The 56,687-nt window shown below is 71.0% G+C and carries 49 protein-coding genes and 1 pseudogene; 31 read left to right on the top strand and 19 right to left on the bottom strand.

The features are described from left to right. Positions 1-213: pseudogene (locus ACTOQ2_RS33120) on the bottom strand (endo-1,4-beta-xylanase); the annotation flags it as partial. Between the two features lie 1,028 nt (positions 214-1,241). Between ACTOQ2_RS33120 and ACTOQ2_RS33125 the strand changes: the two are divergent. The 6 genes from ACTOQ2_RS33125 (at position 1,242) to ACTOQ2_RS33150 (ending at position 7,215) form a co-directional block, all read left to right on the top strand. Next, on the top strand, positions 1,242-2,225 hold the full coding sequence (locus ACTOQ2_RS33125) for a BtrH N-terminal domain-containing protein (protein ID WP_440104764.1): 984 nt from the start codon (positions 1,242-1,244) through the stop codon (positions 2,223-2,225). 180 nt (positions 2,226-2,405) lie between these two features. Then, on the top strand, positions 2,406-3,236 hold the full coding sequence (locus tag ACTOQ2_RS33130) for a S1C family serine protease (protein ID WP_440104765.1): 831 nt from the start codon (positions 2,406-2,408) through the stop codon (positions 3,234-3,236). A gap of 27 nt (positions 3,237-3,263) precedes the next feature. Beyond that, positions 3,264-4,253, top strand: a complete 990-nt coding sequence (locus ACTOQ2_RS33135; RefSeq protein WP_440104766.1) for an AAA family ATPase — start codon at positions 3,264-3,266, stop codon at positions 4,251-4,253. 6 nt (positions 4,254-4,259) lie between these two features. Next, the gene (locus ACTOQ2_RS33140; protein ID WP_440104768.1) at positions 4,260-5,144 is read left to right on the top strand and encodes a DUF58 domain-containing protein; all 885 of its coding nucleotides are present in this window, start codon (positions 4,260-4,262) and stop codon (positions 5,142-5,144) included. A gap of 52 nt (positions 5,145-5,196) precedes the next feature. Beyond that, complete coding sequence (locus ACTOQ2_RS33145; protein WP_440104769.1) at positions 5,197-6,147, top strand: vWA domain-containing protein; 951 nt, start codon at positions 5,197-5,199, stop codon at positions 6,145-6,147. Next, on the top strand, positions 6,148-7,215 hold the full coding sequence (locus ACTOQ2_RS33150) for a VWA domain-containing protein (RefSeq protein WP_440104770.1): 1,068 nt from the start codon (positions 6,148-6,150) through the stop codon (positions 7,213-7,215). A 28-nt stretch (positions 7,216-7,243) separates the two neighbouring features. Here the strand turns inward: ACTOQ2_RS33150 and ACTOQ2_RS33155 are convergent, their stop codons facing one another. Then, on the bottom strand, positions 7,244-8,287 hold the full coding sequence (locus tag ACTOQ2_RS33155) for a saccharopine dehydrogenase family protein (protein ID WP_440104771.1): 1,044 nt from the start codon (positions 8,285-8,287) through the stop codon (positions 7,244-7,246). Between the two features lie 102 nt (positions 8,288-8,389). Between ACTOQ2_RS33155 and ACTOQ2_RS33160 the strand changes: the two genes are divergently transcribed. The 6 genes from ACTOQ2_RS33160 (at position 8,390) to ACTOQ2_RS33185 (ending at position 17,415) form a co-directional block, all read left to right on the top strand. Beyond that, entirely contained in the window at positions 8,390-9,337 is a 948-nt protein-coding gene (locus ACTOQ2_RS33160) for a helix-turn-helix domain-containing protein (RefSeq protein ID WP_440104772.1), read from the top strand. 92 nt (positions 9,338-9,429) lie between these two features. Beyond that, entirely contained in the window at positions 9,430-10,281 is an 852-nt protein-coding gene (locus tag ACTOQ2_RS33165; protein WP_440104773.1) for a nucleotidyltransferase domain-containing protein, read from the top strand. A gap of 32 nt (positions 10,282-10,313) precedes the next feature. Next, on the top strand, positions 10,314-11,258 hold the full coding sequence (locus tag ACTOQ2_RS33170; protein WP_440104774.1) for an acyltransferase domain-containing protein: 945 nt from the start codon (positions 10,314-10,316) through the stop codon (positions 11,256-11,258). A 259-nt stretch (positions 11,259-11,517) separates the two neighbouring features. Beyond that, positions 11,518-15,540, top strand: coding sequence for a CHAT domain-containing protein (locus tag ACTOQ2_RS33175; protein ID WP_440104775.1), 4,023 nt, complete (start codon positions 11,518-11,520; stop codon positions 15,538-15,540). Beyond that, positions 15,537-16,034 carry a helix-turn-helix domain-containing protein gene (locus ACTOQ2_RS33180; protein ID WP_440104776.1) on the top strand — a complete coding sequence of 166 codons (498 nt, stop codon included), beginning with the start codon at positions 15,537-15,539 and terminating at the stop codon, positions 16,032-16,034. Before ACTOQ2_RS33175 ends, ACTOQ2_RS33180 begins: the two co-directional genes overlap by 4 nt. 7 nt (positions 16,035-16,041) lie before the next feature. Further along, on the top strand, positions 16,042-17,415 hold the full coding sequence (locus ACTOQ2_RS33185) for a hypothetical protein (RefSeq protein ID WP_440104777.1): 1,374 nt from the start codon (positions 16,042-16,044) through the stop codon (positions 17,413-17,415). 365 nt (positions 17,416-17,780) lie between these two features. Here the strand turns inward: ACTOQ2_RS33185 and ACTOQ2_RS33190 are convergent, their stop codons facing one another. Further along, a complete protein-coding gene (locus ACTOQ2_RS33190) occupies positions 17,781-20,042 on the bottom strand; it encodes an NACHT domain-containing protein (RefSeq protein WP_440104778.1) in 2,262 nt (753 codons plus the stop codon). Positions 20,043-20,323: 281 nt separating this feature from the next. On the opposite strand from ACTOQ2_RS33190, the gene ACTOQ2_RS33195 reads away from it, so the two are divergent. Further along, positions 20,324-20,464, top strand: coding sequence for an IS3 family transposase (locus tag ACTOQ2_RS33195; RefSeq protein WP_440104839.1), 141 nt, complete (start codon positions 20,324-20,326; stop codon positions 20,462-20,464). Between the two features lie 202 nt (positions 20,465-20,666). Here ACTOQ2_RS33195 and ACTOQ2_RS33200 read toward each other — a convergent pair whose 3' ends face one another. Then, positions 20,667-21,083, bottom strand: a complete 417-nt coding sequence (locus ACTOQ2_RS33200) for an NUDIX domain-containing protein (protein ID WP_440104779.1) — start codon at positions 21,081-21,083, stop codon at positions 20,667-20,669. A gap of 448 nt (positions 21,084-21,531) precedes the next feature. Between ACTOQ2_RS33200 and ACTOQ2_RS33205 the strand changes: the two genes are divergently transcribed. After that, entirely contained in the window at positions 21,532-21,948 is a 417-nt protein-coding gene (locus tag ACTOQ2_RS33205; protein WP_440104780.1) for a hypothetical protein, read from the top strand. A gap of 487 nt (positions 21,949-22,435) precedes the next feature. On the opposite strand, the gene ACTOQ2_RS33210 is transcribed toward ACTOQ2_RS33205, so the two are convergent. Then, positions 22,436-22,807 (bottom strand): hypothetical protein, encoded by a 372-nt coding sequence (locus tag ACTOQ2_RS33210; protein WP_440104781.1) that lies wholly within the window; start codon positions 22,805-22,807, stop codon positions 22,436-22,438. Between the two features lie 127 nt (positions 22,808-22,934). Between ACTOQ2_RS33210 and ACTOQ2_RS33215 the strand changes: the two genes are divergently transcribed. Genes ACTOQ2_RS33215 through ACTOQ2_RS33225 form a run of 3 tightly spaced genes read left to right on the top strand, consistent with a single transcriptional unit; the run spans position 22,935 to position 25,055 of the window. After that, positions 22,935-23,582, top strand: a complete 648-nt coding sequence (locus ACTOQ2_RS33215; RefSeq protein ID WP_440104782.1) for a TetR/AcrR family transcriptional regulator — start codon at positions 22,935-22,937, stop codon at positions 23,580-23,582. After that, positions 23,579-23,794, top strand: a complete 216-nt coding sequence (locus ACTOQ2_RS33220) for a ferredoxin (RefSeq protein WP_440104783.1) — start codon at positions 23,579-23,581, stop codon at positions 23,792-23,794. Before ACTOQ2_RS33215 ends, ACTOQ2_RS33220 begins: the two co-directional genes overlap by 4 nt. Beyond that, positions 23,781-25,055 carry a cytochrome P450 gene (locus ACTOQ2_RS33225; protein WP_440104784.1) on the top strand — a complete coding sequence of 425 codons (1,275 nt, stop codon included), beginning with the start codon at positions 23,781-23,783 and terminating at the stop codon, positions 25,053-25,055. The genes ACTOQ2_RS33220 and ACTOQ2_RS33225 overlap by 14 nt, the downstream gene beginning before the upstream one ends. A gap of 114 nt (positions 25,056-25,169) precedes the next feature. Here ACTOQ2_RS33225 and ACTOQ2_RS33230 read toward each other — a convergent pair whose 3' ends face one another. Continuing rightward, positions 25,170-26,057 (bottom strand): LLM class F420-dependent oxidoreductase, encoded by an 888-nt coding sequence (locus tag ACTOQ2_RS33230; RefSeq protein ID WP_440104785.1) that lies wholly within the window; start codon positions 26,055-26,057, stop codon positions 25,170-25,172. Positions 26,058-26,497: 440 nt separating this feature from the next. On the opposite strand from ACTOQ2_RS33230, the gene ACTOQ2_RS33235 reads away from it, so the two are divergent. Then, entirely contained in the window at positions 26,498-27,883 is a 1,386-nt protein-coding gene (locus tag ACTOQ2_RS33235) for a S1 family peptidase (protein WP_440104786.1), read from the top strand. Between the two features lie 38 nt (positions 27,884-27,921). Here the strand turns inward: ACTOQ2_RS33235 and ACTOQ2_RS33240 are convergent, their stop codons facing one another. The 4 genes from ACTOQ2_RS33240 to ACTOQ2_RS33255 form a co-directional block, all read right to left on the bottom strand. Beyond that, complete coding sequence (locus tag ACTOQ2_RS33240) at positions 27,922-29,238, bottom strand: hypothetical protein (protein ID WP_440104787.1); 1,317 nt, start codon at positions 29,236-29,238, stop codon at positions 27,922-27,924. Positions 29,239-29,247: 9 nt separating this feature from the next. After that, a complete protein-coding gene (locus ACTOQ2_RS33245; protein WP_440104788.1) occupies positions 29,248-29,634 on the bottom strand; it encodes a hypothetical protein in 387 nt (128 codons plus the stop codon). A 94-nt stretch (positions 29,635-29,728) separates the two neighbouring features. Next, positions 29,729-30,616: a copper resistance CopC family protein gene (locus tag ACTOQ2_RS33250; protein ID WP_440104789.1), complete on the bottom strand. Its 888-nt coding sequence runs from the start codon at positions 30,614-30,616 to the stop codon at positions 29,729-29,731. A 338-nt stretch (positions 30,617-30,954) separates the two neighbouring features. Beyond that, positions 30,955-31,386 (bottom strand): cold-shock protein, encoded by a 432-nt coding sequence (locus ACTOQ2_RS33255; RefSeq protein WP_440085690.1) that lies wholly within the window; start codon positions 31,384-31,386, stop codon positions 30,955-30,957. Between the two features lie 222 nt (positions 31,387-31,608). Here ACTOQ2_RS33255 and ACTOQ2_RS33260 point away from each other — a divergent pair, with 222 nt between their 5' ends. Beyond that, positions 31,609-32,580, top strand: coding sequence for a threo-3-hydroxy-L-aspartate ammonia-lyase (locus ACTOQ2_RS33260; RefSeq protein ID WP_440104790.1), 972 nt, complete (start codon positions 31,609-31,611; stop codon positions 32,578-32,580). 62 nt (positions 32,581-32,642) lie between these two features. Here the strand turns inward: ACTOQ2_RS33260 and ACTOQ2_RS33265 are convergent, their stop codons facing one another. Together ACTOQ2_RS33265 and ACTOQ2_RS33270 are read right to left on the bottom strand one after the other, a co-directional pair. Then, a complete protein-coding gene (locus ACTOQ2_RS33265) occupies positions 32,643-33,635 on the bottom strand; it encodes a threonine ammonia-lyase (protein WP_440104791.1) in 993 nt (330 codons plus the stop codon). A gap of 342 nt (positions 33,636-33,977) precedes the next feature. Beyond that, complete coding sequence (locus ACTOQ2_RS33270) at positions 33,978-34,937, bottom strand: glucosyl-3-phosphoglycerate synthase (RefSeq protein ID WP_440104792.1); 960 nt, start codon at positions 34,935-34,937, stop codon at positions 33,978-33,980. A 131-nt stretch (positions 34,938-35,068) separates the two neighbouring features. Here ACTOQ2_RS33270 and ACTOQ2_RS33275 point away from each other — a divergent pair, with 131 nt between their 5' ends. Further along, the gene (locus tag ACTOQ2_RS33275; protein ID WP_440104793.1) at positions 35,069-37,288 is read left to right on the top strand and encodes a hypothetical protein; all 2,220 of its coding nucleotides are present in this window, start codon (positions 35,069-35,071) and stop codon (positions 37,286-37,288) included. Positions 37,289-37,306: 18 nt separating this feature from the next. Here the strand turns inward: ACTOQ2_RS33275 and ACTOQ2_RS33280 are convergent, their stop codons facing one another. Then, positions 37,307-38,776 carry a helix-turn-helix domain-containing protein gene (locus tag ACTOQ2_RS33280; protein ID WP_440104794.1) on the bottom strand — a complete coding sequence of 490 codons (1,470 nt, stop codon included), beginning with the start codon at positions 38,774-38,776 and terminating at the stop codon, positions 37,307-37,309. 435 nt (positions 38,777-39,211) lie between these two features. Between ACTOQ2_RS33280 and aceA the strand changes: the two genes are divergently transcribed. Continuing rightward, positions 39,212-40,504 (top strand): isocitrate lyase, encoded by a 1,293-nt coding sequence (gene aceA, locus ACTOQ2_RS33285; protein ID WP_440071573.1) that lies wholly within the window; start codon positions 39,212-39,214, stop codon positions 40,502-40,504. 271 nt (positions 40,505-40,775) lie between these two features. Here the strand turns inward: aceA and mihF are convergent, their stop codons facing one another. After that, entirely contained in the window at positions 40,776-41,084 is a 309-nt protein-coding gene (gene mihF / locus ACTOQ2_RS33290) for an integration host factor, actinobacterial type (RefSeq protein ID WP_440071574.1), read from the bottom strand. Positions 41,085-41,247: 163 nt separating this feature from the next. Between mihF and ACTOQ2_RS33295 the strand changes: the two genes are divergently transcribed. Next, on the top strand, positions 41,248-41,421 hold the full coding sequence (locus tag ACTOQ2_RS33295; protein ID WP_326640877.1) for a hypothetical protein: 174 nt from the start codon (positions 41,248-41,250) through the stop codon (positions 41,419-41,421). Positions 41,422-41,799: 378 nt separating this feature from the next. Next, positions 41,800-42,087, top strand: a complete 288-nt coding sequence (locus ACTOQ2_RS33300) for an HU family DNA-binding protein (protein ID WP_344750228.1) — start codon at positions 41,800-41,802, stop codon at positions 42,085-42,087. A 516-nt stretch (positions 42,088-42,603) separates the two neighbouring features. On the opposite strand, the gene ACTOQ2_RS33305 is transcribed toward ACTOQ2_RS33300, so the two are convergent. The 4 genes from ACTOQ2_RS33305 to ACTOQ2_RS33320 all read right to left on the bottom strand — a co-directional run bounded on the left by ACTOQ2_RS33305 (position 42,604) and on the right by ACTOQ2_RS33320 (position 47,459). After that, positions 42,604-43,338: a DUF7873 family protein gene (locus ACTOQ2_RS33305; RefSeq protein WP_440071575.1), complete on the bottom strand. Its 735-nt coding sequence runs from the start codon at positions 43,336-43,338 to the stop codon at positions 42,604-42,606. 135 nt (positions 43,339-43,473) lie between these two features. Continuing rightward, positions 43,474-44,289, bottom strand: coding sequence for an ABC transporter ATP-binding protein (locus ACTOQ2_RS33310; protein ID WP_440071576.1), 816 nt, complete (start codon positions 44,287-44,289; stop codon positions 43,474-43,476). Between the two features lie 84 nt (positions 44,290-44,373). Next, positions 44,374-46,035, bottom strand: a complete 1,662-nt coding sequence (locus ACTOQ2_RS33315) for a serine/threonine-protein kinase (protein WP_440104840.1) — start codon at positions 46,033-46,035, stop codon at positions 44,374-44,376. A 251-nt stretch (positions 46,036-46,286) separates the two neighbouring features. Further along, the gene (locus ACTOQ2_RS33320) at positions 46,287-47,459 is read right to left on the bottom strand and encodes an alpha/beta hydrolase (RefSeq protein WP_440104795.1); all 1,173 of its coding nucleotides are present in this window, start codon (positions 47,457-47,459) and stop codon (positions 46,287-46,289) included. A gap of 372 nt (positions 47,460-47,831) precedes the next feature. On the opposite strand from ACTOQ2_RS33320, the gene ACTOQ2_RS33325 reads away from it, so the two are divergent. From ACTOQ2_RS33325 to ACTOQ2_RS33345, 5 genes are all read left to right on the top strand, one after another. Next, the gene (locus tag ACTOQ2_RS33325) at positions 47,832-48,518 is read left to right on the top strand and encodes an ABC transporter permease (RefSeq protein WP_440104841.1); all 687 of its coding nucleotides are present in this window, start codon (positions 47,832-47,834) and stop codon (positions 48,516-48,518) included. Positions 48,519-48,593: 75 nt separating this feature from the next. After that, on the top strand, positions 48,594-49,382 hold the full coding sequence (locus tag ACTOQ2_RS33330; RefSeq protein WP_440071578.1) for an ABC transporter permease: 789 nt from the start codon (positions 48,594-48,596) through the stop codon (positions 49,380-49,382). A 3-nt stretch (positions 49,383-49,385) separates the two neighbouring features. After that, entirely contained in the window at positions 49,386-50,135 is a 750-nt protein-coding gene (locus ACTOQ2_RS33335) for an ABC transporter ATP-binding protein (RefSeq protein ID WP_440071579.1), read from the top strand. Between the two features lie 481 nt (positions 50,136-50,616). After that, positions 50,617-51,447, top strand: coding sequence for a helix-turn-helix transcriptional regulator (locus ACTOQ2_RS33340; RefSeq protein WP_440104796.1), 831 nt, complete (start codon positions 50,617-50,619; stop codon positions 51,445-51,447). 11 nt (positions 51,448-51,458) lie between these two features. Then, a complete protein-coding gene (locus ACTOQ2_RS33345; RefSeq protein WP_440104797.1) occupies positions 51,459-52,961 on the top strand; it encodes a sensor histidine kinase in 1,503 nt (500 codons plus the stop codon). Between the two features lie 63 nt (positions 52,962-53,024). On the opposite strand, the gene ACTOQ2_RS33350 is transcribed toward ACTOQ2_RS33345, so the two are convergent. Next, complete coding sequence (locus ACTOQ2_RS33350; RefSeq protein ID WP_440104798.1) at positions 53,025-53,501, bottom strand: hypothetical protein; 477 nt, start codon at positions 53,499-53,501, stop codon at positions 53,025-53,027. A 101-nt stretch (positions 53,502-53,602) separates the two neighbouring features. On the opposite strand from ACTOQ2_RS33350, the gene ACTOQ2_RS33355 reads away from it, so the two are divergent. From ACTOQ2_RS33355 to ACTOQ2_RS33365, 3 genes are all read left to right on the top strand, one after another. Continuing rightward, the gene (locus ACTOQ2_RS33355; RefSeq protein ID WP_440104799.1) at positions 53,603-54,154 is read left to right on the top strand and encodes an MFS transporter; all 552 of its coding nucleotides are present in this window, start codon (positions 53,603-53,605) and stop codon (positions 54,152-54,154) included. Positions 54,155-54,195: 41 nt separating this feature from the next. Continuing rightward, entirely contained in the window at positions 54,196-54,933 is a 738-nt protein-coding gene (locus ACTOQ2_RS33360) for a YcnI family copper-binding membrane protein (RefSeq protein WP_440104800.1), read from the top strand. 357 nt (positions 54,934-55,290) lie between these two features. After that, on the top strand, positions 55,291-56,664 hold the full coding sequence (locus ACTOQ2_RS33365) for an ABC transporter substrate-binding protein (protein ID WP_440104801.1): 1,374 nt from the start codon (positions 55,291-55,293) through the stop codon (positions 56,662-56,664). The last annotated feature ends 23 nt before the right edge of the window (positions 56,665-56,687 follow it).

The following is a 56,687-nucleotide window of genomic DNA, read 5'->3' on the forward strand; positions in this document are numbered from 1 at the left end:
GATCGCGGCACCGAAGTATCGCCCGCTCTGCTGGGCCGCCGCGCCGAGCGTGGACGCGGCGGCACCGGCGGAAGCGGTGCCCGCGGAGACCGGGCCGGTCACCGCCGTGAGCGTGCCGAGCACGAGGGTGCCGAGTGCGCCGGCGACCAGTACCCGGCGAAGACCCCCGAGGGGTCGCCGGGTGCCGGGCGGGGGTATGGCGTTTGTGCCCATGTCTGAGCCTCCATAACTACATCACAGGTGAAGGGGAATGCGGGGATGTTCCCCGCGGGCTCGACACCGCGCCCGCTCTCGGGCGCACACCACCAAGGCATCAAGGACGCGGCTCCCCGCCGAACCATGTGGCAGAGGGGACCGCCTCGGAGACTCAGTGTGGAAACACGTCCGAAACTTGTCAAGGCTTGAGCGAAACTTTCGGTTAACGCATTCGATCCCGGCGCCGAATTGCGTGTACGAAGCAGAATTGGCGTTCCGAGAATTTCGCCATGGCCCGTTCCAGGCCAAGGACGCGCATGAACGTTTCATCATGAGGCCTCATCAGCCGGATAAGCCGTCGCGATAAGACCAGGTGAATCCACGATCAGCTCCGTGCCACCAACGCGAGGACGTCTCCGATCCTTGACAGGGACTTCACCTCTCGTGTGTGATCCCCCCCACCACCACCTCCATCCACTCAACGGAGAGGAGCTCGACCAAGCGGATATCTGATGTGAGCGCCAACAAGCATGGCGTCCCGCACCCGTGATCGTCCTGATCACAAGAGAGCGGCTCCACCGTCAACGACGTCTCGATCTTGGTTCGGGCGCATATTCCGTGCTCTTCCTGCGGCGGGGTCGACGGCCTGGTGATCATGGTGAATGCCGGTTCCGGAGTTGCTCGCACCCTTCTTCCCTCGCCTGCCGCACGGTCCGACGGTCTTAACAGGTTCAGGACCTTCCGGCGGAACTCAGGGGGATGTCTCCTTGCCATGCCGTCCCATGCCGTCCCATGCCGTCCCATGCCGTCCCATGCCGCTCTCCTCTCGACGAGTGGCACAGGAATCCAAGAACCCGCCTCCGCGAAAGCCGGGGTACATCGGCGTGCGAGTCCGGTCTCGGCTGGACTCTCCCACTGTGGGAGGCCTCATGCTGCTCCCGGCGGTCCCCAGCGGTTGACCACGAAGGTGTTCAGGGGTGGGGACGGCGTGACCGTTCGCCGCGCCGGCATGAGGCGTGAGGTATGAGGCATGGGGAGAGCGACGCATGACCATCGTGAAGGACATCGAGTCCCGCGGCATGCACCACTGCGAGACGACGGCGCTGGGGGTGCTGTTGCGGCACGAGGGACTTGATCTGTCCGAACCCATGCTGTTCGGCCTGGGCGCGGGCCTGTCCTTCATCTACTGGGACAGCAAGAGCATGGCGTTCCCCTTTCTCGGAGGCCGTGTCAAGCCTTTCGACCTCACCAGGAACCTGACCGCCCGGCTGGGGCTGACGTTGACGGCCAAGGAGACCACCTCACCGCGCAAGGCGTGGGAGAACGTGACCGCCCCCATCGACGCCGGCCGACCGGTCGGTCTTCAACTCGACTGCTACCACCTGGACTATTTCCGCTCCAAGGTGCACTTCGGCGGTCATGTCGTCGCCATGTACGGCTACGACGAGCACGACGCCTACCTGGTGGACACCGGCCAGCAGGGAGGGGCGGTGCGCACCAGCCGGGCCGGCCTCGCCATGGCGCGCGCCGAACGCGGCCCGATGACCGCCAGGAACCGGTCCTTCACCGTCACCCTGCCGGCTCGCCCGCCTTCCTGGCAGGACCAGATCATCCCCGCCATCAGGGACTGCGCCGACGCCTTCCTCGCCGCTCCCATCGCGAACCTGGGCCACCGCGGCATCGAGAAGGCCGCCAGGCAGGTGCCCGGATGGCTGCTACGCGCCGGCGAGCCGCGCCGGGACCTGCCGCAGGCCGCTCTCCTCATGGAGAAGGGCGGCACCGGCGGCGCCCTGTTTCGCGCCCTCTACCGCGATTTCCTCGGCGAGTGCGCCCGGCTGATCGACGACGGCGACCTCCGTACCGGTCACCGGCTGTACGCCGAGGCCGCCGTCCTGTGGACGGACGTGTCCACCCTGATCGAGAAAGCCGGAGAGAGCGGCGACGCGGGGTACCTCGAGCAGGCCGGCGTCATCCTCCATGATCTTTCGCGCATCGAGAGGGACGCCATGCGGGTGCTGCGCCGGTTGTAGCCCAGTCGGTTGTAGCCCAAAGTCTGGCTGCCGCTGCTCCGTCCCCTGGGCGACCGCCGACAGATACACCGCCGCGAGAGACGTATCCGTGCCGCGTGTACGGGGGCGCGGGACCGGTTCCCAGGGAGTTTTCAGGCGGAGTTTGTAGCACTTTCAACTGAAATTTATGAGTATGGGGCAATGGAGCGCGTGCCGCACGAGGCCGATGCGGCCGGGGCTCGGGGAGCCGTGGCCGGCCGGGCTCGGCGGTCCGTCGTCGGGGGCGGCGCGCTCGTCGTCGTGGCGCTGCTCGCGTACTGGCTGGGAAGCGGCGGTGGGAGCGGTGAGGAGGCCGCGCCCGGGCCGAGCACGACGCCGACGCCCAGTGCGACGCTCACGGTGCCCGACGTCTTCAAGAGGGTCGGGCCGTCGGTGGTGGTCGTCCAGGCCGGGAAGTCGCTCGGAACCGGGGTGATCGCGGCCGAGGACGGGACGATCCTCACGGCGCACCACGTCGTCGGAGGCACCTCGGACAAAGGCACCGCGAGCAAAGGCGCCGAGGACGTCACCGTGACGTTCGCCGACGGCACCAGGACGAAGGCCGTCGTCGCGTCGTCGAATCCCAAACTCGACGTCGCGACCCTCAAGCCGGCGAAGCTGCCGGAGATCGTCGTCCCCGCGACGCTCGGCGGCGCCGCGACCGTGGGCGCGCCCGTCGTGGCGATCGGCAATCCACTGGGCCTGACCTACAGCGTCTCCACCGGCGTCGTGTCGGGCCTGAACCGGACCGCCGACCGGACCGCCGAGGACGGCGGCCTGAACGGGCTCATCCAGTTCGACGCCTCCGCGAACCCGGGCAGCTCCGGCGGTCCCCTCCTGGACGCTCGCGGCCTGGTCATCGGGATCGTCGTCTCGATCGCCGACCCGGGAGGCGACGAGGCGTTCGCCGGCATCGCGTTCGCGGTGCCGATCGGTGCGGCCCTGGGCGGCGGCGAGGGCGACGGGCCGCCGGGCGACGGGCCCCAGATCTGACCGAAGCGTCACGAGGAGAAACAGCACATGACCTCGACCAAGTCCTCCGAGTCGGCCCATCCGCTCGAACATGTGCTGTTCGAGGTCAAACGCACGATCGTCGGGCAGGACGTCCTGCTGGAGCGCATGGCCGTCGCGCTGGTCGCCGACGGCCACCTGCTCGTCGAGGGCGTGCCGGGCCTGGCCAAGACGCTCGCGGTGAGGTCGCTGGCCGCCGCGATCGCCGGGAGTTTCCAGCGCGTCCAGTTCACCCCCGACCTGGTGCCGGCCGACCTCGTGGGCACGCGGGTCTACCACCAGCACTCCGGGGAGTTCAGAACCGAGCTCGGCCCGGTGTTCGCGAACCTGCTGCTGGCCGACGAGATCAACCGCGCCCCCGCCAAGGTGCAGAGCGCCCTGCTGGAGGTGATGCAGGAGCATCAGGTGACGATCGGCCGTGAGACGTTCCGGGTGCCCGAGCCGTTCCTGGTCATGGCGACGGAGAACCCGATCGAGTCGGAGGGCACCTACCCGCTGCCCGAGGCGCAGGTCGACCGTTTCATGATGAAGGTGGTCGTCGACTATCCGACGCAGGCCGAGGAGCAGGCGATCGTCAGGCGAGCGCTGCGCCCGCCCGAACCGCCGCAGCCGATGGTGACGGCCGAGGACCTGATCGCGATGCGGGCCCGCGCCCGGCAGGTGTACGTCGATCCGGCGATCGTCGACTACGCGGTGCGACTGGTCTCCGTGACGCGTTCCCCCGCGACGGCCGGGCTCGGCGAGCTGGAACGGTATGTCACCTACGGGGCGAGCCCGCGGGCGTCCATCGCGCTCGTCACGGGCGCCCGGGCGCTGGCGTTCCTGCGCGGCCGCGACTACGTCCTGCCGCACGACCTGTCCGAGCTCGCGCTCGACGTGCTGCGCCACCGCCTCGTGCTGTCCTACGAGGCCCTCGCGGACGACGTCGACGCCGACACGATCGTCACCGGGGTGCTCGGGGCCGTCCGGGCGCCCGACGTCGTCCTGCAGAACCGCTGACCCGCCATGACCACCGCCTCCGAGAGGCTCCTGCTCCGCCTGGAGTGGAAGGTCGTCCGCAGGCTCGACGGCCGGCTCCAGGGCGCCCACCGCACCGCGCACCGCGGCTCCGGGATCGACTTCACCGGGTTACGCGCCTACGGCGACGGCGACGACGCCCGGCACATCGACTGGAACGTGACCGCGCGGCTGGACGAGCCGCACCTGCGAGTGTTCACCGAGGACCGCGAGCTGACGGTGTGGCTCGTCCTCGACCGGTCGGCGTCGATGACGGCCGGCCGGCCGGGGCGCGGCAAGCACGACGTGCTCGCCGAGCTCGCGCTCGTCCTCGCCCGGCTGTTCGGCCGGGGCGGCAACCGCGTCGGCGCCCTGCTGTTCGACACCGGGGCGCCGCGCGTCGTGCCGCCCGGCACCTCCCGGCGGCACGCGCTGCGGATCGGCGCCGAGCTGGAACGCACCTCCGAGGCGCGCGGCGGCACCACCACCGACCTGGCGGAGATGCTCGACGCGGCCGGACGGCTCGCGCGCCGCCGCGCGCTCGTCGTCGTGCTGTCGGACTTCATCGGCGACGGCGACTGGGAGCGCTCGCTCCAGCGCCTGGCCCGGCGGCACGAGGTGGTCGCCCTGCGGATCGTGGACACGGCCGACGACGTGCTGCCCGAAGCCGGGCTGATCGTGGTCGAGGACGCCGAGACCGGCGAGCAGCTCGTCGTCGACTCCGCCGACCCGCTGTTGCGGGTCCGCCTCCGCGCCGCCGTCGACGCCCGCGACGCCCGGCTGGAGGCGGGCATGCGCCGGGCCGGGGTGCCCGTCCACCGCGTCGACACCGGCCGCGATCTGGCCGAGGCGCTCGTCGAGGTCGTCGCCCGGACCGGGAACCGGTCGCCATGACCGGGCTTGCCGAGGTCGTCAACGGGCACCCGAGACCGGCGAAGGGGGCCTCATGACCCTGTCCTCCTGGCTGCCGGCGGCCGTCGGGCTGCTCGTCACGGCGGCGCTCGCCTGGGCGGCCGTCGTCTCGGCGCGCCGCAGGACGGCGGCCCTCACCGCGGCCGGGGTCGCCGTGCCGGGCGGCCGCCGGGCGTACCTCGGAGTCGGCCTGACGATCGCCGGCGTCGGGGTGCTCGCGATCGCCGCCGCCGGGCCGGCGGCCATGGTGCCGGTCCCGCGGACCGCGGGCACCGTCATCCTCGCCGTCGACGTCTCCAACAGCATGGGCGCCGACGACGTCGCGCCCACCCGGCTGGCGGCCGCGCAACGGGCGGCCCGCGCGTTCGTGGCGGCGCAGCCCGACAGCGTCGACATCGGAGTCGTCGCGTTCGAGCGGGGTGCGCTCACCACCGCGCGGCCCGACGCCGACCACTCCGTCGCGCTCAAGGCCATCGACCGGCTGAGGATCACCGGTGGCACCTCTCTGGGGACGGCCATCACGGCCTCCCTGTCGGCAATCACCGGCAAGCAGGTGGCCGTCGGCCGCGACGGCACCGCGCCCGACATCGGCTACTGGCCGTCCGCGACGATCGTGATGTTCTCCGACGGCCAGAACCAGGGCGCGGACGTCGAACGGGCCGCCACCGTGGCCCAGCGGGCGGGCGTCCACGTCCACACCGTCGGGGTCGGCACCACGGCCGGGGCGGCGGTGAAGGTCGACGGCTACCATCTGCAGACCTCGCTCGACGAGGACACCCTCACCTCGATCGCGCGGACCACCGGCGGTGCCTACCATCCCGCCTCCGACACCGCGCGGCTCGACGGGATCGCCGACACGATCGACCTGCGGCTCACCGTCTCCGACGAGCCGCTGCCCCTCGCCGGCGGGCTGATCGGGCTCGCCCTCGCGCTGCTCACCGCGGGCGCGGCGCTCAACGTGCTCCGGTCTGGACGGGTGATCTGAATGTCGTTCTCATGGCCGTGGGCGCTGCTGTCCATCCTGGTCGTCCCGCTGATCCTCGCCATCCGCGAGTGGGCGCGGCGCCGCCGCCGGCGGGCCGCCGTGCGCGTCACCTCGATCGCGCTCGTACGCGGCGCCCTGCCCGGCCGCACGCGCTGGACGCGGAAGATTCCCGCGGCGCTGTTCGTGGCCGGGCTCGCGCTGCTCGCGGTCGGGGCCGCGCGGCCGCAGGCGTCGGTTCCGGTGCCGCAGACGTCGGTGACGATCCTGCTCGCGCTCGACATCTCCGGCTCCATGTGCTCCACGGACGTCGACCCCAACCGCATCACCGCCGCGAGGAAAGCCGCCGCCGAGTTCATCGAGTCGCAGCGGGGCGGGCCGCGCATCGGCCTGGTCACCTTCGCGGGCAGCGCGGGGCTGCTCGTCCCGCCCACCGACGACACCGACTCGCTGATCGAGGCGCTGGACGGCCTCACCGTGGCCCGCGGCACCGCGATCGGGCAGGCCATGCTCACCTCGATCGACGCGATCGCGGAGGTCGACCCGTCGGTCGCCTCCACCGGGGCGGACCCCGGCGGCGGCGGGCCGGGTTACTCCGGTGCCGCGATCGTCGTGCTCACCGACGGCGCCAACACCCAGGGCGTCGACCCGCAGATCGCCGCCCGGGAGGCGGCCCTGCGCCGCGTCCGTGTCTTTCCCATCGGCTTCGGCACCACGAACCCGGTCCCGATGGTCTGCGAGAACTCACAGTTCGACGGCCGCGGATACGGCGGCTGGGGCGGCGGCTCCGGCGGCCGAGGTGGCCGCGGCGGGTTCGACAGGGGCCGCAACCCCCGCGTCATCGACGAGCCCGCGCTCAAGCGGATAGCCCAGACCACCGGCGGCTCCTATCATCGCGCCGAGAACGCCGGCCAGCTCCAGAGCGCCCTCGACGCCCTCCCCGGCAGCTTCACCGTCGTCCACCAGCGGGTCGACACGGCCGCCGCCTTCGCCGCCGGCGGCGCCGTCCTCATCACCGCGGCCCTGTCCCTCTCCCTGTGGTGGAACCGCCCCCGGGTCCCGGCCCGCTGACGTACCCGTGGCCGGCACGGGCCGCCGGTCAGCCGTGTGTTCCGACCGAGACGTGCAGCGAGAGGTGCGAGGACAGGGCGCGGAGGAAGTCCGGGGCGTCGAAGACCGCGCCCGCGGAGGCGACGCCGACGGTCCTGGTCCGGCCGGTGAGGATGCGGTCGACGGCCTCCACCGCGAGCGGCGCGCTGACGGCGTAGATGTCCTGACCGGCGGCGGCCACGCGGCGTTCCGTGCCGCCGGAGCGGACGAGGACGTCGACGACGAAGGTCTGCGCGGAGCGGCCGCGCTCGTCGACGGCGGCCGGCGCCGGGGCGCCGGGAGCGGACAGGTCCGAGGCCGCCTTGGCGGTCATGTAGGTGCGCACCTCCGGGACGGCCAGGTGGCTGGGAACGGTGACGACGTCGGCCATGGTGAACTCCCCGATGACGCTCTGGGGGCCGAGCGGAGCCGGGAAGGGCCACTCCAGGGTCGGCAGGGCGTCATCGTGATACTCCAGCCGTCCGCCGGTGAAGCGAACACGGCGGCCACCCCGTCGCCGCCCCGAGACCGCGCCCGAGGCGAGCGTTCCCTCGGTGGGGTGCCAGCTGCTCAGGCCGTAGGCGATGTGCGCCTCGTCCGCCGCCGTCCAGTCGCCCATCGCGGTGGTGACCAGCAGGTCGCCGAGGCCGCCGTAGAAGGCCATCGCCGGGACCACCACGGTGCCCGCGGCGCGGGCGCGCTCCGCGAAGTGCGCGAACGTGTCGACGTTCGCCTCGATCTCGGCCGCCACGTCGACATACGGAACGCCGGCGCGCAGCGCCGCCTCGACCAGCGGCGCGGCGGTCGAGGCGAAGGGCCCGGCACAGTTGATCACGGCGGCCGCGCCGTCCAGCGCGCGGTCGAGCGAGGCCGGGTCGTCGGCCGACGCCTGCCGCGCCTCAAGCCCGGGGTGGGCCTCCGCCAGCGCCACCAGTTTGTCCCGGTCGCGGCCGAGGAGCAGCGGGATGTGTCCGCGCTCGCGCAACTCCGCGACCACGAACCGCCCGGTGTGCCCGTAGGCGCCGAACACCGCCACGATAGAACCCGATCCCATATCTGCTCCCGCGTGCTCGAAGTGCTTCACCGGATAGATCCTGTCTTCGCCGGCCCATCGGTGCCCAGTGTCCGGAACGACACGACCCGTACAATTTCCGACATGAGTTCTTTCCCGCGCTCCGTCGCGGTCGCCGCCACCGACGGGATGCTGCACTTCGAGCTGGCCCTGGCCTACGAGGTCTTCGGCTCCGCCCCTGACGCCGTGCCGGGCCCCTGGTACGACGTCAGGGTGTGCGGCACGCACCCCGTCCGGGTCGGCCGGTTCCTGCTGGAGCCGGACCACGGGTTCGACTGGCTGGCGCACGCCGGCACCGTGATCGTCCCCGCCCTGGCGGACGTCGACGAGGACCCGCCGGCCAAGCTGGTCGAGGCGGTGCGCGCGGCTCACGAGTCGGGTGCGCGGGTGGTCTCCCTGTGCACGGGCGTGTTCGTGCTCGCCGCCGCGGGCCTGCTGGACGGGCTGCGCGCGACCACGCACTGGGCTCACACCGAGGAACTGGCCGCGCGCCATCCCCGGGTGGAGGTCGACCCGGACGTGCTCTACGTCGACAACGGCAGCGTGCTCACCTCCGCGGGCAAGGCCGCGGCGATGGACCTGTGCCTGCACCTGGTCCGCCGCGACCACGGCTCGGCGATCGCCAACGTGGTCGCCCGCCGCCTGGTCGTGCCGCCCCACCGGGCCGGCGGCCAGGCCCAGTTCGTCACCACGCCGGTGCCCGCCCAGGACGGCCACCCCCTGGCCGAGCTGCTCACCTGGGCGATGAGGCGGCTGGACCAGCCGCTCACCGTGGAAGACCTGGCTCGTCAGGCGAACATGAGCTCGCGCCACCTGGCCCGCCACTTCCGCTCGGTGGCCGGCACCACCCCCCTGCAGTGGCTGTTGACGCAGCGGATCCGCCGCGCGCAGGAGTTGCTGGAGACCACGGACGACAGCGTCGAGACCATCGCCTCGGCCGCGGGCATGGGCACGGCGACGACACTGCGCCGCCATTTCCACCGCACGGTCGGCGTACCGCCGGACGCCTACCGCCGCACGTTCCGACCGTGAGGCCGCGATCCCCGGCAAGGGGATGGGGCCGGCAGCGGTTCCGCGAGAGAACAGCGGTGGGCGAAGTACCCGGTGTGATCGAATACGTCCCCATGGACGACATGGCTCTGGGGGCGCTCGCACAGCGGCTGACGCGGATCCCCGGGATGGTCGCGGTGGTGCTCGGCGGCAGCCGTGCCCGTGGCACGCACCGCCCGGATTCGGACATCGATCTGGGGCTGTACTACCGAGGTGACCTGGACGTGCCGGCGCTGCGGGCGCTGGCCGAGCAGGAGACTGGGGAGCAGACCGAGCTGACCGCGCCGGGCGGCTGGGGCCCCTGGGTCGACGGCGGCGGCTGGCTGACCATCGGCGGCCGGCGGGTCGACTGGATCTACCGCGACCTGGACCGGGTCCACCGGATCTGGGCCGACTGCCAAGAAGGCCGCTACGAGGTCGGGATCCAGGCCGGACACCCGCTGGGTTTCTACTCCCACGCCTACGCCGGTGAGGTGGCACTGTGCCGGGTGCTGGCCGATCCCACCGGGGAGCTCGCCGACCTGCGAGAACGTACTCGCGCCTACCCGGCGGCGCTGAGCGCCGCGCTCGTGGACGGCCTGTGGGAGGCGGACTTCTCCGTGACACTGGCGCGGTACGGGGCGGCCGGCACCGACCCCGCCTACGCGGCCGGCTGCCTGTTCCGCGCCGTCGGCGTCGCCTGCCAGGCCCTGCACGGCCACGCGGGCCGGTGGCTGGTCAACGAGAAGGGCATGGTGGCCTCGGCCGCCCGGCTGCCCACGGCCCCGCGGGACTTCGCCGCACGGGCGCAGCGGCTGCTCGGTCACGTCGGCGAGTCGACGCGGCGGATCGAGCAGGTCGTGGCCGACGCGGCCGCCCTGACGGACGAGGTGAGGGCGGCCGTGTCACCTGACAGGCCCCGGGTCGGGTGGAGCCGGTTCAGCTGACCCTCATACCGGACGGAAGTAGGATCATCCGCGTGGATCTGGACAATACCGCCGCCCAGCTCGGGGTCCCCGTCGAGGACGTCGAGCGCGTGCACCGGCTCGCCGGCGACCGGCCGTCGGCTCCGCTGCCCGCCAAGGCCGACGCGCCCGCGATCCTCGCCCGGCTCGCGGTGCGGCCGGACGACGCCGCCGAGATCATGGCGGGCTGGCCCGACCCCGGCTCCCCGCTGTGGACCCCGGAGCTGCGCTGGCTGCTCGACCGCTCGATCGCCCTGGTCCGCGCCGACCTCGGGGGCCACGGCTGGCTTTCTCCCGGTCCGGAGCTGCCGCGCGAACGGGACCCCGCCTGGCGGCATCTCTACGTGTACGCGTACCTGGCCCTGGTCGAGGTCGTCACGGGGTACCACCGCGACCACGGCATCGCCGATGCCGTGTCGTGGGCGACCCTCGCGGACCTGGGCCGCAACCTCGCGATCGACCGGCGGATGCACCGCGAGGGCTGGCCGGTCATGCAGAGCTGGCTGACGCTGCACGCGCGCGGCGCCCTCTACGAGCTGGGCAGGCTGCAGCACCACCGCGGCGGCACCACCATCGACCTGCACATCCCCGAGTCGGGGCCGATGACCCCGGAGGCGGTCACGGCGTCGCTCGACGAGGCCCGCGCGTTCTTCCCGCGCCACTTTCCCGACGAGCGCTACACGGCGTTCTCCTGCGGCTCGTGGCTGCTCGACCCGCAGCTGCTGGAGTACCTGCCCGAGGACTCCAACATCGTCCGGTTCCAGCGGAGGTTCGAGCTGGAGCCCTACGAGGAGCCGGAAGGGCTGGACGCCGACGTCGAGGTGCTGCGGTTCGTTTTCCGCACCCTGACCACGCCGCTCGACCGGCTGCCGCGCCGCACCGTGCTCCAGCGCGCGATCGTCGACCACCTGAGGGCCGGCAGCCACTGGCGAATCCGCCGCGGCCACCTCCCGATCTAGCCACACCCCCGGCGCCTGTTTCACCGGGGACGGCCGGCGACGCGAGCAGACAGCAGGTCCAGGAGACATGCCCCTGCCTGGCCGAGGCGGCCGAGGCCGTCGGCGGCGGGACCGGGGAGCGGCGAGCGCGACGCGTCTCCCCTCACCGTCGAACTCGTATCGGCTCCGCGACCGGGTGCCGCGTAACGCGATTGCGGGGTCCGCGATGGTCTGAAGGGGCTTCATTCTGGTTTTTCCTGACCGCCGACGAGGAGCGGGCGTGGGCCAGTACACGGACCGGATACGACGCACGTTCTACCGGGCGGTCAAGCCACGGCTGCTGCGGTCCTTTTTCGGGTGGTGGCCCGAAGAGAAGGCCGCCGCCTTCCGGAATGTCGGCGAACGCCTTGAGGACGTCTTCATCGGGCTCGGCGACCTCGAAGGACTGCTCCCCGTCTTGCGGCGTATGCGAGAGGCGTTCGGCAATGACAGAATCCCTGGCGAGTTGTCCGCCTTGGCCCGCATGGCGGTGGTCAAGGTTACCAACCGTGATCACGCCGCCGTCGCGGTGATCGCCGGGGAACTGGCCGGACTTGCCGCGAGCGGGAGCGCGGAACAGGCCGTCGCGGAGACCTCCGCGCAGCTGGGGTGGATGGCCAGAGCGGCCCATCACGAGGGGGCGGCCGAGCATGCCGCCCTGCTTGCCGAAACGGCCCTGGCGTTGAACCCGGAGGAGCCGCCGGCGCTGTTCGCCCTGGCCTACGGCGCCGCGAGGCAGGGCCGCTTCGAGGAGTCGCTGGGCTACTTCGACCGGCTCATCGCCGCGGACCCCGACCGGGCCGGCCCGTACGAGGGCAAGTCCGCCGTACTTGCACGACTGGGGCGGGGAGAGGAGGCGATCGAGGCGATCGGCGGTGCGATCGTCAGAGAACCCCATCAACCTCGGCACCGGCTCGTCCGGACCCGCCGTCTGACGGAGCAGCAACGGTACGTGGAGGCGGTGGAGGACCTCACCGCCTGCGTGCGGCAGGCCGCGGACGAGGCCGCGGTCCTGGCCGCCGACCCCCAAGCCGGACTGCCCTACCTGGACACCGTCCCCACGGCGGACCTGATTCATGAGGCCGTGGTCACCCGCCTGGTGCTGCTGGACGCGCTGGATCGGCGCGACGACGCCGTGTTGTGCGCGTTCGAGGCCCTCATCGATCCGCGGCTGCCCGGGATCGGGCCCGTCGTCGAGGAGTGGACCGGGCGAGGGCCGTCCCCGGCCGAGATCCTGGCCGCCGGAGTGCACGGGAACACATTGCGGCTGGCCCGCTGCCTGACCGTGCTGGACGAGGTGGATCGAGCCCTGCCCGTCATCGAGGAGATGCGCCTGCGGCCCTACGACATGGAGGCCTTCCAGGCGACGCCGGGTCTGCTCGAACTGCTCGCCGTGCGGCACCCGGACAATCCCGGCGTGCGCCGCCTCCTGGCTGAGGTGCTGCTGGTGCACTGGCGGCCGCGCCCGGCGCTGGACCACCTTCACGTCCTGCTCACCTTGTCGCCGGGCGACTGGCATGGGCTGCTGCTGCGGGGCATGGCCCAGGTCACCCATGCCGAGGGCGACCCTCACCGGACCGAGGCGATAGCCATCATCTCGGCCCTCGAAGACCTGGTCAGGGCCGTGCGTGCCGCCCCGGAGAACGAGCGCAGACCATTGAACGCGCTGCGCTGGCTCTTCCAGCTCACCATGGCGGTCCCCGATTTGCGGCTGCCGCTCATGATCCTCATCACGGAGGGCGAGGAGCCGCACGGGGGCATCCTCGACGCGTTCCCCGGCCTGGACTCCGTCATCGCGCGGCTCGTGACGTACCAGACCGAGCTGAGCCCGCGCCAGGCGCTGGCCGAGAGCGACGAGCTGCTCGGGGCGGCGCGGGAGGAGGCGGTGGCGGCGGGTCTGGGCGTTCTCGCGGCCCTGATCGACCTGATGCGTGCCGACGTCGTGCTCCGCCTGCCGGACGTGCAGCGGGCCATGGATTACCTGGGGGCGGCCGAGGCCGTGATCGCCTTCCTCGGCAAGCCCCCCAATGTCGAGTTTCTCCCGAGCTGGGCCCACGGCGATTTCGACGACCATCGAGAGCAGGCCGACGTCCGGGGCAGGCTGCCCCGGGTCATCGACTTCGACCACCAAGAGGTCATGATGACCGCGCTGGTCAGCCTCGACGATTTCGCCGACCTGCTCCACTCCGAGATCGACGTCCGGCTCGGTGCCCCGGACCGCGCGCTGGAACGCTTCGACTCGCGAGAACCGGCCCGCCCTGCCCGGCTGCTGCTGGCCCGGGTCCTGCGGGACGCCGGACGCCACGGTGAAGCGCGCGAGATCCTCCAAGGACTGGAGGACGACAGCCAGGCCGCCACGATCGAGGCCACCATCCTTCGTCTCCAGGGCGACCACGCCGGCGGCGCCCGCATTCTCACGGGCCTGCTCGACCGCGACGACCTGGACCCGGGGGAACGCGTGGTGATCGCGGGCAACCTCGCCGACGCGCTGTCCAGTGTCGGCGACCCGGTCGGCGGGCTGGCGGTCCTGGACGCCAACCCCCCGGCGCCTCGCGCTCAGCCGTCGGTGCGTATCGCCTGGTCGCACGCGCGTGGCCGGGTGCTCGACGTGCTCGGCCGGCCCGAGGAGGCGTTGGCGGACCTGCTCAGGGCGCTGGACCTCAAGGACCGTGTCAGGGGCGGTCTCCGTGCGGAGGCCGACCGCATCGCCTGGCAGGCGGAGAACCTTCCCCTGCTCCAGCACGCCCTGACCCAGGCGATCGCCGCCGCCCGGTTCGACACCGCCCTGGAACTGGTCGAACGCGGCCGAGCCAGGGCCTTCGTGGACGGACTCGAACTCGGCCACCCCCTCTACGGGCCCGCGGCGGCCCGCCTGGCCGGTTCCGTCGCCGCCGCCAGGGAACGACGGCGGCTGCTGCTGTCCCTCGCCGCCGACCCCCGGGTGGACTCGCCCGCCGTCGAGCGGCTCCGGGAACTCGGGACCGATCTGCGCGGTGACGAGACCTTTGGTGAGCGCATCGCCAGGGAGATCACCGGTGAGGGGTCGGCGTTGCGCCGGCTGGAGCAGCGGCTGCTTCAGTCCGCCCTCGGCGGTCGCGCGTCGCTGGCCGGGAGGGTCAGCTCGGCCGACGAGGTGCGCGCCATGCTCGGACCGGCAGTGCTGCTGGCCGAGTTCGTGGCGCTCGAACCCGGCCTGGTCGGGCTGCTGGCCGTCACCGGAGACGGCATCGCCTGGTCGACCTGGCCGACCGAGGCACTTGAGGAGCTGTCTCGCCACCTCCAAGGCATGTCGCAGCCTGGCGACGTGCTGTGCCTGGTGCCCTCGGGACCGTTGCACGACGTGCCGCCGCACGCCTTGGTCGTGGACGGCAAACCGTTGATCATGCGTAATCCCGTCTGCCGATTGCCCAGCGCCTCGGTGCTTGCCCTGTGCCGAGCTCGTAGGGGCGAGCCGGGCGGGCGGCCCTTCTCCGCCCTCGTGCTCGGCGACTCGCGGGGTGACCTGCGACACGCCAGGACCGAGGCCAGGGCGGTCGCGGACCTGCTCGGCGCCCGTCCCTTCATCGGTATGGACGCCACCCGCGATCTCCTCAGGAACGGAGCCGACGCCCACGACGTCATCCACATCGCCTGTCACGCCTTCTTCGATCAGGACAATCCGGAGCAGTCCGGCATCCTGCTGGCCGATGCCCAGCTCACCGTCGAGGACGTCTACGATCTGCGGTTGGACGCCCGCCTGGTCGTATTGAGCGCCTGCGAGAGCGGGCGCAGCCAGGAACGGCCGGGCGACGAGCTGATGGGCCTGGTCCGGGCCTTCATGTACGCGGGGGTGTCCTCTCTGGTGGTCAGCCGTCACCCGGTCGACGACCTGTCCGCCGCCCTGACCATGGGCGAGTTCTATCCTCGCTGGCGCTCCGGCGCGGGCCCGGCAGCGGCCCTGGCCGCAGCCCAGCTCGCGATCAGAGACCTGACCTGCGCGGAGGCCATCCGCCGCGTGCAGTCCTGGCCGACCGGCGACTCTCTGGGAACGCGCTTGGACGTGGCCGGGCTACGTGCCCGCGCGGGGGATCTCGCCGCGGCGATCGCCCTCTACGAAGGCCTCCTGACCGAACCGGACGCCCCCGCCGACCTCATCCTGCGGCGGCTCACGTTGTTGCGGTTCAGGGCCGAGGCGCCGGTGACCGCCGACTACAGGTGGCGCCCCTTCGCCGACCCACGTCATTGGGGAGCGTTCATGCTCGTCGGAGACTGGAGAACCGAATGATCGGCATATTCGTCCGCACGTTCCCCGGCCGCGCGGCCCTGGTGCCGCTGGAATCGATCACCGATGGCACGGTGGGGGGATTCGCCGCTCTCACCGAGGACGGGCAGGTCATCAGCCTCGTCAAGGACATCGTGCCGGAGTCACTGCCTCCTCTGGTCAGGCTGGAACTCGACGATGACCAGGTCGAGGTGGACGTCCTGCTGGATATCGGGCACATCCTGGGCGGCCGGCGGGAGGTACCCGGCGTGCTCGTCGAACGCGACGGCAGACCGTACGGGGTGGTGGACCGGGTCGATCTGGCCACCGTCATGCGTGTGGAGGACCTCGGCTGGATCAACGAACGGATCTTCGGCACGCCGGCCGTGGCCTCGCGCCGGTATGTGTGCCGCCAATGCGTGCCGGAGGAATGGCGAGTGCCCCGATCGGCCGCAGCGGGACCACCCGAATGCCGTAACGCCTGGTCGCACGGCCCGATGCAGCTACAAGGAGGCTGATCGTCCGGTGTTCGCCACCGTACTGAAGGAGATCACCGGGTATTTCGACCGGAGAGCCCTCCTGTCGACCTTCCTGCCCACCCTGGTCGCTGCGAGCGCCCTGGTCATCGGCGTGGCGCTGGCGGGGAACGGCATGCGGACATGGAGCACGCTGTCCGCTCTCGCCCAGGCGCTGCTGATCGTGGGCTTCTTGGTGCTGGTGACGATGTGTTCGTTCGTGCTCGTCAATCTCCGGTCGCTGCTCGACCAGTCCCTCCAGGGACGGTGGGGCAAGGCCACGATCGCCGTCGAGCGCCGCGTCAAGCACCACCGCGCGCGACGCGACGCCCTGATCGAGGAGGACGAACGGCTCGAGCGCCTGGAAGCCGCCCTCGTCGCGGCCGAAGCCACGATGCCCGTGAAAGACGCGCCGGCCGAAGCCTTCACCGGCGACGCCTCCGAGGAGATGGCGAAAGTGGCGACGGCCTGGGAGGAGTCGGACCAGCTCACCCTGGAGAAGGCCGCGCCCCGCCTGTCCGGGCTGAGCGCCCGGCTCTCGGCGCTGGCGACAAGCGAAGATCCGGCACTGGATCGCGTCCGCTTCGCGACGTCGCTCGCCTTGGCCAGACGTGGCCTCGCCCGGCGCTTCCACGAGGTGCGGACGCGGCGGGCCGCCGTGCAACAGCGGCTCTTCGTGCTCTACCCCGACGAGCCGCTCGACGTCGCGCCCACCGGCATCGGCAACATCATGCTGGCCGCCGAGCAGCACCCTCGGGTGCGCTACGGGCTGGACCCAGTGGTGATCTGGTCCCGGCTGCAGCCACTCCTGCCCGAGCCGTTCTCCGCCGCGCTCCGCGACGCCAAGGCCTCCCTCGACCTGATGCTGACCCTCGCGATCCACGTGCCGGTCGCCGGACTGCCGCTCGCCGTGCTGGCAGCGGCCAACCTCCCGCTCGGAGCGGACCCGACGGCCTGGACTGCGCTGGTCGCCGCGCTCCTCTCAGCGGCGGGCCTATTCCGCCTTTGCCGGCTTGCCGTGGCGGCGATGCTCTCGGTGCCGCTGCTGTCGTTGCCCGTGCTGCTGTGGTCGGTGGACCCGGTCCCCGGTGGGGTGGTCGCCGTGGTGTTGCGCACGGCCCTCGGCCTGGTGCTGGCGGGAGCGCTCACCTCCCTCACGCGCCTGCTGCTGGCGGGTGCGCGGGAGGCGGCGCTGGCCTTCGCCGACCAGCTCAAGGCCGCCTTCGACCTCCACCGGCGGCTGGTCATCCACGAGCTCGGCCTCGAACCGCCGGCGGACCTGCCCACCGAACGCGCACTGTGGCTCGACATCTGCGTCTTCCTCTACCGGGGTGACCCACCCACCTCCCCGGCCTTCCGGTACCGCGCCCCCGAGGTGACCTGACGCAGGTGATTCGCCACCACGCGCCACATCCCGTGGGAGGCGGTGACCGCGGCGACACACCGTCTCAAGTTCGACGGCCCCAGACAACAGTTGTCTTGCGCCGTCGAAGATGACAGTAGCCGACATCGTGACCTGCACATTGTCAGATAGCTGTGCGTGACCGCCCGGCCGGACAGGTCATCGAAGTTGGCAGTAGGGGATGATCTTGCGGGTCAGTCGATGAATTCGGCGCTGCTTTAGTGGCCCATCAGAGGCTTGCCGATGGGGGTGCCGGTGCGCAGCTCTTCGCAACCCCCGTTCGTGGGCTCGTCGGTCTGGATCGCGTGTGTGCAGCTCGGCAGAACCCCAAATCGGCGGGCCATTTATCATGTGTCCAGGTCGGTCGATGCTGGCTCGTTTTGGTGGCGCCGAGGTGTCCTGTCAGGTGAGGGGCGGCGGGCCAGATAGTCCTGTAGTTCCAAGTGGCGGAATTGGTAGGCGTCTCCCGCCACACGGAGCAGCCCGGCGTCGTACGCCCACCGCAAGAACTTTCCCAGACGCCAGGGGAGCGCGGATGGCCCTCGTCGTGTGCACAGGAGCAGCGCCACATACCGCAGCACCACATGACCGAACACGGGAATGGTCAGGAGCCCCCACAGTGCCCAGCCCGTGATGTTCAGCGCCAGGTCGTCGATTGATCCCAGCGGCTGGATCGCCTGTGTGGCTCCCACGGCGGCGAATGCGGTCACCACAGCCAGGACGCCCCCGGCAGCGGATGCCAGTTCGGAACGGATGATGCCATCACTTGGCCCATCGGCGCCTGCCCTGGGCGGGTTCTCCGGTCCGGAGCGCAGGCGCGTCACGGCCAGGGCCACGAACGCACTTCCCACTCCGAATCCAAGGCCAGTCAGTAGTCCAGCCGCTATTCCACGAGCCGATCCGACGATCAACGCGTAGCAGGACCCGGCTCCGAACCCCCACATCACCGCGGTCCTGAGATCCCGCCGCCCACGGGAAGCGGTGATGTCCTTCACATCGTTCATGCTCAGCCGCGACCACGGCTGAGCCCAGGGGTGGATCCATGCCAGCCATGGCACGCCGATGAGAATCGTCAGCGCTACCACGTATACGTCCCAGCCTGGAAGGTACTGCCGTTCCAGTGGAAGCGGAGCGGCCGCGTGGAACACCAGCACGGGGAGGCAGGCGAGGTAACCGAGTAGGGAGGCGACCAACCGGGGCCGGTGAAGGCCGGCCATCGGCCATAGCCGGTGCCACACCAGGTCGGTGCCCGACACAGAGCGCCCGCCCAGAGTGCGCTGGTGAGCAGTGTTGTGGTGAAGGTATCGGGCCAAGGTCGCCAGCCAGCGCTGCACCGATTCGGCATCGGCTCTGCCCGGCGGTGGGGAAACGGCCACCGCAGCGGGAATCAGCAGACCCATGAGATGGTCTCCGACCGAGTTGGAGGAGCGGTTGAGGGTGGTCTCGATTTCGACCCCGTTTTGACCTCGTTCCGGATCGAGGGGGTCAAGGCCCGCGGGTGTGCCGGCGGCGATGGCGATCAGGTCGGCGGGGTCGCGGACGAATGAACCGATGTTGGACGGCTCTCGCTGTTCGTAGACAAAAGCGGCCATGGCCAGTCGCCACGGCGTGGACAGGGCTTGCGCCAGTGTTCCAGCACGGCGACCGCTAAGGGCGGCTGAGACCGGCTTCCACCGCGCCGGATGTTCAGAACGAGCTTGCAGGAAACCAAGGATCTGTGAGCGTCTCAGCGGAGCCAGCTCCACACGAGCAGTGTGATGTGCCCAGATTCGCTGCTGCTCCAGGGCTTCGTATCGATCCGAACGGCAAGTCAGTACCACAGCCGCGAGTCGGTCATGGTCTTGATAGGCGTTCAGCGCGACCAGCACTCGAGCGGCCCTGGCCCCATCAACGGCGGTTCCCCCAGCATGATCGACGCGGCGCCCGGCATCGGGATCCACTCGTGATCCGGTGTCGATTTCGGTGTCAAGTTCGTCCAGACCGTCAATGACCGGAAGCACCAGCCGAGCCGATACCAGCGCGCCGGCCTCAATCTTGCGCAATCGGTAGACCTCGGTCAGATGCCGCCGCAGCCATTCCTCCACCGCCGACTTGAGAGGCAGATCACTGTCCAGAGAGGCGGCGGCGATCCGGATCGGGACCGGATCGCCGGAGGACCGGATCTGCAGCAGACCCATGATGAGCTTCACGGCCAGAACGGTTTTCCCCGCGCCTGGCTCCCCAGTGATGACCATTCGCCGAGGCCGAAGCTTCTGAAAATAGTTCACCACCGAGGTTAGGCGGGAGCGCTCACCCGCTCCTGCGGCCGGGTGAGCGGGCGCACGATGAAGGCTGAAGCCCACATCGATCGCCTCGTAATGGTTGCCGAGGAGCTGGCGCAGGGCCTCCCGCTCCCGTTCCAACACGTCTTTCGCCACTCGATCGGCGATCCGGCCAGGTTCAGGCTCCGAGTAGCGGACCGCGAGGATGCTCGCCCGGGCGCTGTAAAACGCGAACGCCAAGCCTGGCAGAGCGACGACCAAGCCCAGCGAAGCGACGATCAAGCCAGCCGGGTCATCGGTTGCGGCGGTTACCACCGGCAGCGTCCGCCACGCCAACCAGACGACCATCCCCAACGCCGTTATCGTAAGTAATGCCCATCCTGTCGCGGGCCCGCGCCCACCACCGGTCGCCATAACTCAGATCATGAGCGGCTTCCATACCCGGGTGGAGGCTTTCCTGGGTATCGCAGCCCAGGTGTGACTTTCTACTCCGGCCGCCTCCCTCTCGAGTCACTGCGCCGGCCAGCAGCCGCCGCCGAAAACCTCGCAACCACCACCACTGCCACGCGGCTACGGCCGGGCCGCGCCGAAGACTGGCCTGCGCGACAGCTCCACCGACTACTCCGCTCCTGAAGAACCGGGTCGAACTGGCGAACGTGATCTTCGAATACCTGGAGATCTTTCACAACCGGCGACGACGACACAGTGCCTTGGGGATGCTCACCCCCATCGAGTACGAGATGCTCTATCCGAACGTCCAGTCGGCATGAGAGCCAACCTGGTCATAACCGTCCAGGAAGCCCTCGACCCCAGTAAGCCTCGATCCCATCACGAACATGCCCAACCGCTTGGCCACGTGGGCGAAGTACTCACGTTCGCTCATCCCCGCCGGGCTCGCCGTCACCAATCCGCCTCCTGACACACCGCCGACTCGATTCTGCCGATGAGCGCCCCCTGACCTCCGGAGCGACGTCACGTGACGAGCACTGCGGTGAGCATCGAGAGATACGACTCATGGGCGAGACGCAGGCTGTCAAGGTCGGACGTCTCGAACCACGCCACAGCGTCGTGCTCGTCTGGCGCGGCGTTGACGGGTGTTCCGGCCCACCTGTCGACCAACCAGACCTGCATGTCGAACGTCGCGGTCCGGATCTCATGCATCGGCGGGCCGGACGGCTCCGATGCCGTGATTCCCAACTCCTCCCGAAGCTCGCGGACAAGGCTCTCTTTCGGCCCCTCCCCCTCCTCGACATGACCGCCCGGCAGGTCCCACACATCGGGATACCAACGGCGTCCGGCGCTTCGATGACACAGCAATACCCGATCGCCGTCGCGAAGAACGGCCGCCACAATCCGGACTGGACCGGAGTCGCCAGCGGATGTCGTCATCGGCACATTCTGACCCATGCGGATCTGCCGCGGACAAGGCGCTGTCGAGGCCGGTCTCAGCCCCTGTCCCTTCCAGGCCGGGATCTCTCAGAGCGCCTGCGGGTGCGGGCGGCCTCCGGGGAGTCGCTGATCAGGGTGGCCGGCACGCTGGCCCCCAGCGAGCCCGCCACGTGACGGCACGCCTGTGGGCTTGTCGGCTTCCGGCGGGCGACCGTAACCACCAGACGTTGGGGAGGCAACGGCCCCCTCCGAACCCTCTGGCATGCGGCTTTCACCTAATTTCAGCTGAAGGAAGCAGGGCGGATTCATCGGTGCAGCTCGACGTGGCCTGTTTGACTCAAATCCGTGGGATCCCTGTTCGGCCTTGTCCGGCTACGGCGACCTCGTCAGAATCAGTTAAGCCTTCAACTAATTGGTCGGAGGCTCACTTGCACAGATGAGGAGAGGCATGAAGCGCACCATCTTCGTTCTCATCGGCGTCTTCGGCGCCATGCTCATCGGCATCAATCCCGCGTCCGCGGCCACCTCCGCGGTCGACTGTTCCACTGGCGGGTACACGCGGGCGTACAACAGCTACATCCCCTCCAACATGGAGCGAGGGGCCATCGACGGGCGCAGCTACAACATCGGCGGCTCGTTGTCGTACGACTACGAGATCTGCCTCGACATCCCAGACACCTCAACGTTCACGATCGAAGTGCGGATCTGGAACAACGGCACACAGACCGCCTTCGTGGACGACCGGCCCGGTGACAAGGTCTTCCGCTTCTCGCTCGCCCCGAACAGCTTCTGGCAGGTCTACGGCACGCTGACCGGGCCCGGCAGCACCTACCTCTACTACACCTGGCACGAGAAGCGGGTCTAGTCCTCGAATCCTTAGCCCGATATTGCCGACGAATTTCTGACGCAGGACACTAGATGTACGGCCGAGCTGGCTTCGTCCTGTTGCTGCAGCGGATCCTCCTTTCCTGACCACGCACTGTCACCACCGAATTCGTGCCAGAGCCGTTTACTGGAAGACCCTTCTACAGTCCCTGTTCCCCGAAAATCCGGCGACGTCAGCACGGTTGGCCGCGCCTGCCTGGGCACTGCCCCCACCGTCGAAGCGAGGTAGAGCATGCTCACGCTGCTCAGCCAACCTGCGCGTGCGACCTTGAAGGCCACCGGCCGAGTGTAGTCGGTGGCCTTCAGCCCAGAAGGTACCCGTCTGGCCAGCGCCGGGGACGACGATGGTGCAGATCTGGGAACGCGATGAAGGGAAGGACGCTGGAGGCACAGGCGTCCCGGCCGCTACCGGTTTCGAGTCGGCGCGGTGTGCGCGGCCTCATCGGCTGACAGGCCTGATGCGACCGTCAGATGCAATCCTGCCAGCCGTTCGAGCTGAAGGAGTCATTCATGTCATAAGGCCTGAGATCGTTGACATCAAACCCGCTGCCGGTCGTGCTGTAGGGAATGACCAGTGCCGCCCCGCCGCTGTTGATGTCCGTCCACATGACCGCACGGCATCGGTCGTCGCCGTTGCTCAGGGAGCTGGTCGTGTCGTTCACGATGGTCCCGCTGATGACCGGGCTCGGGCCCCAGAAGTAGTAGAGCCGGTCATCCACGTAAGTAAAGTCATGTTCGCCGTTCCGCACCGCCATCCGATCAACCCAAGAGGAGAACGACTCGTCGGGCTGCGGCTCAACTACCAACGCCAGGCGCCGAGGGAGGAACCCGACTCTCATCTTCGACTCCTCACTCTCAAGTCGACTCTCAAGATCCGCGCCGAACTCTCAAGTTCAACGGCGCCAGACAATCCCAAATGCCTCCGGCACTGTTGACACATCAAATGAACGTTCTTTTAATTGGCGCATGGGGCGTATCGCGGGTGTCACCGCCACCGAGACCCGGGAGCGCCTGCTGCGCGCGGCGGCCGAGGCCTTCGCCCAGCGCGGCTACGACGGTACGCGCGTGGCCGACATCGCCGCGGCCGCGGGGGTGAGCAACGGCGCCCTGTACGCCCACTTCGACTCGAAGGCCGAGCTGCTGGTGGCCGCGCTGCGCGCGCACGGGCCGCAGCTGCTGGCCAAGTTGTTCGCCGCCGACCCGGACCGGCCGATCACGGAGTTGCTGGCCGTCGTCGGACGCGGGCTCCCGCGCCGGCGCGACGCCCACGGCTACCTCATCGTCGAGGCGCTCGTGGCGGCGCGCCGCGACGAGGACGTCGCCCGGCCGATGCGCGACTACGTCGGCGAACGCACCGGCTGGCTCGCCGGGCTCGTCCGTGCCGCCCAGAACGACGGCGAGCTGGACGGCGAGCTGTCGCCGGACGCGCTGTCGCACTTCTGCCTGCTGCTCGCGATGGGCAGCGCGCTCGTCACACCCGACCTGCACCCGGTCGACGACGGGGAGTGGGCCGCGTTGCTCGCCCGCGTCGTCGCCGCCCTGGCCCCTGCCGGCACCACGGCACAGACCTCGGTCCCCGCCGGCACCACAGCACAGAGGGAAGCGCCACGGTGAAAGTAAAGATCGACTCCGAGCGATGCCAGGGACACGGCCGCTGCTACGACCTCGCCCCCGGCCTGTTCGGCGAGGACGACGAGGGCTACGGGCTGGTCGTCGGCGACGGCGTCGTACCCCCGGGCGAGGAGCAGACGGCGCGCCTGGCCATGGCGAACTGCCCGGAAAGAACGATCGAGATCCTCCAGGAGGCGCGACATGACCGTCGATGACCGCTTCGACCAGCAGGAATTCGAGGAGAGGCTGCGAGAGCGCCCTGACGGCGTGCGCAACGAGGTCATCACCGGGCCGGTCTCCGACTGGGCGACCGACTTCTCCCACACCGAGCCGGAGTGGGCAGCCGACCCGTACCCGATCCAGGACGACCTGCGGCAGCGCTGCCCGATCGCGCACACCGACCGGTTCGGCGGCGCGTGGCTGCCGACCCGCTACGAGGACGTCGCGGCCATCGCCTACGACACCGAGCGCTTCTCCTCCCGGTCGGTCGTCATGAGCAACTTCCGGCCGCCGCGCGAGGTGGCGCCGGTGGGCGGCACGCCGCCGATCTCCTCCGACCCGCCCTTCCACCACGACGCGCGCAAGCTGCTGCTGCCGATGTTCACCAAGACGGTGGTCGCCAGGCAGGAGCAGGCGACGCGGGCGTTCTGCCACTCGCTCCTCGACGCGCTGGAGGGGCAGGACGTCATCGACGCCGCCCGTGACTACGCCCAGCACATCCCGATGCGCGTCATCGCCGACATGCTGGGCTTCCCGCCCGAGGACGGGCCGCGGTTCCGCGAGTTCGTCGAGAACGCGCTGGAGGGCATCAACCTGCCTCCGGAAGAGCGCATCCCCCGGATGGAGAAGCTGTTCAACTACCTGCTGGCGCAGATCCGCGACCACGTCGACAACCCGAGGGACGACCTCACGACCTACCTCGTCAACGCGGAGCTGTACGGCAGGAAGCTGGAGTCGCTCCACGTGGCGGGCACGATGGCGCTGCTGCTCATCGCCGGCATCGACACGACGTGGAGCGCGATCGGCGCCTCGCTGTGGCACCTGGCCAAGACACCGGCCGACCGCGAGCGCCTGGTCGCCGAGCCCGCCCTGCTGCCGACCGCGATGGAGGAGTTCCTGCGGGCCTACGCGCCGGTCACGATGGCGCGGCTGGTCAAGGAGGACATGCACTGGCGCGGCGTCGACATGAAGGCCGACGACTGGGTCCTGCTGTCGTTCCCCGCGGCCAACCGCGACCGGGCCCAGTTCGACCGGGCGGACGAGGTCGTCATCGACCGCGAGGTCAACCGGCACGCCGCGTTCGGCCTGGGCATCCACCGCTGCGTGGGCTCGCACCTGGCCCGGATGGAACTGCGGGTCGCCCTCGAGGTCTGGCTGGAGCGGATCCCGGCCTTCGGCCTCGACGACCCGGCGGCGGTGACCTGGGCGACGGGTCAGGTCCGCGGGCCACGCACGCTCCCGCTCCGCATCGGCTGACCGGGCCCGGGGCGGACCTCGCCCCGACCGGCCCCGGGCGTGGGAGGCCCGGGGCACGGGCGGCCGGCGTCTTGGTCGGCCTGGCAGGCGCGGACCGTGGAGCGGGCCCACGGCTCAGCCGTCCAGCGGGAGTGTTTCGGCCAGGCGGCGCCACGCGTCGCGCGGCAGGTCGTGGAAGGGGTCGTCGGTCACGACCTGGATGGCGAGGTGATCGGCTCCCGCGGCCAGGAAGTCCGCGGCCCTCCTGGCGACGGCGTCGGCGTCCCCGAGCGCGAACACCGCGTTCACCAGCCGGTCGCTGCCGCCGTCGCGGAAGTCGTCCTCCTCGAAACCCAGCCGGAGCAGGTTGTTGGTGTAGTTGGGCAGCTTCAGGTAGAGGCGGAGATAGCCGCGCGCGGTGGCGCGGGCGCTTTCGAGGTCGGGATCGAGGACGACCTTCAGCTCGGGGGCGAGCAGGGCGTGCTCTCCCAGGATCTCGCGGGCCTGGGCGGTGTGCTCGACGGTGACGAGATACGGGTGCGCGCCCGCGGCCCTGTCGCGGGCCAGCTCCAGCATCCTGGGGCCGAGAGCGGCCAGAACACGCGCCTGCGCGGGCACCGGCTCGGCGGCGGAGTCCAACGCGTCCAGATACTCCCGCATCGCGGAGTACGGGCGCGCGTACCGCTCGGTGAAGCCCTCGTGACTCACGCCGAGCCCCAGGACGAAGCGCCCGGGATACTCTCGCTCGAGAGCGGCCCGCCGGGCGGCGACCTCGGCGGCCTCGTACTCCCAGATGCTGAGGATGCCGGTGGCCACGGTGATGCGCGGGGCCGCCTCGAGGAGCGGCACGGCGTGGTCGACGGCCGGGCTCCCGCCGAGCCAGAGGGTGCCGTACCCCAGCGCGTCCAGCTCGGCCACCGTGTCGTCGAACGCGCCCCTGTCGACCGGGCCGTCGCCGCGCGACGCGTTGCTCCAGGCCCCGCTCCAGATGCCGAACCTGCCCAACCGGCTGTCTCGCGGCATGACGACCTCCCTGACCATAGGCGAACATGTCTACTGCCCTCGGTTCTGCTCTGCTCGCGGGAGCGAGGCGCGGCCACCGGCCCTCCCGCCTGCCCCTTCATCTCCACCATGTCCCGCGGTCAAACCGAGCGTTCGCGCACGCTCCCGGGCGATGCCCGGTACTCGCCCCGGTGCGAAGAAGTTCGCGAACGCCACCGGCAACCGGTGAAATGCCCGATCGGAGCCGGCCGCCGCGGGCGCGGTGAGCGCGGTCGCCGGCCGTGATCTGGACGTGCCGGTCCGCCGGCCGGGATCATCCGTCCCGCGTGGCGCCCGGCCTTACCGGCCGGAACCGGCGACGGCTGGATTAAGGTGGCGGTGCCCCTGTCGCGCGACCGGTCCGCGACGCGGGATGACCTCCCCCCTCACGCTTCGAAAGCCGAGGTCGAGGAGAGACTCACATGTCCCGCAGCCACATCGCCGCCACGGGGTGCGTCCTGGCGATCACCGCGCTCACCCTGACAGCCCTTCCGGCCGTCGTCGCGCACCGGGCGGCGGGCGCCGCCGGGGTGAGCGCGGGGCCCGCTCCCGCCCTGACGCCTTCTCCCGCCGTCACCACGCCCCGGGCCGCGGGCACCGCCCCCACCCCGGCGGCCCCCACCCCGACGGCCTTCGCCCCGACGGTCCTCACCCCGGTGGCCCCGCCTCAGACGGCGGCGAGCCCTCCCCGCGCGATAAACCTGCCGCGGGGCGTCATCGAGGCGCTCCAGCGCGACCTCGGTCTCACCAGGAGGCAGGCCGAGACCCGGCTGCTCAACGAGATCCGGCTGGCACCGGTCGAGGCTCGGCTACGCGAGGAGCTCGGCGGCCGCTTCGGCGGCTCCTGGTTCACGGGAACCCTGGCGCAGACCCTCGTGGTCGCCACCACCAGCGCCGCCGACATTCCGAGGATCATCTCCGCGGGTGCCAGGGCCGAGGTCGTCCGCGCGTCGCTGGCGACGCTCAAGGCGGTCAAGCGGAAACTCGACGAGGCCCTGCCCGCCCGCCCCATCGGGGGAAGCGTCCGGTACGTCGACGTGCGGAGCAACAAGGTCGTCGTCCTGTCCAGGAACGCCTCGGTGACCCAGAACGTCCTCAGGTCCATCGGGGTGAACACGGACCTGGTGGTCGTGCTGGCCTCCCAGGAGAACCCGCGCCCCCTGCACCTCGTGGAGCGTCCCCCGTACGACCTCAAGGGGGGCGACGCCTACTACGTCGGGGAGAACCGCTGCTCCGTCGGCTTCCCGGTGACCCGCGGGACCCGGAGGGGGTTCGTCACCGCCGGCCACTGCGGCAGGAAGGGCGACGTCACCACCGGCTTCAACCGGATCTCCCAGGGCACCTTCCAGGACTCGACCTTCCCGGTCAGCGACTTCGCGTGGGTCGCGGTGAACGACCGCTGGGCGCCCACGGCGGAGGTGAGCAGCGGCGGCGCGGGAGCCACCGTGCCCGTCGCCGGCGCCACGGCGGCCATCGAGGGCGCCTCGGTCTGCCGGTCGGGCTCGACGACCGGATGGCACTGCGGCCTCGTCCTGCAGCGCGACGTCAGTGCCGTGTACCCCACGGGGAAGCTCTTCGAGATGACCCGTACCAGCGTCTGCTCGGAGAGCGGCGACTCCGGCGGCGCCTTCGTCTCGATCGACCAGGCCCAGGGAATCACCTCCGGCGGTTCGGGCGGCTGCGCCACGGACGGCACGGGTGGCGTCACCTACTTCCAGCCGATCCGCGAGATCCTCAGGACCTACCGGCTTACCCTGATGACCGCCGCCCCCACCCCGCCCCCGGCCCCCGCCGGGCGGGTCCGCTAGCCGGACCGGCCCTGTCACCGGTCCGGCGGCAGGGCCGGTCAGCCCGCGAAGAGGAGAAGCAGGCCCACCACCGTGTAGACCACCATCAGGACGAGGAGCGGGATCTGCCCGATGACGGCGGTCCGCCGCGGGAACAGGGCCAGCGCGCGGTCGTGGGCGAGCACGGTGCCGACCACGTGACCGACGACGATGACCGTCACCTGGAGCATGGCGATCCCGGCGGGGGAGGTACCGGCCGCCTGCACGGTCCACCCCGCGGTGCCCAGCCAGTCGGCGCCGGTCACCAGCGGGTCGGAGAGCAGGGCGAGGGTCCGCTGGCCTTCGAGGAGGAGAAGCGTGTAGTAGTGGGCGACCACGTACCCGACGGCGATCGGAACCACCGCGTGGGCGAGCTCGCCCGCCGTCGTCCCCGGCTCCGCCGCACCCCACCGGCCGGCCAGCGAGGTCGCGCCGCGGTACGCCGCGAGCACCAGGCCGATGACGGTGAGCAGCCCCACCGTCCCCATGACCGGAGCCGGCACCGAACTCTCCTGCACGAAGCGCACCCAGACCGGGGCGTTGGAGAGACTGTCGTACATGGTGGAGCCGAGGAGCACCACCACCAGCACCGTCAGCCCCGGCACCGGCCGAAGCCCGGCCATGCCGTCCAGCGAGTTTCGCCAGGTCACGACGCCGTCGGGGCGTCGTGCGATCGGGGCGAGCCGGCCGACGAGGGTGCTGTAGACCTCGAACGCGTCCGCGTGGTCGAACCAGCGCGACCCGAAGAGCACCGCTCCCCCGAGCATGAACACGACGTAGGCGGCGAGCCAGGCCCCGATGACGGGCAGGGTGGCCCGCTCGGGGGCGACGAGTTCCAGCCAGACAAAGGCGAGGAGACCAGCCGCGGCGGGCCAGTAGCCGATCCCGCCCGGCAGCGGGCGCAGCCCGGTGCCGGGGTCGCGTCCGAGCCCCCGGCAGGCCAGCAGGTGCAGCGTCCGCAGCGGGTTGAGGACCGGCCACACCGGCCCGAACAGCAGCGAGAGCGGCACCAGGCCGACCCAGAACAGGACGTAGAAAACCCCCGCCGTGGGATTCTCGACCCGGTCCGGGCCAAAGAGCAGGCCCACGCAGAAGTACGCCGCGGCGACGAGCCCGGCCACACGCCAGAACCACGGCCACGCCCGCGCGGACACCACCCCCTGGACAACGGAGGCCAGCGGGCGGGGACGGCGGAGGTCACCGCCCAGCCGCGGCTCGGTCCACAGGGCGCCCAGTGCCACGAACGACACCAGCAGGGCGAGGATCGCGCCGGTCAGCGCCGCCTCGAAGGGGATCGGCAGGTCCTGGCGACCGCCGATGCCGTGAGCCAGGAACATCACGCCGGCCTAGCGCACCACGAGCTGCAGGAGCTGCAGCTTCGAGTCGTGGGTCTCGACCTCGAACAGCCCGTCCCGGTCGGCGACGAACTCGATCGTCGCGGGAGTGCCCGGCTGCAGGTCCGCCGCCTTGTCATAACCGTGCACGTGTAGCTCGTCGGCCGCGTCACCGGTCACCGTGATCCGTACCGTCTGACCCTTGGTCACCTCGACGCGGCCGGGCGGGGGCGTCACCTGCCGTCCGGCGATGGTCACCGCAATCTCCTTGACCGTCGAGACGCCGGGGGCCGCGCTGGGCGAGCCGCAGGCCGTGGCCATCGGCAGGGCCATCAGCAGGGCCACGCCGAACATGAGCGCGGCGAGCAGCGGGCGGCGGCGGGCAAGGGGTGACGTCATGGCTGTTCTCCTGGGGGGGGTGGGGGTGTCAGGCCAGCGCGAGGGTCGGCGAGCCGGCACGGTGGCGGGGACGGCGGTGCCGAGAACGGGCCGGTCAGCGTCGCTTGGCGCTCTTGACCGCTTTGGCGCCCTTGGCAGCCTCGGCGCTCTTGGCCGCCTTGGCGCCCTTGGCACTCTTGGCCGCCTTGCGTGACGCGGTCGCGGGTCGGCCAGGAGGCGTTCGCGCGGGCGGCCCGGTGGGACGCCGCCGGACCTCCGCGCCGCGGGGCGACGGCCGCCGTGCCGCCCGGACCACCATGAACCCCACTCCGACGACGAGGACGGCGGGCAGCAGCCACACCGACAGGTCGAAGCCCGAGGCGGCCTGGGGCGCGTTCGAAGCCGCCGCCTGCGGCGTGGTCTGAGGGGTGGCCTGAGGGGCGACGGGCCCGGCCGCTCCGGCCGACGGCGCGGCGGCGCTGGGTTGCGCCGGGTTGAGCAGAGCGGGGTCGGGCTCGCTCGTGGGGGCCTTCCAGCCCTTGGGCGGTTCCGACATCTTGCCCTTGTAGGTGAACTTGACCTCTCCGGTGACCTTCTCGCCGTCCGAGGCGACCGACATGTAACGGGCGACGTACAGGCCCTGCTCCGGCCAGTACGCGACCGGGACCATCGCCGGGAACCCGGTGTGGTAGAGGTTCGGCTGCCAGGTGCCGTCCACGAGGTTGTACTCGGTGACCGGCTCGTCGAGGCGCTTGGGCTGCCCGTGCGACCACGGCTCGTCGACGCGGGCACCGCTGGGGGTGGTGACGGTGAAGTACGCGTTCGGGGCGGGCTTCTCGGTGAAGTAGAGCGCGAGCGACTCCATCGGCTCGGTCACCGTGCTGTCCTTGGCCGGCGTCGACATCGCGAGCTGGCCGTGCGCGGACGCGGGCGTCGCGAGGGCGGTCAGCGCGACGCCGGCGACGACGGCCAGCACGAGCAGCTGGCCCAACCAGCGCGCCATCGCCACCTCTGCTCTCCACCGGGAAGGCCCACTGGCCCTGGGAACCGCGGGCGATTCCGACCGCTCAAGGTCAATTCCCGTCGAGAGTAGCCGCTTTTGTCCCATATGAACAGAACTTGGGTGCGCATCCAACCAAAGAGCGTCAGGGACTGTGAGCCACGCCGTCCCGCACCCGTTCCGCGACGCGCGGCGGCTTCGAGGGGGACCGCGCCGTCACTCCGAACCAGTCGCGCCGGTACGTCGACGGGCACGTCGCCCGAGCCACCACCGACAGCGGCGGGCAGAACCCGGATCGCGCCCACCGCGATCCGGGTCACCGGGGGACGAGCCGGCCGGCCTCAGTCGTCGACCCAGCCGTGGGACCGGGCGAACGCCAGGAAACGATGCCTGACCTGCCCGATCTGCGCGCCCGTCAGCGTGGGCGCGTGCTCGATGAGCAGCTCGGTCACCGCACCGCTGAAGGACTTCGCCGACAACACGTCGCACACACCGTCGTCGTCACCGAGCTGCTGCGGGGCGGCGGTGGCGACCGGGGACGCCGCCGCGACCGGCCGCCGGACCGGCGGCGGGTCCAGAAGGGTGACGGTCGAGACCTTCAGGCCGCGCTCGCCCTCCATGACCTCGTACTCCACCCGCAGACCGGGCTGGACGGCGTGCCTGCTCTCACCGAAGTCATTGGCGTGGAAGAACACATCCTCGCCCCCGCCGACGGCGGCGATGAAACCGTACCCGCGCACCTCATCGAAACGAAGAATCGTACCGACTGCCACAACAACACCACCTGCACAGAGAATCGCACCGCTTCGCTGTCACTTTCCGAAACTGTCCGGACAGTGAGTCCGCCTGCCTGTCACACCGGACGACCCGATGCTAGACCGGACGGCGCGCCATGTCCGAGCCGATTCCATGACACCGCCCGGTACACCGGCTGTCCGGCGGGGATGGCAGGCTTCGAGTCCGTAGCCGTGCCGACCGAGAAGAAGAGGTAGCCGATGTCCCCGTCACCGGCGTCACCGACCTATGACGACGTCCTGAGCGCCGCCGCCCACATCGCGCCGCAGGCCCACCGCACCCCCGTGCTGCGCTCGCGCCGCATCAACGAGAGCGTCGGCGCCGACGTGGTGTTCAAGTGCGAGAACTTCCAGCGGATGGGCGCCTTCAAGTTCCGCGGCGCGTTCAACGCGCTGTCGCGGTTCACCCCCGAGCAGCGACGCTCGGGCGTGGTCACCTACTCCTCGGGCAACCACGCCCAGGCGATCGCCCTCGCCGCCCGGCTGCTCGGCATCCCGGCCACGATCGTCATGCCGCACGACGCGCCGACCTCGAAGGTGGCCGCCACCCAGGGGTACGGCGGGCAGGTCGTCCGCTACGACCGCTACACCGAGGACCGCGAGGAGATCGGCCGCGCGCTGGCCGCCGACCGCGACCTCACGCTGATCCCCCCGTACGACCACCCCCACGTGATCGCCGGTCAGGGCACCGCCGCCAAGGAGCTGTTCGACGAGGTCGGCGACCTCGACGCGCTCTTCGTCCCCCTGGGCGGGGGCGGCCTGCTGTCCGGTACGGCGCTGTCGGCCCGGGCGCTGTCGCCCGGCTGCGCACTGTACGGTGTCGAGCCGGAAGCGGGCGACGACGGGCGGCGGTCGCTGCGCGAGGGCTCCATCGTCCACATCGACACGCCGAAGACCATCGCCGACGGCGCGCAGACCCAGCACCTGGGCGCCCACCCCTTCGAGATCATCCGCCGCGAGGTCGACGACATCGTCACCGCCACCGACGCCGAACTCGTCGAGGCCATGAGGCTCTTCGGATCCGTCATGAAGATCGTCGTCGAGCCCACCGGCTGCCTCGGCCTGGCCGCCGTCCGCAACCTCGCCGCCGAGCTGCGCGGCAAGCGGGTCGGCGTGATCGTCAGCGGGGGCAACGTCGACCTGGAGCGCTACGCGTCACTGCTGGCCTCCTGACCGCCGCGCTCCAGGCCTGAAGCGCCGGCTTGGAGCACCGGCCCGGGGCACCGGTCCCACGGTCAAGGTCCGTGGACGGGAGCCGCACCGATCCAGCGGTGATAGGCGTCCATGTCGACGTTGCTGCCGCACACGATGGTGACCACGTGGCGGCCGGCGAAGCGGTCGCGGTCTTCGAGGACGGCCGCGACGCCGAGCGCGGCCGACGGTTCGACGACGAGGCCGGCGTGGTCGAGGAGCATCCGCATCCCGGCGATGATCGACGCCTCCTGGACCAGGACGGCGTCGTCGGCGACCAGGAGGAGGTCGTCCAGGACCGCCGGGATGGGTCGCCGACCGGCGACGCCGTCGGCGATGGTGTCGGTCGAGTCGGTGGTGACGACGCGCCGCCGCCGCCACGAGTGGGTCATCGCCGGCGCGCCCAGCGGCTGGACGCAGATCACCTCGACGCCGGGCGCCAGGGCCTTGATCACATGACCGACACCGGTGGCCATCGCCCCGCCGCCGAGAGCGATGAGGACGGCGTCGAACGACGGCACGGCGTCGTCCCGGGCATCCGCCAGCTCCAGGCCGATGGTCGCCGCGCCCTCGCAGGTCTCGATGTCCAGGCTGTCCTCGACCAGCCGGATGCCGTCGTGCCGCGCGATGGCCGCCGCCCGTTCGCGAGCCATGTCGAAGTCGCCGTCCACCAGCTCCAGCCTGGCGCCCAGCGCGCGGATGCGATCGAGCTTGGCCGCCGGCGCGTGCCGGGACGCCACGACGACGACGTCGAGCCCCCTGCCGCGACCGGACCAGGCGAGGGCTTGGCCGAGGTTGCCCGCGCTGGCGCACACCACGGCTCGCGAACCCTTGCCGGCGAGGAGGCTCGCGACCAGCTCGGTGCCGCGGGCCTTGAAGCTGCGGACCGGGTTCGCGGTTTCGAGCTTGATGCTCACCGTGCACCCGAGGCCGGGCTCCAGCGCCTCGCAGCGATACAGCGGTGTGTCGAGAAAGATCGGGTCGATGATCCGGCGAGCCGCCTGGATCCGAGCGATGTCGAGGCGCGTTTCCTGCACGATGGAGCAGCGTAGCCCGGTGGTTTCGGGCCGAGCAATCGATCTTCAGCGTGGGCTCGCCGGCGATGTCCGGCTCACCGTCCGCTGTGTTCACCGTGACCACCGTGCGCGTGCTCATCCGCGCCGCGCGGCGCCGACGCCACGATCCGCGCGATGCGGCCCGGCGCCGAAGGAAGATCAAACCGGCTTGGGGCCCGTGACGCGGTTCTTACCGCCACGCCCTGTTCTCGCCGTTCTCGCCGTTCTCGCCGTTCTCGCCGTTCTCGCCGTTCTCGCCGTTCTCGCCGTTCTCGCCGCCGGGATCGCGGCCGTGCGGCGTGGTCACCCGGCCGTACGGCGTGGTCAGCGGACGGGGCGATCGGCGCGGTAGGCCGGGATCGTGACCATCGGGGGGCGTTCGGCGACGGCGACGTCCCGGACGCTCACCTGGTGGCCGTCCGCGCCCCGGCGGAACTGGGCGAGGCGGGGAGAGGGCCGGTGCAGGGAGACCATCATGTTCTGGCGTTCCAGGCGTGACCACGAGGTCTGCAGGATCTGGGCGGCCATCCCGCCGAGCGCCTCCGTCGACTGGTGGGAGTGCACCCGCCGGCCCAGGTCGACCTGGGCCAGGGCGTCGAGACCGGCGAGGTCGAGCAGGTCGATCAGCAGGGCGAGTTCCACCCCGTAGCCGGTGACGAACGGGACGCTCTCCAGCACGGACCTGCGCCCGGCGTACTCTCCCGCGAGGGGTTGCACGAACCCGGCCAGCCGCGGCCAGTGCAGGTTGAGCAGGGGGCGCGCGACCAGCTCGGTGACCCGCCCGCCGCCGCTCTGCACGTTGCGCAGGGGCCGGTCGTAGCAGCCCTTGACGTAGACCACCGCCGGGTCGGCGAGCAGCGGGCCGAGCAGCCCGGTCACGAAGGACGTGCGGAACTCGCGCAGGTCGGCGTCGACGAAGACCAGCAGGTCGCCGCGGGTCGCGGCGAGGGACTTCCAGAGCGCCTCGCCCTTGCCGTCCAGCGGTTTGAGATCGGGCAGGACCTCGTCCTGGGCGATCACCGTCGCCCCGGCCCGCGCGGCGCGCGCGGCGGTGTCGTCGACGGAGCGGGAGTCGATGACCACGAGCTCGTCGACGAGCGGCACGGCCTCCATGAGATCGCGGCGGATCGCGGCGACGATCTCCCCGACCGTCTCCTCCTCGTCGCGGGCGGGCAGCACGACGCTGATCGTCGTCTCCCCCTTGGCCCTCAGCAGCTCCGGCAGCGCCCAGTCGGCCGAGGATGAGGTGCGCCCGCGTAGCCACGCCTCGACCTCAGGTAGCACGACCCGTCCTTTCCATCACCTCGGTGGTTAGGGGTATCACCTTATGTGGCGCCGATTCCGCACACCTACCGGCTCCCGTCCCCATCGCGCAGGTGGGAAGATCAGTCCAGTCCGGAACGAGGGAGGACGGCATGAACCCGGTAGCCGTGATGCGGGCGGCGCGCGGCGTCCGCGACGAGCTCGACAGCTTGATGGGCGGCGCCTCCGGCGAGCTTCGCGACCGGCTGGATCCGCTGCTCGCCGAGGCGGGCAGCCGGCCTCCCGGGCAGCTGGCCGACGCCGTCATCATGCTCATCGCCGAGTACGGCCCCGCCTGGGAGCGGCTCACCACGCTGCTGAGCCTGGACCGGGGCATCACCGCCGAGCAGGTACTTCCCCTGCTCTCCCAGGGAGCGGGCGCCGAGCCCGGCTCGCACGGGGGCGGCGGGAGCAGCCTCAGCCCCCCGCCGCCGGGCGGCGCGGGTCCCACGCCGCCCTCGTGGGGCGCGGCGCCGCCGGCCGGTACCGACCCCTCCGGCCGGGATCCGGCCGACGCTCCGCAGACCGCCGCCTACACCCCGGACTGGACGCTCCCCGGCGCGGAGGGGCAGGGACATCCGGCGCCGGGTCCCGGGCGGGCACCGCGGGACCGGGGCGGGAACCCGCACGACACCGAGCGCGACAACGGGTACGGCGACATGCCGTCCACCGGCGCCATGAGCGCCGACTGGCTGCGCCCCGACCAGCTGTCGGACCCCGCGCCCCCCGCGCCCCCCGAGTCCCCCGTGTCCCCTCATTCCCCGCCGTTCCCGTCGCCCTCGCCGTCGCCGTGGCTGTCGCAGGGACCGTCGTCGCAGGAACCGTCGTTCTCCCAGCCGTCGCCGTCGCAGGAACCGTCGTTCCAGGAGCCGTCGCCGTCCCGGGAACCACAGGCCCCCCAGGGCTCACCGTCGCCGGCACCGCCGGCACCGGCCGAACCGCCCGCCGTGGCGCCGGCTCCCACTGAAGCGCGGGGGCCCTCGGTCCTCGACCGGCTGACCGGCGCCTTCCGCAGGCGGCGCAAGGAGACGCCCGCCGTGGCACCGGGGTCCGAGTGGAAGGGGATCCCGCTGATCGAGTCCCCCGCCGAGGCGGTCGCGGGCTGGGGTGCCGAGGTGGCGATCGGCGTCGCCCCCGGCCAGGGGCAGGACGGCACCGCGACACCGCGCGAGCCGCTCGACCTGGACATCCAGATCGTCGCCGAGGGCTTCGACGCGCCCGGCGGGTGGCGGGTGCGGCTGCGCGCCGACGAGACGGCACCGTACCCGCGCGCCGCGGTCAACCTGATCGCCCTCGCCCAGGAGGAGCCGGAGGTCTCCCGGCAGATCCAGGCGACCTACGCGGTACGCGGCCAGGTGATCGGGTTCGGCCTGCGCGCGATCACGGTCCACGGCTCGCCCGGCAGCCTGAGCGGGCACGAGGCGCTGGAGCCGGTCTCGGGTACCCGCATCCGCCCGGCCCTGATGGGCGAGCCCGCGGACGTCACGGCGATCATCGTGCACGGCGACAGGCCGGGACGGCTGTGGTGGACCTACCAGTCGCCGCACTTCGTCACCCCCGACCGGGCCGAGCTGTGCGACCTCGGCACGCGGGCCTCGGAGTTCGGCGGGCGGCTGACCGGGCGGGGCCGTCTCTCCGAGGAGCTGGGGCGGGAGGTCGGCTCGCGCGTGCCGTGGGGTTTCTGGGAGTTGCTGAACGCGGTGGCCGGCCGGGTGGCGCCGCGCCGCCCGAGCGTGCTGATCCTCTCCCAGGAGCCGCACGTCCCCTGGGAGCTGGCCGTGCTGGAGCATCCCTACGACCCCTCGCTCCCCGGTTACCTGAACTGCCAGACGGTGACCGGCCGCTGGCCCCTCGGCGGGCGGCGTCCCGAGCTGCCCCCTCCCTCGAACGCGCGTGCCGACCGCGTCGCGGTGGTGTGCGGCGAGGCGCAGGCGCATCCGCTGGTGACGGAGTACGGCGCCACTCAGGTCTCCCCCGCGCTCGGCGACGTCCTGGGCGTGCTCGGCCAGGGTCCCGAGGTCGTCCACTTCGCCGACGGCGGGGCCGCGTCCGAGGTGCTGGGTCACGATCTGGCCGGGAGCCCGTTCGTCTTCCTGGAGGAGCCGGGGGACGCCCGGGCGTTCCTGCTCGCGGGCGCGAGCGGGGTCGTCGCCCCGCTCTGGTCCACCGGTGGCGGGCCGGCACCGGAGTTCTACCGGCGCTGCTTCGCCGGTGAGCCGCCGGCCGAGGTGCTGCGGTCCATGCGCGGGCAGGCCCCCGACAGCGCGGGCGCCTACCAGTTCCACGGCCACCCGTCCCTGACGCTGCGCCGGACGGCCCCGCCCGCCGGGTGAGGCCGGGGATCCGCGCGTTCAGCCTGCGGCGTGGCGCTCCAGGAAGGTGTAGACGTCGGCCTCGTCCACCCCGGGGAAGGACCCGGGCGGCAGCGCGGCCAGGATGTGGGAGTTGCCGCGGGCCGAGGGCCAGGCGTACCCCTCCCAGCGCTGGGTCAGCTCGGCGGGCGGGCGGCGGCAGCAGTCGCCGGTGGGGCAGCCGGACTTGGTGCGGGTGGTGACCTCCCGGCCGCGGAACCAGCGCGACTCCCGGTACGGGACGCCCAGGGTGATGGCGAAGTCGCGCTCACGCGAGATGTCGACGTGGGCGAGACAGAAGTAGGTGCCGGTGGGCGAGTCGGAGTACTGGTAGTGGACGGAGAAGCGGTCGGGTGACAGGAAGACCTGGCGCCCCGACCACTGCAGGCACATGCGCTGGCCCTCGATCGCGCCCTGCTCGTCGGCGGGGAAGACGATGCCGTCGTTCTCGTACGCCTTGTAGATGATCCCGTCGGCGTTGTTGCGGACGAAGTGGCAGACCAGGTCCAAAAAATGGGTGGCCAGGTTGGTGAAGCGGTGCGCGGCCATCTCGTAGGAGACGGCGAACACGTCGCGCAGGTCCTCCACGCTCAGCGCGCGGTCCTTCTTGGCCTCCCGCAGGTACGGCACGGCGGCGGCCTCGGGCACCAGGATGGCGGCGGCGAAGTAGTTGGCCTCGGTCCGCTGACGCAGGAAGTCGGCGAAGTCGCGGGGCCGGTGGTGGCCGAGGGAGAGGTGGCCGAGGGTCTGCAGCAGGATCGTGCGCGGGGTGTGCATGCCGACCTGCTCGTGTTTGACGTAGATGCGTCGGTTGCGCAGGTCGGAGATGGAGCGCACGGTGCGCGGCAGGTCCTGGACCGTCTGGACGGTGTAGCCGAAGTGGCCGACCAGCGCCTGGACCGTGCTCTGCGACAGCGCGCCCGAGCGGTAGCCGACCGCGGCGAGCGCCTCGGCGGCGGCCCGCTCGATCTCGGCGAAGTAGTTGCCCTGCTCACGCTGCTTGCGGCGGAGCTCGGCGTTGGCGGCGCGGGCCTCCTCGGGGGTGGCGGTCCCCCTGGCCTGACGTGAGCGCAGCTCACCGTAGAGGCCGAGGATGTGCTCGAGCACGTCGTTGGGGACGCGCGCGGAGAGTTTCAGCCTGGCCAGGCCGAGCCCGGCGTACAGGGGGTCGCGCTGCGCCTCCTCCAGGGCCATCTCCAGCTGGGCCCGCCGGTTGGGGGCCTGCCTGCGCAGCAGCTCCTCGATCGGCACGTTGAGCGCGGCGGCCAGGGACTTCAGCAGCGACAGCTTCGGCTCGCGCTTGCCGTTCTCCAGCAGGGAGAGCTGGCTGGGCGCGCGGTTCACGCGTTCGCCCAGGTCGGAAAGGGTGAGGCCGCGCTGCTTGCGCAGGTGTCTCAGCCGCTGGCCGAACGCGATGAGATCGAGCTCCTGCGTCAAGGAAAGCGGTTCTTCACCCACCAAAGATGCCATGACCCGATGCTAAACGAAATTTCCGAGGAAATTTCATCTCCCCGCGGGCCGTTCGGGCGGATGTCGCCGCGCCCGCCCCTGAGCGCCCGCCGCGCTCGTCCCCGAGCGTCCGTCGCGCCCGCCGCCGGAGCCCGCCGGGCAGCCCGCGCGGGGGGCTCCGGTCCACCGGTGGCGATCACCGCGCCGGCCCGCCGCAGACCTCCGCCACCCCGGAAACCGGTGCGCACCTCGGCACCGGCCCGCGAACACCTGATCCCGGTACAAGAATTGGTCTAGTCCATAGAGAAAACTATTAACTTCTTCCCCTCCAAATACCGATGAGTATTGATCCCAGGAGAATAATCTCCATTCTTTCGTCCGAGTCGACCTTGTTTGACCGTTTCGTCGAGGCACACACTCGAACTAGGCACCCAGGGGACGAAAAGGAGTCGCATCATGAATGATCGCCTCAAGGGAGCCGCAGACGAGCTGCGGCGTGAGTGGGAGACCAACCCCCGCTGGAAGGGGACGACGCGGACCTACACGGCCGAGGACGTGGTCCGGCTCCGGGGCTCCGTCCAGGAGGAGCACACCCTCGCCCGGCTCGGCGCCGAGCGGCTGTGGGACCTGCTCAACACCGAGGACTACGTGCACGCCCTGGGCGCGCTGACCGGCAACCAGGCCGTGCAGCAGGTCAAGGCCGGGCTCAAGGCCATCTACCTGTCCGGCTGGCAGGTCGCCGCCGACGCCAACCTCGGCGGCCAGACCTACCCCGACCAGAGCCTCTACCCGGCCAACTCGGTTCCGGCCGTCGTGCGGCGCATCAACAACGCGCTGCTGCGCGCCGACCAGATCACCTGGTCGGAGGGCGACCGGGACGCGCCGCACTGGCTGGCGCCGATCGTGGCCGACGCCGAGGCCGGCTTCGGCGGCGTGCTGAACGCCTTCGAGCTGATGAAGGGCATGATCGCCGCAGGGGCCGCCGGGGTGCACTGGGAGGACCAGCTCGCCTCGGAGAAGAAGTGCGGCCACCTGGGCGGCAAGGTGCTCATCCCCACCGGCCAGCACATCAAGACCCTCAGCGCCGCCCGCCTCGCCGCGGACGTGCTGGGCGTGCCGACCCTGGTCATCGCGCGGACCGACGCCCAGGCCGCGACCCTGCTGACCACCGACGTCGACCCCCGCGACCAGGCGTTCACCACCGGCGACCGTACCGCGGAGGGCTTCTACCGGGTCCGCAACGGCGTGGACGCCTGCATCGCCCGCGGCCTGGCCTACGCGCCCCACTCCGACCTGCTCTGGATGGAGACCTCCACCCCGGACCTGGACGTGGCCCGCGAGTTCGCCGAGGCCGTCAAGGCCGAGTACCCCGACCAGATGCTGTCCTACAACTGCTCGCCCTCGTTCAACTGGAAGAAGCACCTGGACGACTCCACCATCGCCAAGTTCCAGCGAGAGCTCGGCCACATGGGCTACAAGTTCCAGTTCATCACGCTGGCGGGCTTCCACTCACTGAACCACTCGATGTTCGACCTCGCCCGCGGCTACGCCGAGGACGGCATGACCTCCTACGTCGAGCTCCAGGAGGCCGAGTTCGCCTCCGAGGCGCGCGGCTACACCGCCACCCGCCACCAGCGCGAGGTCGGCACCGGATACTTCGACCTGGTCAGCACGGCCATCGCGCCGGACTCCTCCACCACGGCCCTGAAGGGCTCGACGGAGGAGCAGCAGTTCGCAGAGGCTCACTGACTCTCCGGACCGGGCCCGACCGGACGCTCCCAGGGCATGGGACGGTTCCCCCCGGACGAGCCCGACGACCAGATCGACAGGCCCCGCCGCACGGGTCTCCCCCGAGTCCGTACGGCGGGGCCTCCCCGTTCCCTCGGCCCCTCCCGCGCCTCGCGCTCCGCGCACCGGCCACGGCGGCCCCTCCCGCACCCGTTCCCCACGGGTTCCCCACGGCCCGCGTCCCCGGGAGCCTCTCCCCCGGGAACGCGGGCGGCGGACGGCGGGCGGCATCTCAGCGGCCGACGGCCTCGATGAGCTTGCGGCGCTGCTGGGTACCGAGGCCTCCCAGACGGCGCGCCTCGTCCACGTCGGCCTGCGCCATCAGCTGCGCGGCCTTGACGGTCCCGACTCCGGGCAGGGCCCGCAGAGCCTGCGAGACCTTGATGCGCCTGGCGATGTCGTCCTCACGGCCAAGCAGTTGCTCCAGGCTGAGCGCGCCGGTCTTGACCTCGGCGAGAAGCTTGGCGCGAGCTGTACGGGTCTCGGCGGCCTTGACCAGGGCGGCCTGACGCTGTTCGGGGGTGAGCTTGGGCAAAGCCATGGTGTTTTCTCCCTGATGACGGTAATTCCAGCGTCCTGCTACCCAAAGCCACCAGGTTAATCATCAGAGGGCATACATATAGATCCACAGCCTCCACGCCGTGTATCACGATATGCCCGTTTGGTTACCCCGCCCTTACCCGGTTCTCCGTAGCCTCGGGCTCATGGGTATCTGGCGAAGCCCCCAGGGCATCGAGGTTGAGGCGATCGTGGTCCACGACGGCCCCTGTCTGCTGGTCACCCGCCGGATCGACGGGCGGCGGGTCCTGGTGGCGTACTGCATGAGCATCCGCGAGGTCGGAGAGCACGTCGACCTGGCGGAACTGGTCCCCGCCTAGCGAGCCCCCACGTATGCGAACGATCAACAGTCGATCATGTCCGAGTCTTGTTCGGTACGTGTGTCAACTTCCGCGACCCCTGGGGCGTCGAGTAGTCAGGGAGGCTCGATGGATGTTCTGATCGGCCTCGTTGACGAAGACCTCCTTCTGGAGCTCATCCTCGTCGAGGCACTGCACACGGAGGCGGAACGGCTGGCCGCCCAGCCCGACCGCTGAACAAGGCCGGGTGCCCGCCACCCGAAAACGGCGGGCACCCGCGCGGCACGCGCAAGACGGCCGGCCGCGCGGGGGACCCGGTCACCGCGAAGACGTCACACCCGCGCGGCGAGTGGAGAACGGGGCTCGATCCACCGGGTGGTGATGGCGTTAACTGTTCCCATGAACAAGCGCGAGCTGATCGAGAAGGCCGCCGCCGAGGCCGGGCTCACCCGGAGGCAGACGGCCGCGGCTCTCGACGCGATCCTGGGGACGATCCAGACGGCCGTGGCGGCCGAGGACAAGGTGGCGATTCCCGGGTTCGGATCCTTCGAGATGGTGCACAGGCCCGCGCGGAGCGGGCGCAACCCGCAGACCGGGGAACCGCTGGAGATCGCGGAGACCTGGACGGCGAGGTTCAAGCCCAGCCCGGGGTTCATGGGCCTGATCCGCCAGCGCAAGAAGGACTGACCACCTCGGGCCCGCGTCACCGTCCACGGGCTCCCCGCGCCGTCTCCGGCCCGCTCCGCGCCGTCCACGACGTCTCCGTCCAGGACGGGACGGATCGCAGGACCGCGGCGGGAGAGCGGCGGCGAAAAGGCGACGGCCCCCGGGGAAGTATCCATTCCCCGAGGGCCTGGAGTGCCGCCATATCGCGGCACCGGCACGTTTAAGGATCCGGGTCACTCATGATGAGGTCGCACTCTGCCGTTAAGTTATAGACGCACGTGGAGCGTCCAGCGGGACTCGAACCCGCACTCGACCATCGTCGCCCGCATCCGTTCGATCCGGCGCCTGGCGGCGAATGCTGAATCTGGAGCGAGAGCCTGAGCTTGAGCGGCTGCCTCTACCGGTTGGGCCACCCCGGCAGGTGGTGCCGGGGGAGGGATTCGAACCCCCACTGTGGCCGCGTGTCAGTCTGACGGTTTCAGTTTCAGCTTTCGCGCTTTCGCGCATCCCCGTGCTCCGACGGGGAGTCCTGTGATCTTACCCGAGCAGGTAGCCCATCACCTTCTCACCGACGCGCTGGTAGGTGATCTCGGTGCCGTTGGCCTCCTCCCGGGCGAACTTCACCGCGTTCTGGAGCCTGCCGACCCGCTCCAGGAGCTCGTTGACCCGCTTCTGCGGCACGGCCCCGGAGAAAGTGACCTTGGTCCAGAAGCCGACGACGATGTCCTCGTGGTAGACCTCGACCTGGGCGGGGTGCTTGTCGGTGGCCTCCGCCTTGACGTGGTTGCGGGGCACCTTCTTGGTCCGGGTCGTCTTGACCGGCTCGGTCCGCCAGCAGTCGGTCGACTGGTCCAGCGTCCAGGCCTCGGCGGCGTCCAGGACGGGCAGCTTGGCGATGAAGGTGTGCAGGTCGACCAGCTGCTTCTCCAGGAACAGAAGATAGGTGACGGGCACGTCCTCCAGGAGGGTGGAACCGTCGACCTTCACGTCGGCCCGCGCCGAGCAGTTGGCCCAGTCCTTGGTGGCGGTGACGTCGAACAGCCGGGTGAGCGCGGCGCCGACCTGCTTGAGCAGGTCCTCGCCCTGCACCTGGACCCGGGTCGACTCCGGGGGCAGCCGCTCGCCCTCGTCGTCGATGGGCTGGTAGGTCCGCGAGATGCCCGACAGCAGAGCGTTCTTCTGGATCGTGTGGTAAGCGTCGGTCACCTTGCGCTGGGTGTCGGACTTGACGCCCTTCTCCACGGCGAGGATCTGGTTCAGCTTGGTCGCCATGCGTGACACCGTACCGGGAAGATCACCCGCATAACACCGCTTTTTCCGCAGATCGCCCCGCGTTCCGGTCGCTCCCTCGCCGGCATGGCCCGCCCGGCCTCACGGCCGGCCGGCGCCCCGCCCGCCGCGAGACCCTCAGCCGCGCACCGCGCGGGCGGACCAGCGGCCGTCGAGGTGGTCGACGCGCAGCGGACGCCCGAAGCACTCCGACAGGTTCTCCGCGGTCAGGATCTCCGCCACCGGCCCGCCCGCCTGGACGCGGGCGTCGCGCATCAGCAGGGCGTGGGTCGTGGTGGCCGGGACCTCCTCCAGGTGGTGGGTGACGGTGACCGTGGTCAGCGCCGGGCGGGTCGCCGCCAGGTCCTCCACCGCGGTGATCAGGTCCTCGCGGGCGGGCAGGTCGAGACCGGCGAACGGCTCGTCCAGCAGCAGGATCACCGGATCGGCCATCAGCGCCCTGGCAACGCGGACACGGGCCCGCTCACCCTGGGAGCAGACGCGGAAAAGCCGGTCGGCGAGGTCCTTGCAGCCCATGTCGGCCAGCAGGTGGTGGGCGCGCTCGTGCTCGGCGGGGCCGTAGCGGTCCCAGAGCGGGGCGCTGGTCCCGGTGTGGCCGGTCAGGACGACGGTGTGCGCGGTGGCGCCCTCCTCCTCCAGCAGCTCCTCGTCGACGAGCCGCTGGCTGGCCGCGACGAGGCCGATGTGGCGGCGCAGCTCCCGCAGGTCGACCCGGCCCAGCCGCTGGCCGAGCACGGTGACGGCCCCCTCGGTGGGATGACGTACGGCGGCGGCCAGCGAGAGCAGCGTCGTCTTCCCGGCCCCGTTGGGGCCGAGGACCACCCAGTGCTCCCCGTACCCGACCCGCCAGCCGATGCCGTCCAGCAGGGTACGGCCGACCACCCGGACCCCGACGCCGCTCAGTTCCACCGCACCGGCCACAGGCCCGCCCATCGGTATCCCCCTCCGCCTCGACTCGCGGCGCTCACTTTAACCGATGCACCGATATCTCCCTGTAAATCGTCCGAAAAGGATGACTCAGCCCATCTGCATGGAGGGGCCGGGGGTGGGCTGCGGGGTGATGGTCGTCCCCGAGGGGGCGGGGGCGGTGGGCGTCGGGGACGGGCTCTCCCCGTCGCCGGTCTGCGGGATCTGGGTGAAGGAGGGCTTGGGGTCGCTCGAGGCCGTCGGGCAGTCCCCGGCCCGGCCCTTGCCCTTGCCCTTGGCGGTCGTGTCCGCGCAGTCACGCGGGTCGTCGCCGTCGTCCGGCGAGCCGCCCGAGCCACGAGGTCCCCGGGGGCGTTCCGGCAGCGGGTCCTCCCGGCCGTCGTGGCCGTCAAGGCCCGCGGTGGGCAGCGAGACGGTCCTGGTGGTGGTGATCTGGACGGTGGAGGGGGTGGTCGGCGCCGGCACCCGTGGCCGGCCGGTGGGCGGGCGGGTGCCGGCGCCGAAGACGGAGGCGGAGGGCGTGCCGTCGGCGGGAAGGACCAGCGGAACCGGCTCGGGAACGCCGGGGTCGCCGACGGGGCCGGGCCCGCCGCCACCGGTCGCGGCGGCCACGGTGACCGCCGCCATGGAGACCGTGGCCAGCGCCGCGAAACCGGCCTGCGACAGGTGCGCCCCCTTACGCGGCCCGGCCCTGCGCGACCCCCTGCCGGGGACCCTCACCGGGACCGAGGGCTCGTCGTGGAGCGACGAGGAGGGCAACGAGCGCGACAGGGACGACAGGGGCAGGGACGAGGAGTGCGGCGAGGACGGTGAGGACGGTGAGGACACGGCCGCGAGCCGGACCCTCCCGGCTCCCGGGGCGCAGGGCACCGGCGTCCAGATCTCCGCCAGCACCTCGGCGACCGCCTCGCGCAGGTCCCACGGGTCGCCCACGCCGCCCGCGGCGAGCAGCGCGCCGAGCAGGTCGGCGGCCCTGGGCCGCTCGGCGGGGTTCTTGGCCAGGGACGCCTCGACCGCCGGGCGCAGCAGCGCGGGCACCGAGGCCACCCTCGGCGGCTCGACCAGGATGCGCCGGGTCAGCACGTCCGCCTCCCCGGCGCCGAAGGGGTGGTGGCCGGAGGCCGCGTAGGCGATCAGGCAGCCCCAGGCGAAGACGTCGGAGGCGGGCAGCGCAAGCCCGCCGGTGAGCCGCTCGGGGGCGACCCAGCCGGGACTGCCCATGACCTGACCCGCCTGCGTGTGCGCGGCGAGCACGTCGACGTCCCTGGCGATACCGAAGTCGATCACTCGGGGGCCGGTGTCCGACAGAAGCACGTTGCCGGGTTTGAGGTCGCGGTGGACCAGCCCCGCCTCGTGCACCGCCACCAGTGCCGCGGCCACCCCCAGGGCGACGCCGTACGCCAGGTCGGGGGTGAGGGGGCCGTGCGCGGAGACCACCTGGGACAGCGCGGGGCCCGGGACGTACTCCGACACCAGGTAGGGACGGTCCTTGTCGGTGCCGTCCTCGATCACCGCGGCGGTGCAGAAAGGCACCACTCTCCGGGAGAATCGCACTTCTTCGGCGAAACGGGCGCGGAGCGTGGCATCGTTGAGATGCATCGGGTGCGGCGTCTTGAGCGCCACCACCCCACCCTGCGGGTGTTCGGCCAGGTAGACGATGCCCATCCCACCTACTCCGAGGCGGCCGAGCAGAAGGTAGCGGCCGATGATGACCGGGTCCCCGACGGTCAGCGGCCGCACACCGGTCGGCATGCCGTTCACGGGACCTGCTCCCCCACGTGCCATCCTCGTTGAGCCTCTCGTGCGCGGGCTACGGCAAGCACACTGTGGCGGGATTCGAGCGTCCTTCGCTCCCGACCGGTCACAAGGGATATGAGAGGTAAGGCGAATGATCCCTCGGGGTAAGGAATCCGTGGTGTTCGGGATGCCCTTGGGACGGGGCGGAACCGTGTGACCAGCGGCAAGGGCGCGCGCCGGCTCTCGGGCGCACGTCCCGGAACGCCTCAGGCGGCGGTCGAGGCGGAGCGCGCGGACGGGTTCCGCGGAGCCGGGGCGGAGGCCTCCTCGGGGGAGGGAACCGGCTGGGCGAGACCGGGGACGGCGAGGCCCGGCAGGAGAAGGTCCGGCACGGGGAGATCCGACACAGAAAGGTCCGAGGCCGAGAGGTCGGGCACCTCCAGGGCGGCCGGAGCGCGGCTCCGCTTCGAGGTGGCGCGGCCGGGCATGAGCTCCTGGGTCGCGACGAGGAAGCGGGCGATGTGCGGGTACACCTCGCGGGCCTCGGGGACGACGTCGGCGAGGATGGCGAAGACGTGCGGCATGCGGGGCCACTCCTCGTACGTGACCGGCACCCCGGCGGCACGGGCCCGCTCGGCCACCCGGCGGCCCTCGTCGCGCAGGACCTCGGTGGAGCCCGTGACGATCATCAACGGGGGCAGGCCGGTGTAGTCGCCGAGGACCGGGGAGAGCAGGGGGTCCTGGGGGTCGAGCCCCGCGGTCCAGCGGCGGGCGAGCCAGTCGACACGGCCGGCCGGGATCATCGGGTCGAGCAGCCGGTTGACCCTGCGGGGCGCGCCGGTCAGGTCCGCCCACGGGGACAGGCACACCGCGGCGGCCGGCAGCGGCATGTCCTGGTCACGGAGCGCCAGAAGGGTGGCCAGGGTGAGGTGGCCCCCGGCGGAGTCCCCGCCGAAGACGACGTCGCCGGGGCCGTAGCCGAGCTCCAGGAGACATCGGTAGGCGGCGATCGCGTCCTCGAGGGCCTCGGCCGGCCGGTGGACGGGGCCCTGGCGGTAGTCGACCGCCAGCACCGGGCGCCGGGTCGCGGCCGACAGACGCCAGGTGATCGGCCGGTGGGTCGCCGGGGAGCAGGAGAAGTAGCCTCCGCCGTGGAAGTAGAGCAGGACCTTGCCCTCGTCGAGCTCCTCCCCCGCGCGGACCCACTCCCCCGGGCACGCCCCCGCCTCGTCGGGGGTCACGCGCACGTGGACGGGCAGGCGAAACGGCACCCTGCCGGCCAGCGCGACGATGCGGGAGGCCGCGGCGAAGCCGACGTCGTTTCTCAGCAGCAGGTCGGAGATGGGCTTGAACGTGCCGCGCATGATCGCGTTGAGGGTCGCGGCCTGCCAGCTGAAGGGGTAGACCGGACTGACATCCATATCGATCTCGTCGCGCATGGGGGACCTCCACAAAAGGACATTCCCCTCAGAATGGGCTTTTATCGGCTATTGGACATATCGGAGAGATTACAACTAAGTATCACGCATGTATACATCACTCTCACGACACACCCGCACACCCAACGTCACCACCCCTCCAAGCCCGGAAACAGACCGCATCGACGACCGATCCCGCCGCACCCCGCCCCCCCGCCGCCGAAAATCCATTGCCTCCCCCCCAAGCGCCAAGGAGGATAGGAGGGTTGTCCTGACACCCTCCGGGAGGCAGCCTTCCTGCTCTACGCGCGCATCGCCGGGTACGGCTTCCGCCGCCACTCCACCTACCGCGCCGCCGCCGTCGCCGGAGCATTCACCAACACCGTCTTCGGCATCCTCCGCGCCTACGTCCTGATCGCCCTCTGGCAGGCCCGCCCCGGCCTCGCCGGGTACGACCTCGCCGACGCCGTGACCTTCTGCTTCCTCAGCCAGGCCTTCATCGGCCCCATGCAGGTCTTCGGCGGCGGCCTGGAACTCTCCGAACGCGTACGCAACGGAGACGTGGCCCTCGACCTGCTCCGCCCCGCCTCCCTGCAGATGTGGAACCTCGCCGACGACCTCGGCCGGGCCTGCTACCTCCTCCTCGGCCGCAGCCTGCCACCCACGATCGCCGGCGCCGCCCTGTTCGGCCTCGTCGTACCGGACGACCCGCTGACCTGGCTGTCCTTCATGGCCGGCCTCACCCTCGGGGTGATCGTCAGCTTCGCCCTGCGCTACCTGGTCGCACTGTCCGCCTGCTGGATCATCGACGACCGGGGAGTGCACACGATCTCACTGGTGACGACCCTCTTCTTCAGCGGCATGGTCCTGCCCCTCAACCTCTTCCCCGGCTGGCTCGGCACCCTCGCCGAAGCACTCCCCTGGTCGGCCATGGTCCAGGTCCCCGCCGACCTCTACCTCGGCAAGCGCGACATCCTGGACGCCCTGGGATTCCAGGCCATGTGGGCGGCGGCCCTGCTGGCCCTGGGAGCCCTGGCCACGAACGCGGCCCGCAGAAAGGTCGTGATCCAAGGTGGCTGACGACAACGGCCAGGACCCCTGGGACCACCGGGACCACAAACCCGCCGCACGGGAGACGGCCGCGGAAGGCACCCGATGGTGAGGACCTACCTCCTGCTGGCCTGGACCTGGCTGAGGGCCTCCGCACAGTACCCAGGACCGCTGATCATGATGACGCTGGGCTCGTTCGCGGTCAACGCACTGGACGTGGCGGCGATCTGGGTGATCTTCGAGCACACCGGATCGCTCGGCGGCTTCACCCTGGCCGAGGTGATGTTCCTGTACGGCACCGCCGGCCTGTCCTTCGCGCTGGCCGACATGCTCTTCGGCAACGTCGACCGGCTCAGCCAGCACATCAGGAGCGGCAGCTTCGACACCATGCTGATCCGCCCGGCGAGCGCGTTCACGCAGATGGCCGTCGACCGCTTCGGGGTGCACCGCTTCGGCAGGCTGGCCCAGGCGGCCGTCGTGCTCACCGTCGCCCTGCCCCAGCTCGGCCTGAGCTGGGGCAGGGTCTGGATGATCCCGCTGATGGTCGCGTGCGGGCTCGTCATCTTCACCTCGGTCTTCGCCCTCGGCGGGGCCGTGCAGTTCCTGCTGACCGACGCACCCGAGGTGGCCAACGCCTTCACCTACGGAGGCGGCACCCTCACTCAGTACCCCCTGAGCGTCTACGGCTCCGAACTCGTCAAGGGCGTCACCTTCGTCGTGCCGCTGGCGTTCGTGAACTGGCAGCCCGCGCTGTTCGTGCTCGACCGCGACGACCCCCTCGGCCTGCCGTACTGGCTCCGCTTCGCCTCGCCCCTGGCGGCCGTCCTGCTGGCCGCCGTCGCCGCCCTCGCCTGGCGGGCGGGCATCCGCCGCTACCGCTCGACGGGAAGTTGACACATGATCGAACTCGACCGGGTCGGCCGCTCGTTCACCGTGGGCCGCCGCAGGGCCAAAAAGACCGTGCACGCCGTACGGGATCTGTCGTTCACCGTGGAGGCCGGGGAGTTCGTCGGCTACCTCGGCCCCAACGGCGCGGGCAAGTCCACCACCATCAAGATGCTCACCGGCATCCTGGCGCCGACCTCGGGCAGCATCCGGGTGGCCGGGCTCGATCCGACCCGCCGCCGCGTGGCCCTGGCGCGCAGGATCGGGGTGGTGTTCGGCCAGCGGACAACCCTGTGGTGGGATCTTCCGCTGCGGGACAGTTTTGAGCTGATCCGACACCTTTACAAAGTAGATCAGCCGATTTTCCGGCGGAGACTGGCCGAGCTGACCGAGATCCTCGGCCTCGCCGACTTCATGACCACCCCGGTCCGCCAGCTCAGCCTCGGCCAGCGCATGCGCGGCGACATCACCGCCGCCCTCCTGCACGACCCCGCCGTGCTGGTGCTCGACGAGCCCACGATCGGCCTGGACGTGGTGAGCAAGGCCGCCATGCGCGACTTCCTGCGGCACCTCAACGCCGACCGGGGCACCACCGTCCTGCTCACCACCCACGACATGGGCGACATCGAGAAGCTCTGCCACCGCGTGATGCTGATCGACCACGGCAGCCTGGCCTTCGACGGCACCCTCGACGACCTGCGCGCCACCGCCCCCGAGGGGGACTCCATCGAGGAGGTGGTCGCCCGCCTCTACTCCGGCTGACCGCCGGACGTCGGGGGGCGGCACCCCGGGGCGCATCGCCGCGAGCGGCGGGGGCCGGACGGAGGGACCGACCTTGTACGCCACCCCCGCCAGAAGGTCAAGATGCCCCCCAGGAATCTCCAGCGAAGCAAGAGTGACGTTAATCACATTTCCATGATCCCGCCGGTGCGGGGTCATCCTTCACTCGCGCATGGACCCCTCTTGACCCCCCCGGACCCCCTCCATACGAAAACCCGCTTTCCAATGACCGTTCCCCCCCGCCCTTTACCACTGGAATCCCCCACGCGTAGCCGAAAATGGCAGCGGAGAGACAAAGGTAAAACGCGATCGCACAAGGTTCGACGATCATCGGCCCGGAGGGACAAACGATCGGAAAGAAACCTTAGAAAAGGCTCCCAGCAGGGCATTCGTCAAGACTGGGGAACGTTCATGGGAGTAATACTGCCACCTTGTCAAATGCGTTCTGACATACCGTAACGCTATGGACAGCGACAATCTCCTGGGTGAGTTCCTGCGCGCTCGGCGTGAACTCACCACCCCCGAACAGGTGGGGCTCCTGCCTGCCGGTTCCCGGCGGACACCGGGGCTGCGCCGGGAAGAGGTGGCGATGCTGGCCGGAGTCAGCACCGACTACTACATCCGCTTGGAGCAGGGACGGGAACGCCACCCGTCCGAGCGAGTGCTCGGCGCCCTCATGCAGGTCCTCGACCTCACCCCCGACGCCGCGGCTCACATGCACCAGCTGGCGCACCCCGGGCCGCGGCGGTCCAGAACCCCCGACCAGCCGGCCCGGGTCAAGCCGGCACTGGTACGGCTGATACGGAGCTGGCCCTACACCCCGGCGATCGTGACCGGCCGCTGGATGGACGTGCTGGCCTCGAACCAGATGGCCGACGCGCTCTACGACGGGCTGGACCACCGGGACAACCTGCTCCGGCTGATCTTCCTGAACCCCGCCTCCCGCCGGTTCTACCGCGACTGGGAGGAGTCCGCCCGCTCCAAGGTGGCCCAGCTGCGCGCCATCGCGGGCGCGGACCTCGACGACCCCTGCCTGACCGAGCTGGTCGGCGAGCTCTCGCTCAAGAGCACGGACTTCCGCCGGATGTGGGCGCGCCACGAGGTGTCCGGCGAGAACGTCGCGACCAAACGCTTCCGCCATCATGACGTCGGCGACCTGACGCTCACGTACGAGGTGTTCGGCGTCAACGGCTCTCCCGGCCAGAAACTGATCGTCTTCCAGGCCGAGCCCGGAAGCCCTTCCGCGCACGCTCTGGACCTGCTGGGCAGCCTCGCGGCGCTGACGTCACCATGAGGGGGCCGCGCATGCGCTCGATCCAAGCGCGCTACACCATCATCACGACGATGCTGTTGCTGGTCATCCTCGCCCTGGTGGGAACGAGCATCGACATGGCGATCCGCTACCGGATCCAGGAGGACGGCTTCGGCAACGCCGAGCGGGTCGCCAGCCAGTGGAGCGCGCTGGTGCGGATTGGCAACATCCCCGACCCGATCCCCGCCACCGCCCCGGTCGACCTCGTCCAACTGGTGAACGCCCACGGCGTGGTCATCAACTCCAGCAGGCAGGCCACGGGCCTGCCGCCGATCAGCACGAGCCGCCCCCCCGCCGACGACCGGTTCCAGCAGCTGACCGAGGGATCCATCATGGTCATGGCCATCCGGGTCTCTCCGGCGGCTGACTCCCCGGTGGTCTACGCGGGCCTCGAGGAGCCCGCCATCCTGCACGAGCACCACCTGGAGTACTTCATCGCCGCGGGCGTTCTCATCCTCCTGGCCCTCGCGGCCTGGATGACCTGGTGCGTCGTGGGGCGGACGCTACGCCCGGTGGCGGCGATCCGCGCGCGGATGTCCGAGATCACGGTGAGCGACCTGAGCCTGCGGGTGCCCATCCCCTCGGGCGAGGACGAGATCGCGCTGCTCGCCCGCACCGCCAACCAGACCCTGGCCCGCCTGGAGGAGGCCGTGGAGCAGCAGCGCCGTTTCGCCTCCACCGCCTCCCACGAGCTCAGGACCCCGATCGCGGGCCTGCGCGTGCAGCTGGAGGAGGCCCTCCTCTACCCCGACGACGTCGATCCGCGCGACACCATCCGGACAGCGCTGACGGCCAGCGGCCGGCTCGAGGCGATCGTCAACGACCTGCTGCAACTGGCCCGGCTGCGCGCCGCCGACCCGGCGCCGAAGGAGCTGATCGATCTCGGCGCCCTCGTGACGGAGGAGGCGGCCCAGGGCACCGGGATGCCCGTACGGGTCCAGGTGAACGCTCGCGTAACGGTCCGGGGCTCCCGGATCCAGCTGATCCGGGTGGTGAACAACCTGCTGAGCAACGCGCGGCGGCACGCCGACAGCCGCGTCGAGGTCTCCGTCGGCTTCGCGGACGGCAAGGCCGTCGTGAGCGTGGTCGACGACGGCGCCGGCATCGCGCCGGCCGACCGCGAGCGCGTCTTCGAACGCTTCACCCGCCTGGACGACGGACGTCTGCGCGACTCCGGCGGCAGCGGGCTCGGCCTCGCCATCTCCCGCGACATCGCCCACGCCCACCAGGGAACCCTGCTGATCGAGGACTCGCCGCGAGGGGCCCGGTTCGTCCTCCGGCTCCCGCTGGAGGACGCGCAGCCGCTCGGGACCGACCCGGAGGACCGGCACGCCGGCGTGAGGAAGGCCGCCCTCCCCCCCGGGAGGGCGAGCGGCAAGGAGCCCGCCCGCGAGGAGGCCGCCCGCAAGGAGAAGACCTCCCGTGATGAGGGGGACCGCGAGGAGGACCCCGGCGCGGAGGGCTCGGTCAGCTCGACCGGTCACCGCCGAAGGTGACCGCGGGGACGGTACGGGCCCGGCGGACGCGCGGTGACGGGCACGGCCCCGGCGATCCAGGGCTCAGCGGTAACCCTGGGCGTCGGACTCCTCGTACTCCTCCTCGTCGCCCCGGAACCGCGGCGCCCAGCGGGAGGGCATCAGCACCGGCAGGAACAGCAGGATGCCGAGGAGCGCGTAGACGCCGGTGGTCAGCAGCAGGCCCATGCCACGACCGGCCTGCAGGAGCACCTCGTGGAAGGTCGGATCGTCGGGGACCAGGCCCATGGCTCGCCTGACGTCCAGGGCGTAGACCACGGTCCAGGCGAGCAGGACCATCGACGGGACGAAGGTCGCCAGCGGGGAGACGCGACCGGCGACCACCAGGCCGACCAGGAGACCGATCCCGGCCATCACCCCGAGGGCGATCCAGGTCTTCGAACCGCTCTCCGCGGGGAGGGGCACCAGGCTCGCCCCCGCCTCCTGCACGGCCCAGCCCGCGCCGAAGAGAAGCACGGCCGCCACGACCAGCCCGACAAGCACCCCAACGACGTGCCGCATCGCCACCACCTCGGCTCGGGACCGATCACGGTCGCGGCAACCATAGCGACAAAAACTCCAGAACGGCAGACATCCCACGGCGTGAGAACATATGGGTCACCATGCGCGCCCGCCTCCCGTTACGCCTCATGCGCGCGGCCACCTTCTCGGCCGTCTGCCTGGCACTCGCCGTCCTCGGCCACGTGGCCGCGGGCGGTTCCTGGCCGCGGCCGTGGGTGGTGGCCGCGGCAGGAGCGGCGGTCATGGCGACGGCCGCGCTGCTCGCCGGGCGCGAGCGGTCGATGGTGACGATCAGCGCCGGGCTCGCCACCCTGCAGTTGTCGCTGCACGAGCTGTTCGCGCTCGGTGGCGTCGAGGGGATCCCGCCCCCGCATCCGCACGTCAGGGGGCTGGGCGAGAGCCTCGGCATGCTCGTCGCGCACCTCACCGCCACCTTGATCACCGGATGGTGGCTGGCCCGCGGCGAGAGCGCCCTGTGGGTGCTGCTCCGCTCGGCCGGTCGCCGCCTCGGCGCCATGTTCCCGCTGCTGCGGCCCCCCGCCGCCGTCGCCCGCCCGCCGGGTCCCGCGTACGTCCCGGCCGCGCCCGTTCCCGCGCGTACCGTCCTCCGTCACTCCGTCAGCCGGCGCGGTCCTCCGCTTCCCGCCGCCTGACCCGACCCCGGAAAACCCGAAAACCCCAAGTGGAGAACCCCGTGTCGCTCACGCACGCCTGCCGCCGCCTGGCCGCCGTCACCGCCGGTGCCGCCGCCATCACCCTCGGTCTCGCCCTTCCCGCCCTCGCGCACGTCACCATCAATCCCGGCAGCGCCCAGCAGGGCGGCTTCACCAAGGTCGCCTTCCGGGTCCCGAACGAGCGCGACGACGCCTCGACGACCAAGCTGGAGGTGACCTTCCCCACCGACCACCCGCTGGCCTTCGTCTCGGTCAAGCCGGTGCCGGGCTGGGACGTCAAGGTGGTCGAGGGCAAGCTGCCCAAGCCGATCACCACCGAGTACGGCGAGCTCACCGAGGCGGTCACGAAGGTCACCTGGTCGGGCGGGAAGATCGACCCCGGCCAGTTCCAGGAGTTCGAGGTGTCCATGGGCGCGCTGCCCACCGACACCGACCAGCTCGTCTTCCCCGCCACCCAGACCTACAGCGGCGGCGAGGTCGTCAAGTGGGCGGACGAGCCCAAGGCTGACGGCTCCGAGCCCGAGCGCCCGGCCCCGACGTTGAAGCTCACCCCCGCCTCCGCCGGGGGAGACGGCCACGGCGCCTCCGCCACCCCCTCGGCCACGGCCCCGGCGGTGTCGGCGCCGTCGGTGGCCCCCGTCGCCGCCTCGGAGAGCTCGGACGGCACCGCCCGCCTGCTCGGCGGGGCCGGGCTGGTGCTCGGGCTCGCCGGGCTCGTGGTCGCGGCGTTCGGCCTGCGCCGGGGCCGCGCCTCCTGATCGCCTCCTGATCGCCTCCCGACCGGCTTCCGGTCTCCTTCAGAGCGCGGGGCGGCCCCGGGAAACCTCCTTTCCCGGGGCCGTTCCGCGTTTTCCTTCACCGGCCGCGGCCGCCCGCCTCTCGGGAGGGCGCCGCGGCACGCGCCTCCCGGTCTTTCACGGCGGCGGCGCCGGCCCGTCACCGTGCCGTAAAGCGGGGCGGCGGGCCGCGCGTTCCGGAAATGTTTGCAGCTCAGGGCAGCGTTCTACCGTTATGTCCGTCACATCGCTTCCCTTACGCCAGCCCATCGTCTCCCCCTCCCGCGGCACGGCCCGTTCCGTCGGCCGAAGCCGCAGGGCAACGTTCTCCCGCCCCTCATGGAGGTCCTCGTCATGCGGCACAGCATGCGCGCCACAGCGCTCGCCGCGCTCTCCATCGTCCTGCTCGCCCTGGCGGCCTGCGGCGTGCCGCCCCGCCACCCCTCGCAGTCTCCGCCACCCGAGATCAGATCCGCCGACATCGAGAGGGCCCTGCGGACCGAGACCACGCTGACGTTCTGGTCGTGGGTGCCCAACCTTCAAAAAACGGTGGCGCTGTTCCAGCGGAAGTACCCCAAGATCAAGATAAATCTGGTCAACGCCGGCCGATCCAGAGGCGAGTACGCCAGGCTCCGGGCGGCGCTGAAGACCGGCATCGGCATTCCCGACGTGGCGCAGATCGAATACTTCGCGCTGCCCCGCTTCGCGTTCTCCGGAGTCGTGACCGATCTCAACCCTTACGGCGCCGAAAAGCTGGCGAAGGAGTTCAGTCCCTCGGCCTGGGACCAGGTGGACCTCAACGGCAGCGTCTACGCGATCCCCCAGGACACCGGCCCGATGACCATGATCTACCGAAAGGACGTCTTCGACCGGCTCGGCCTGACGCCGCCGAAGACCTGGGGGGAGTTCGTGGCGGTCGCCGAGAAGATCAGGAAGAGGGACCCCCGCGTCTTCGTCACCAGCGTCGATCCGACCGACTCCGGCATCACCGACAGCCTGATCTGGCAGGCGGGCGGGCGGCCGTTCGGCATCGAGAACGCCACGACCCTCCGGATCGACCTGCAGGACAGGGGGACCAGGCGATGGGCGAGACTGTGGACCAGACTGACGCGGGAGAAGCTCGTCGAACCTGCCGTGACCTGGAGCGACGCGTGGTGGAAGAGCATGGCGAGCGGCAGGTACGCGCTGTGGATAACGGGCGCCTGGGCACCCGGCGTCATCGAGGGCGCGATCCCGCGGACCAAAGGCCGGTGGCGCGCCGCGCCCATCCCGCGCTGGGACGCCGGGAAACCGGTCAACGCGGAGAACGGCGGTTCCGGCGTGTCCGTGCTCTCGACGAGCAAGCACCGGCTCGCAGCCTTCGGGTTCGCCCGGTGGCTGAACTCCGATCCCGAGGCGGTCAGGTCACTGAACACCGTCTCCGGGGTGTTCCCCGCGACGACCGGCCTGCTGAGGAGCAAGGAGTTCCTCGACCTCGAGATCCCGATCCTGGGGGGTCAGCGGGCGAACAGGCTGTTCAGCAAGGGCTCCACGCAGGTGGCGAAGGGCTGGCAGTACCTGCCGTTCCAGCTCTACGCCAACGGCCTCTTCGGCGACAGCGTGGGACGGTCGCTATCGAACGCCACCGACCTCGACATCGGGCTGAGGGCCTGGCAGCTGCAGCTCAGCGCCCATGCGCGGCGGCAGGGCTTCAAGGTCTCCGCCGGCGAATGAGTCCTCTCATCGCCTCTTTCCTG

Source organism: Streptosporangium sp. H16, from assembly GCF_051918855.1.
Taxonomy (GTDB): domain Bacteria; phylum Actinomycetota; class Actinomycetes; order Streptosporangiales; family Streptosporangiaceae; genus Streptosporangium.

Bases quoted from the DNA above. Each gene is read 5' to 3' on its own strand.
- ACTOQ2_RS33305 (WP_440071575.1), bottom strand. From the start codon at position 43,338: ATGGCGACCAAGCTGAACCAGATCCTCGCCGTGGAGAAGGGCGTCAAG.
- ACTOQ2_RS33320 (WP_440104795.1), bottom strand. From the start codon at position 47,459: ATGCGCGACGAGATCGATATGGATGTCAGTCCGGTCTACCCCTTCAGC.
- ACTOQ2_RS33165 (WP_440104773.1), top strand. From the start codon at position 9,430: ATGGACGACATGGCTCTGGGGGCGCTCGCACAGCGGCTGACGCGGATC.
- ACTOQ2_RS33335 (WP_440071579.1), top strand. From the start codon at position 49,386: ATGATCGAACTCGACCGGGTCGGCCGCTCGTTCACCGTGGGCCGCCGC.
- ACTOQ2_RS33205 (WP_440104780.1), top strand. From the start codon at position 21,532: ATGAAGCGCACCATCTTCGTTCTCATCGGCGTCTTCGGCGCCATGCTC.
- ACTOQ2_RS33245 (WP_440104788.1), bottom strand. From the start codon at position 29,634: ATGACGTCACCCCTTGCCCGCCGCCGCCCGCTGCTCGCCGCGCTCATG.
- ACTOQ2_RS33365 (WP_440104801.1), top strand. From the start codon at position 55,291: ATGGAGGTCCTCGTCATGCGGCACAGCATGCGCGCCACAGCGCTCGCC.
- ACTOQ2_RS33180 (WP_440104776.1), top strand. From the start codon at position 15,537: ATGATCGGCATATTCGTCCGCACGTTCCCCGGCCGCGCGGCCCTGGTG.
- ACTOQ2_RS33310 (WP_440071576.1), bottom strand. From the start codon at position 44,289: ATGGGCGGGCCTGTGGCCGGTGCGGTGGAACTGAGCGGCGTCGGGGTC.
- ACTOQ2_RS33155 (WP_440104771.1), bottom strand. From the start codon at position 8,287: ATGGGATCGGGTTCTATCGTGGCGGTGTTCGGCGCCTACGGGCACACC.
- ACTOQ2_RS33345 (WP_440104797.1), top strand. From the start codon at position 51,459: ATGCGCTCGATCCAAGCGCGCTACACCATCATCACGACGATGCTGTTG.
- mihF (WP_440071574.1), bottom strand. From the start codon at position 41,084: ATGGCTTTGCCCAAGCTCACCCCCGAACAGCGTCAGGCCGCCCTGGTC.
- ACTOQ2_RS33215 (WP_440104782.1), top strand. From the start codon at position 22,935: ATGGGGCGTATCGCGGGTGTCACCGCCACCGAGACCCGGGAGCGCCTG.
- ACTOQ2_RS33315 (WP_440104840.1), bottom strand. From the start codon at position 46,035: ATGCCGACCGGTGTGCGGCCGCTGACCGTCGGGGACCCGGTCATCATC.
- ACTOQ2_RS33225 (WP_440104784.1), top strand. From the start codon at position 23,781: ATGACCGTCGATGACCGCTTCGACCAGCAGGAATTCGAGGAGAGGCTG.
- ACTOQ2_RS33210 (WP_440104781.1), bottom strand. From the start codon at position 22,807: ATGAGAGTCGGGTTCCTCCCTCGGCGCCTGGCGTTGGTAGTTGAGCCG.
- ACTOQ2_RS33355 (WP_440104799.1), top strand. From the start codon at position 53,603: ATGCGCGCCCGCCTCCCGTTACGCCTCATGCGCGCGGCCACCTTCTCG.
- ACTOQ2_RS33300 (WP_344750228.1), top strand. From the start codon at position 41,800: ATGAACAAGCGCGAGCTGATCGAGAAGGCCGCCGCCGAGGCCGGGCTC.
- ACTOQ2_RS33200 (WP_440104779.1), bottom strand. From the start codon at position 21,083: ATGACGACATCCGCTGGCGACTCCGGTCCAGTCCGGATTGTGGCGGCC.
- ACTOQ2_RS33190 (WP_440104778.1), bottom strand. From the start codon at position 20,042: ATGGTCGTCTGGTTGGCGTGGCGGACGCTGCCGGTGGTAACCGCCGCA.
- ACTOQ2_RS33160 (WP_440104772.1), top strand. From the start codon at position 8,390: ATGAGTTCTTTCCCGCGCTCCGTCGCGGTCGCCGCCACCGACGGGATG.
- ACTOQ2_RS33280 (WP_440104794.1), bottom strand. From the start codon at position 38,776: ATGGCATCTTTGGTGGGTGAAGAACCGCTTTCCTTGACGCAGGAGCTC.
- aceA (WP_440071573.1), top strand. From the start codon at position 39,212: ATGAATGATCGCCTCAAGGGAGCCGCAGACGAGCTGCGGCGTGAGTGG.
- ACTOQ2_RS33260 (WP_440104790.1), top strand. From the start codon at position 31,609: ATGTCCCCGTCACCGGCGTCACCGACCTATGACGACGTCCTGAGCGCC.
- ACTOQ2_RS33250 (WP_440104789.1), bottom strand. From the start codon at position 30,616: ATGGCGCGCTGGTTGGGCCAGCTGCTCGTGCTGGCCGTCGTCGCCGGC.
- ACTOQ2_RS33230 (WP_440104785.1), bottom strand. From the start codon at position 26,057: ATGCCGCGAGACAGCCGGTTGGGCAGGTTCGGCATCTGGAGCGGGGCC.
- ACTOQ2_RS33135 (WP_440104766.1), top strand. From the start codon at position 3,264: ATGACCTCGACCAAGTCCTCCGAGTCGGCCCATCCGCTCGAACATGTG.
- ACTOQ2_RS33350 (WP_440104798.1), bottom strand. From the start codon at position 53,501: ATGCGGCACGTCGTTGGGGTGCTTGTCGGGCTGGTCGTGGCGGCCGTG.
- ACTOQ2_RS33340 (WP_440104796.1), top strand. From the start codon at position 50,617: ATGGACAGCGACAATCTCCTGGGTGAGTTCCTGCGCGCTCGGCGTGAA.
- ACTOQ2_RS33130 (WP_440104765.1), top strand. From the start codon at position 2,406: ATGGAGCGCGTGCCGCACGAGGCCGATGCGGCCGGGGCTCGGGGAGCC.
- ACTOQ2_RS33275 (WP_440104793.1), top strand. From the start codon at position 35,069: ATGAACCCGGTAGCCGTGATGCGGGCGGCGCGCGGCGTCCGCGACGAG.
- ACTOQ2_RS33235 (WP_440104786.1), top strand. From the start codon at position 26,498: ATGTCCCGCAGCCACATCGCCGCCACGGGGTGCGTCCTGGCGATCACC.
- ACTOQ2_RS33125 (WP_440104764.1), top strand. From the start codon at position 1,242: ATGACCATCGTGAAGGACATCGAGTCCCGCGGCATGCACCACTGCGAG.
- ACTOQ2_RS33140 (WP_440104768.1), top strand. From the start codon at position 4,260: ATGACCACCGCCTCCGAGAGGCTCCTGCTCCGCCTGGAGTGGAAGGTC.
- ACTOQ2_RS33330 (WP_440071578.1), top strand. From the start codon at position 48,594: ATGGTGAGGACCTACCTCCTGCTGGCCTGGACCTGGCTGAGGGCCTCC.
- ACTOQ2_RS33240 (WP_440104787.1), bottom strand. From the start codon at position 29,238: ATGTTCCTGGCTCACGGCATCGGCGGTCGCCAGGACCTGCCGATCCCC.
- ACTOQ2_RS33150 (WP_440104770.1), top strand. From the start codon at position 6,148: ATGTCGTTCTCATGGCCGTGGGCGCTGCTGTCCATCCTGGTCGTCCCG.
- ACTOQ2_RS33145 (WP_440104769.1), top strand. From the start codon at position 5,197: ATGACCCTGTCCTCCTGGCTGCCGGCGGCCGTCGGGCTGCTCGTCACG.
- ACTOQ2_RS33295 (WP_326640877.1), top strand. From the start codon at position 41,248: ATGGGTATCTGGCGAAGCCCCCAGGGCATCGAGGTTGAGGCGATCGTG.